This window comes from Amycolatopsis sp. NPDC049691 (assembly GCF_040675005.1).
Lineage (GTDB): Bacteria > Actinomycetota > Actinomycetes > Mycobacteriales > Pseudonocardiaceae > Amycolatopsis.
The window spans coordinates 170,016-224,135 of record NZ_JBFANX010000003.1 but is presented as its reverse complement, the minus strand read 5'-3'; the positions used below and the strand labels follow the sequence as shown (position 1 = coordinate 224,135).

The following is a 54,120-nucleotide window of genomic DNA, read 5'->3' as shown; positions in this document are numbered from 1 at the left end:
GCTGCTCTATCTGTCTTTCGTGATCTTGAGGGCTTCCTCGAGCCGGTCGACGGCGTTCTCGTGCTCCCCGTCAGCGGGGTCCATGATCCACAGTTTGTCCGTGGCCGGACGGAATCCGAGTGACGCCCAAGTGCGGCACACCCTTTCAAACGCGGGTTCGAAGATCGATTCATCGTCGAGAAGGGAGCGATCGAGGTCGATGGGGAAGGGGTAGACGGCGACAAGCCGTGGATCGGCGCAGACCCAGCGGAGCAGGCGCGCGATCAGCACGCGTCCGACGCCGCCGAGCCCGCGCCAGCCCGGCGCCAGCCGTACTCGATCGATGATGACGGCTTGGGATCCGAGGGATTCGACATCCTCTTCGAGGTCACCCTTGAGGGTGACGAAACCGAAACGATCGCGACCGCCGAACAGCGGGATGAACTCGGCGTAGTCCGCGCTGCGCGCGTCGAGTGCGTCGTGCAAGTCGTTGACGTGCCGGAGGTCGATGGTCAAGCCATTGGCTTCGAGGATCGTGACGCCGATGGCTTCCGCGTCGAGCGCTTTGACCGAAAGTGCGGTGCTTTCATCCTCGTACCACGGTCGGACGTCGTCGGGCTCGTCGGCCGGGAGCACCCGTACCGTTGCCGCGGCACACCAATCCACGGTGCCGGGGTCGGTTTCGTCAGCGCCGACGAGGTTTGCGTGGTTGCTCACCCGCAGTTCCACCCACTTGAGCTGGTCTAGCAGTCGCTGTGCGAGGTCAGGATCCTTGTCGGACGCGGCCATGGGACCGTACTACCGGGATTTCCTCGCTGGCACAAGATGAGCGTCTTCGGACTCGCCGGCCACCACCGTGCGGAGCGCGGCCCGGCGAAGGTCATCGGGGGCGGTCGGCCGGAACGACCAGCCCGGTTTCGTAGGCGACGACGACGGCCTGCGCGCGGCTCGTCGGGCGCAGCTTGCCCATCAGGTGCTTGACGTGGGTCTTGACCGTCGCCTCGCTGAGGACGAGCAGCGCGGTGTTCAGGCCGTTGGACAGGCCGTTGCCGACGAGCCGCAGGACCTCGGTCTCCCGCACGGTGGGATGGTGAGCGCCGCCCGGCCGGCAGCGGCGGTGCGGTGGTGGTGGTCGGCGTAGGTGTCGATGAGCTGCTGGGTGATCCGGGGTGCGATGAGGATGTTGCCCGCCACGACGGTGTGGACGGTCGCGATGATGCGGTCCGGCGGGGTGTCCTTCAGCAGGAACCCGGACGCGCCGTCGCCGAGCGCGGTGTAGACATACTCGGGCAGCTCGAACGTCGTAAGCACGATGACCTGCGGTGGTTCAGGGCTGGCGAGGATGCGCCGGGTGGCGGCGATGCCGTCCAGCACCGGCACATCGATGTCCATCAGCACGATGTCAGCACGACGTCCGGGTGGGTCTCGGCGGTCAGGGCAACGGCTTGTTCGCCGTCGGCGGCTTCGCCGGCGATCTCCAGGCCCGATACGGCGTTCACGAGGGCGATGAGCCCGGTCCGGATCAGGGCCTGATCGTCGGCGACGAGCACGCGGATCGTCGTGGCCGGTCCGTCGTCGGCAGGCGGGTGACCACGTGGAAGCCGCCGTCCTCGGCGGGCTCGCGGTGAGCACACCCCCGTACAGCTCGGCGCGTTCGGGCATGCCCGGATGCCGTGCGATCCGGGACGACATCCGGGACCAGGGCCTTCGGCCGGCTGTCGTCGCTGACCCGCAGGGTGAGGGCGCGTTCGCCGTACCCGACCTCGAGCCGGGTCCTGGCCGGGCCGGCCTGCTTGAGAGCGTTGGTCAGCGACTCCTGCAGGATCTGGTAGGCGCAGAGATCGGTGCCCGGCGGCAACGGGCAGGGTTCGCCGGAGACCACGACGTCGACCGGCACGCCGGCGGTGCGGGTGCGGTCGACCAGTTCGTCGAGCAGCACGAGGCCGGGCTGCGGTGAGACATCCGGTTCCTCACTGGGGTCGACGCGAAGCACATCGAGCAGCCGCCGCATCTCGGTGAGGGCTTCGCGGGTGGTGTCACCGACCTAGGTGATCGCCGACCGCGCGCTTGCGAGATCGGTGTCGAGGACGTAGCCGGCGGCCGCCGTTGTAACTTCGGCAGGTGATCTGGCGACCCGAGGGGACGATGGACGTTCAAACGACGGCTTCGAGCCCCTCGCTGCTCATCGGCCCGGTCAATCCTGACCGCCTGCGTGTGAGGGATGGCGCGTTGCGCGGAAACGATCTCGGCCGCGCGGGACGACATGATCACGTGGGTCGCAGCTCAAGGTGGGGAGCGTCTCATCCGCCGGTTCGCCGGTCACCTTGATGTGCTGGAGACGATGCTGCTCGGCGTTCTCGACCGGATCGCGGCCGCCCAGAAAGAACTGGGAACCGACGTCGGCGCGGAGTACGCACGCTGCCGCAGAATCGACCGGTGCACGGCAGTGGTGCATGCCGTCTGGAAGTGGTACCCGGTCAAGTACGATCAGCGGCTTAGCGTGCAGCCGTATTCCGAGCTTCTGGCTTCGGCCGACGCGATCACCCTCAGCTGTTGGCAGGAGCCGTTCGCGCGTGCCTTCCGGACACCTCCGACCGGACCGTTGTGCTTCGTCGACGACCGCGCGGACGGACAAGTGCTGCGGCATTGCTCGGTGCCGGCGAACTGAAACTCACGGGGGACGAACTCGTGGACGAGCCGATCACCGAGCTTTCGGTACCGATCACCTCGCGCCCCGAAGCCGTTGCCAGAGGGACCAGCCCCGCGCGTGCGGGGACGACACTTGCTGACCTGCGACGCTATCAAGTGTAACGGTGTTTAGTTGCATTCAACTGGACTGTCGTGGACCGTCCGACACCGTCACCGCCGTGATCGCCTTGAACGAAGCCGACGGAGTACGTCGACGGCGTCGTCGATCCGCTCGTGGGTGAATCTGGATGAGTCGAGCATGAGTAGTGACTCTGAGCTAACATGAGCGCATGATCTCCCCGAACACGGGAGATATCCCACGTATGGGGGTTCAAGTCTCGGACACAGTATTACCCCACGGATCGCGAAACGCGATCTTGAAGCCGGGGCCATCGTAGTTCAGCTTGAATCGACCTTTTGCAGTCGCCATCCTGCGTTGTCGCAGACGACGTACTGTCCCGAATCGCGCAGTGCTATCGCGACGCGACTGCTCAGTGCCCGGGCAGACTTCAACCCGGCGTGGCCGTCACCGTCTTGAACGCCGAGCCGGACATGGATCTCGTCGACGAGGTGGTCCTCGCGGATGTAGAGGGACTTCAGTCGAGGCTGGCCCGCGCGTTGAGTGCTGGTGTGGCCATGGCGGCAGCGGTACGTCGGTCGCCCGTGGTTCCAGTGCGAGTCCAGCCGCCGGTTGCAAACGCCGCAGTGGATGAGCCCGGCGAGGGCGAATCGGCGAGTCTGGCCGTCGCCGGCGGGGCGCGCCGCCCGGACTTGCTGCGCAGCGACGAAGTCCTGCTCTGTGATCAGCGCGGCATGGGCAGCCTTCGCCGACAGCGCGGGCGTTGAGGCTGGGCCTTCGGTGCCGGTGGCGCGGCGGTTCCAGGTCTGGCGACCGGTGTAGCGCGGGTTCGCCAGGATGACGGCGACGGTGCGTAGGGTCCAGGCACGGCGGGTTCGATGCCGGTTGCGGTCTGGATCGGCACTAGACGGGCAGGGGATATGGCGCTCGTTGAGGTGTCGGGCGATGCTGGCGACGCTGTGCCCGGCGAGACGCTGGCGGAACATCCAGGCGACGTGGGGGGGCGGTTCGTGGATCGGGTGCGAGGCGCTGGAGGCGTCGGCCCCAGCGGGCGTCAGCGGGGTTAGGGTGGGGGCCGGCGTCGACGAGTTGGTAGCCGTAGGGTGGTCGTCCGCCGAGGTAGCGGCCTTGCTGGGTGGCCTGGTTGTGCATCGCCGCCAGTACCCGGTGGCGGGCGCGGAGCACTTCGCGCTGCGACTGGGTGGCGAGAAGCGACAGCAGTGCTCGGTGATCGCGGTTGGCGAGATCGACGGGACCTCCTGTCTCGGGCAGCCACAGCTGGAGGCCGTGCCGGGTGCACCAGGCGTAGAGCCGGGTGCACCAGGCGTAGAGGGTGGCGAACTGGGTGCCGGTGAAGGCGCGCTCGTACTCGCCGACCACGACCGCATCGATCACGGATTCTGGACTCGACGCTTCGGTCATGAGCTGGGCAGCCTGGGGTCGCTGTCGCCACGGGACGCGGCGTGAGGTGCCGGCGTCGAAGTAGGCGGCGACGACCTGGCCGTGGCCCGCGATCAACTCATCGGCCATGTCGCGCTGCCAGCCCTGTGACGACACGCGGTCTTGATGGCGGGTGGTCGAGGTCCGGCCGTAGAAGGCGAACCGCAACCCGTTGTCCATCTGTGCTGGGCGAGCCGTGCGGGTGGAGCTGCCGGTGGCCATCCACTGCGCGAGCAGGTCGGTCGCGCAGGCAGAGGGGCCGGCCATGTGAGGAGAACGCGAATGAGGTGGGATCACGCTGGACGGATGTAGCGGCCGTCCGGTCATGACGGCGGGCTTCGAGCCGTTCGCCCGATCAGCGCAGCCGCGACCCGAGCCAGTGGTCGTATAACGTTCTATGCGGCGAGCCGCTCATCCGCGTCACCCGTTCAGCGGCCAACGTGCTCAGTTCAACATTCCGACCATGCGGGCCTTGCCGGCGGGGTCTGGGATGTCTTCGGAGGCTCGTCGCAGCTGAATCAGGAGGTCTGCACGGGGGCGCCCTCGCCGCTCGGCGAGGTCGAGCACGTACTGCCAGCCCGCGTCGAATCGGCCGACGGCCATCATGCAGGCCACCCGCCGGGCGAGATCTTCACCGTCCCGGGCATTCTCGAAGACCCAGCGGGCGGCCAGGTACTCGCCGAAGGTGTCCTGAACGACGGCGTATAGGGGTTCTCCGTCAGCGGCCACGCCGGACTCGTAGATCCCGGTGACGGTTCCGATCAGCTCGTCCAGACGGCCGGGATGCAAGGAGTCGTCGACTTCGTCGCTCAAAGCGGCAAGGAGCCGGGTCCGCGTCACCCACGGCTGAGGTCACGTGCGCCGATCGTCAGCTCGAAGGTCGCCTCGTGGAGGTCCATTTCGCTCTCGAACGTCCGTCTGGCTCAGCGCCACCGCGCATCTGGCCGACGTCCGCTGCCACACCGTTCCGGAGCTGCGACGGCTGTTCGACGGCTACGAACTCCTCGACCCCGGCGTGGCTCCCGTGCGGGACTGGTGGCCCGACGGACCCCTGCTGCACTCACCGGGAATGGCAATGCGACTCCGCCCGCTTGGCTGAGGCCGTTGCCCAGCAGCGGCCGCGGCATCCGCTTCGCTGCCCTGACCTCGGAGATCCAGGCGAAGGCCGCCGCGAAGGACGTCAGCTCGATGTCCGCGGCGCCTCCCCGTACCCGGTTCGCCTCGTGCCGGCCGGACCTGAGCCCGGGACCCGCTCACCTCGGTCACCTGCCGGCTCCGGGGCTACACTGGGTGAATCGGCGGCGCTGACCCCTGGTCGGCCGTCGGCACGCGTCCCGCTCCGGACCCCGGCGGTACGGCCAACAATGGTCAGGCATCGGCGGAGGACCTCATGATCACCTCGACGCTTCCGGGGCCGGCGGCCGAACGTCCGCTACCCGGCAGATGAGGCGCGCGGCGGTAGCGCCCGCGGAGATCGGCGGCTCGGAGCCCGTGCGGTGGCACGCTCCGCAGCAGTGGTGTGCCGGCTGCGCTTTGTCGTCGCCGCGTCAGGGTTCGATGCCGCCCGTGCTGCCGCGAGCGGCGAACCCGGGTCCGGTACCTTGCCATCCCTTCAGCTCGAGGCAGGTAGATGAACAGCGAAAACGGTCTGCACCTGGTGCCCGACCACCGGGCGGAATCGACGGTGGCGACCTTGAGCGGCACCTTGACCTCGGACAACTGCGCGGAGTTGCGCGACGGGGTGCTCAAGGTGGCCACCGACGCTCCGGTGAGCGTCATCGCCGACATCCGCGACCTGCGGATCGACGACACGACCCTGATGACCGTCTTCACCGCGATCGCGGCGAGGATCGATGACTGGCCGCGAATACCGTTCGCGGTGGTGACCGACCACCCGGACCACGTGGCCTGGCTGGCGACGCAGGCCGCGGACCGGTTCGTGCCGAGCCACACCGACGTTCCCGCGGCTGAACGGACACGCGACCGCCCACCCCGCCGACGGGCTCTGCAGCTACTGGCCGCCTCGCCCGACGCATCGTCGGTCGCCCGGGCGTTCGCCAGCCGGGTCTGCGAGCAGTGGAACGTGCCGGACCAGGCCGAAGACGCCTGTTTGGTCGTGACCGAGCTGGTGGAGAACACCATCCGGCACACCACGTCGCGCCCTCGGCTGCGGCTGGAGCTGCGCCCGGGCACCTTCATCATCGCGGTGGCCGACGATGACTCGCACGAGGCCGTGCTGCTCGAGCCCCCCACTGAGCACGGTCTCGGGCTCCGGCTGGTTGCCCAGAGCACGCGTGCCTGGGGGTGCCGCCGGTCGTGGGCCGGAGGAAAGGTCGTCTGGGCCGTGCTGGTGCCGCGCCGATCCCGGTACCGCAATGCCGGCGAGTGACGTCGCGGCGCCGCCGAAGGCTGAATCCCCGCCGTGCTAGCCGGCGGTGTCACCCTGGTTTTCGCGCCCCGGTCCGCCAGTGCCTTGGTGACCGTTACCGGGGAGCTCGACCTGTCCGGGTACGCCTTCCTCGTGACGGCCTGCTGAAAGTGGCCGCCGACGGACCGCCTGCGCTGATCGCGGACATCGACGGGCTGATCATCCGGGAGCTGTCCCCCGTCGTCGTGTTTCCCCGGGTTGCCCGCCGGATCGCCCACTGGCCGGGCATCCCGCTGGCCCTGGTCACCCGGCAGGAAATCCACTTGCAGGCTTTCCGCCGCCGAGGGGTCGATCGGTTCGTCGCGGTCCACGGCGACGCCGAGGTCGCGGAAAGCCGGCAAGAGGTCCTCGCCCGCCGAGGGGCTCACCGGAAATTCCCGCGAACCGAGGACGCGACCAAGCTGGCCGGCGCGTTCCTTCGCGACCGGACGACGGACTGGGGAGTGCCAGAGCTGTTCTACGACGCCGTCCTGATCGTGAACGAACTCCTCGGCAACGCGCTCCAGCACACCACCTCGTCTCCGGAGCTGCACCTCGACCTCCGCCAGGACTTGCTCACCATCGCCGTGGCCGACGAGAATGCCCGCCCTGCCGTCCTCCTCGAACGAACTCATCTGCGTGCCCCCGGAATCGGACTGAGCATCGTCGCGGACACCGCGGCGACCTGGGGGAGCAGCCGCCGGTGGTCGGGCGGCAAGGTCGTCTGGGCGACGCTCGCCGTCTCCCCCGACCGAAGCTGACGCACCAGATCACCGGTCCGGATGACGCTGCGTGCGCCAGAATGACTGTCGTGACTCACCGCGGTCCCGATCCCGAAGAATCTCCGGCCGGCCTGCGCGAGGACCTGGTCGTGTCGGTGTGCGCGCGCGAGGGCGCGCTGGTGGTGGCGGCCGCGGGGACGGTGGACCTCCGTACCGCGCCCCGCCTGTCCGATGCCGTCGCTCGGGGCGCGGCCCAGCGGCCGGTCAAACTGGTGGTCGACCTGACCGAGGTGGAGTTCCTGGCTTCGGCGGGCCTGCACGTCCTGCTCGACGCTCGACGTGCCGTCGGCGAGCACACCCGGCTGCGCGTGGTCGCGACCGGCGCAGCACTGCGCACCATCACGCTCACCGCGTTGGACGAGGTGCTGGCCGTCTACCCGACCGTGGCCGACGCGACGGGCAGCTGACCGGAGCGAGGCCGCCCACAAGCGTCAGCCGGCGATGTGGTGGCGGAGCTCGGTGAGCGATTTCGCCAGGAGGCGGGAGATCTGCATCTCGGAAACCCCGGCGCGCTCGGCGATCTCGCTCTGGGTGAACTCCCCGGTGAACCCGCATCTCGATGATCGCGCCCTCGCGCCGCGCGAGATGGCCGAGGGCCGCGGCGAGCACGAGACGGTCGTCCGAGCGCGCGAATTCGGAGCTGCCCGGAGGCGAGCTGCTCGGCCAAGGCGGCTTCGCCGCCGTACCGGGTGTCGAGCGACGATGTGCGCTACGCCGCCATGGCGGAAGCCGCTCGCGACCGCCCGGCGAGCCGACCGGCTGCCGGCCCTGTCCTCCACCACGTCGGCCGATGCCAGGGCGTTCGTCCGGCACGTCTGCGCGACGTGGGAGGTGCCCGGCTACGCCGATGACGCCGTCGTGGTGGTGACCGAGCTGGTGGAGAACGTGCTGCGGCACACCGTGTCGGCGCCGGGGCTGCGGCTGGAGCTGCGGCGCCGGAGCTTCACCGTGGCGGTGGCCGACGGCGACCCGCGTCCGGCCGTGCTGCACGAGCGGCTCAGCCGTGTGGAACCGGGCCTCGGCCTCTGGCTGGTCGTCCGGGCCGCCCGGCGCTGGGGTTGCGCACGGTCCTGGAGCGGCGGAAAAGTCGTCTGGGCCGTGCTCGTGCGACGTCGTCGTTGGGGTCTGCGGCGCCACTTCGACCTGGTCGCGCAAGCCCCGGGGTCCTCCGGTGCCGTTCGGGAACCGGTCCCGATGTGGGTCCGATGTGGACACGAAGAAAACCGGGCTGGGGTGCACGAAGTCCCGCCCCGCGAGCGGAGTGACTCACCTCGGGGTGATGCCGATGATGTCCTCTTCCGCCACCCAGACCGCCGGGGCACGGGTGCCGCCGGGTGGTGCGGGCGGGATCCGGCCGGCCCCGGTGCGCGGGTCGCGCACCGGCGAACCGAGCACCACGCCGGTCGCGCAACTGCCGACCGGCGGGCCGGGCGTGCGGCGTCGCCGGTAGGTGAGCACCCAGCCCACCGGGTACTCGTCGTCGAGGTCGTCCATCGGTGATCCCACTGCGCACTCCCGGTTCGTTCGGCGTTCGGGACGAGTCTCGCCGAGGTCCGGGGCGGCCACCCAGCCTACGCGGGACCGCGCATTGCCGTCAGTGCCGGCCGGGTGACCCGGTCGTCGATGGTGTGCCGCGGCCGGCGGCGAGGCGGCTCAGCGCCACCGGGGCAGAGCCAGGCGGAAGATCTTCCGGACGACCGAGCCGAGCTGCGACGACAGGGATCCGGTGTGGTACGGCAGGTCGTTGCGCTCACAGATCTGCCGCACCTCCGCGGCGATCTGCGGGTAGCGGTGGCTGGGCAGGTCCGGGAACAGGTGGTGCTCGATCTGGTGGCTGAGGTTCCCGGAGAGCACGTGGAACAGCGGGCTCCCTTCGATGTTCGCCGAGCCGAGCAGCTGGCGCAGGTACCACTGCCCGCGGCTTTCGTCGCGGCTCTGCTCCTCGGTGAACACCTCGGTCCCGTCGGGGAAGTGACCGCAGAAGATGATCGCGAACGCCCAGAGGTTGCGGACCAGGTTGGCGGTGATGTTCGCGGTCAGCGTCAGCGGTGCCAGCGGGCCGGTGAGCAACGGGTGGAGGACGTAGTCGCGGCCGGCCTGCCGGGCGGTCTTGCGCAGCATCGGCGCCAGCAGCGGCCGGACGTCGGCCCAGCCGCGCTTTCCTTGCACGATCCGGTCCATCTCCAGGTCGTGCAGCATGATGCCGTATTCGAAGAAGATCGCCTGCGCGGCGGCGTAGAGCGGGTTGCCGAGGTAGTACGGGTGCCAGGGCTGGTCCTCGGTGATGCGGAGGATGCCGTAGCCGACGTCGCGGTCCTTGCCGAGGATGTTGGTGTAGGTGTGGTGCATGAAGTTGTGCGAGCGGCGCCACTGCTCGCCCGGGCAGACCATGTCCCACTCGAAGGTCCGCGAATTCAGTGCGGGGTCCTTCATCCAGTCGTACTGCCCGTGCGTGACGTTGTGGCCGATCTCCATGTTGTCGAGGGTCTTCGACAACGCCAGCGCCGCGACCCCGCCCAGCCATGCGGGCGGGAACCACCCGGCGAACAATAGTACGCGGCCACTGGCTTCGGAGAAGCGTTGCACCGCAATGACTTTGTGGATGTAGTCAGCGTCGGTCGCGCCGAGGTCGGCGGCCAGCCGGCAGCGCAGGGCGTCCAGTTCCGCCCCGATCCGGTCGATCGTTTCCGGTTCCAGGTCGGTCGTCTTCGTGACCATGGGCACTTCTCCTCGGATCGGTACGGCGGTCGCGGGCTCGAGATCGGTCGTCCGGCACCGCGGCGACGGGCTCCGGTGGCGTGCGGGACCGGGGAGGTGCGGGTGTGCTGCCTTCCCGTCCGGGTCCGGTGGGGGGCTCAGACTAGGTCCGCCGGTCCGCGAAGTAGTCGTCCAGGCGGGTGGTCCCGGGTGACGTCCGGCACTGCGTTCACCGCCCGCAGGCGAGGTCGCCGCGCTATGCTGGTGGATCCGGCAGGCGCCGACACCGTATGCGGCGGACGCCGGTGGAGAGCCGATGACCGCTCAGAGGTGCCGAGGTTCGGCTGCCCGGTCCGACCCGGTGCGGCGGTGAGGCGCGTACGGCAGTCCGAGGAGCCGAGCTCGGACCCGGTCGCGCTCACCCGTGATCAGCGCTTCCGCGGTGCCCGGCTGGTGGCCTCGGCGGCGAACGACGCCGAGGACTGTGCGCTGCTGCTTGCGGTGCTCGGACTCGAGCCCGCCGACGGGCTCGCCGGCACGCCGCCGCCCCCGGGGTGAAATCCGGTGCGGGATTGACTGTCGATCCACTGTGGACATTCGCGATCGCGTCGGAATTACCCGCCAGGAGAGTGGATACGCAAGCTCTGCTGCACTTGCCGGTTCACGTGCGATCCGGCTGCCGCCAACGGGATGCCCCACTCGGCGGTGTGCCCGGATGCATGAAAAGCCTAACGTCGGTTTCCGGGAATGCCGGTGGAACCGGTTTCCCGCTACTCCGGCCCCCGGTGGTTCCCGACAACTCGCCGTCAACCGGGAGTGCTCCGATGGTGACCATCGCGGACGGTGAACGGCTTCCGGTGCGGGTGGAGCTCGCCGACGTCGAAGGGCTGGAGGCGGCGGTGAGCGCGTTTCGCTCGCTCGACTACCGTCTCGGCGGTGAATCGTGCCGGCGGGCGTTGCGGGCCATTGGTTCGTGGACCCTTATGCTGCGCAACGGAACGGTGCCGGCTCGGCTGGTCCGGCGACTGAGCCGGGACCTGGGGGACTTGTACAACCTGCTGGCGTGGACGGAGTTCGACACCGGACGGGTCGCGCAGGCCCGCCGGCACTTCGCGGTCGCCGATGAGCTGGCGGTGGCAGCGGACGACGGCGATCTCGTGGCCAACATCTGCTACCGGACCGGCCGGCTGAACCTGCACCACCTGGACACCGCCGGTGCGTTCGCCGAGTTCGGCCGTGGCCAGGCCGTCGCCCGGCGGGCCGGCTCGCGGCACGCGCAGGCCATTCTTCACGCCAACCAGGCGTGGGCGCACGCGTTGCGGGGACAGGCAGCTCCGGCCTTGACAGAGCTCGGCCGGGCGGAGGACGACTTCGCCGCGGTGAGCGGCCCGTCGCCCCCGTGGGCGGCGTTCTTCGACGCGAACGATCTGGCCGCCATGTGCGGCACCGTGCACGTCGAACTGGCTCGTTCGGTGGACGCGTCCCACGCCCGTGCGGCGATTTCCTTCCTGGCCGGGGCCGTCGCCGGCTACGGACCCGAGATGGCCAGGAGCCGGGCTTTGACGCAGATCCTGCTCGCGCTCGGGCACGCGATGGAAAACGACCTCGACGAGGCCGACAGGGTCGTCGCCGAGGCCATCCGCACGGCTCGGTCTCTTCGCTCCGCACGGCCGAAGGACCGGCTGGCTTCCCTCGAAACCGTCGTTCGCGACCGGCTGCCGGAACCGGACGCCCGGCAGCTGCTCGAACGCGTCAGGTCGTTCCGCCGCGAACCGGGACCGCCCTGACGATCCACAAGGACTGCGCCGTCATCGCGAGATCGGCACGAGACCCGGTCACGTGGCCTGCCCGGACCCGATTCGGGAGAAATCGTGCGCGCACCTTCGTCAGGGAATCGCCGACCACCTCGGGGAGCGCCTCGGCGCGGGCGCGGAGGACTGCACGCAGGACGTCATGTTCGCTGTTCTCGTGGCCCCGCCGGCCTGCCGCTTCGATCCTGGAACTGCACAGAAGACCGGGCTCAGGTCCTGCCGGTCCAGTCACGTGGCCGCCGGGACCGCCGGGAACGAAGCGGATCGGCACGCCGTTCCCGTGGCTACCGTCCCTCGATCGTGAGGTGGCGGCGCGGGGGATCGGCCGGTGACAGGTCGGGCGTCCGGTCGGCCGGGGAGAGCAGTTCGGCGTAGCGGCCCAGCATGCGTTCGCTGGTCCGGCGGTAGAACTTCGGCAGTGTGGCAGTCCGGCCTTCGTGGAAGGCCAGGAACGCCGGGTCCGATCGCAGCATTTCCAGGAGGCGGCGGAAACTCGCGATGTCGGAGCGGAAACTTGCGGTGCGCGCCCGGTGGACGTATTCGACGACGCGGTGCGAGGTGGTCCGCAGTCGCCGGCTCAGCATCGCCGGTGACGCGGCGTGCGAGTAGAGCTCGACGAGCTTTTCGTAATAGGCGATCGGATCGTAGTTCTTGATGGTCGTCACCAGGTAGGGCGCGTAGTAGAAGCTGAACGGCATGGCGGCGAGGATCCGCCCGGCCGCGGTGAGTTCTTCGTGCAGCGGGGTGCCGCCGAAGGGCACCGGGATGTTTATCGTCGGAAAGGCGAACGGGGCCAGGTCCATGAACTGCTTGGTCAGCTCGACCGGTTCGTCGCCCTGGTCGGTGTCGAGTCCGAACATGAAGTTCGCCTGCAAGTAGGGCACGTTTTCGGCCAGCTGGGCGAAGTGCGCGGCGACGCGCTCGACCTTCGCGGTGCCGCCGGTCCGGCCGACACCGGCTTTGTTCGAGTAGCCGGTCCACGACTCGACGCCTGGCGCGACCATGGCGCAGTTCGTCTCCTTCAACCGCCGCGGCCGGTCACCGCGCAACACCGTGAGCGAGCTTTCGATGATGTACGGCGGCCGTTGCCCGGGTGGCTGGGCCTCCAGCGTCTCGAAGACGTCGTCGAACTTCACCGCGAAGTTCGGGTCGTGGAACACGATGAGCCTGCCGGGCAGGTGCCGGGCGAGGTAGCGCAGGTCGGCCTGGAGCCGGTCGGCCGGGAGCGGGCGGTAGGTGCTGCTCCAGTCGATGCAGAAGTCGCACCGGTACGGGCAGCCCATGCTCGCGAGCATGGGCACCGCCGACAGCAGCAGCGGCTTGCGTCCCCAGAAGAAGGCCGACGCGCGGATTTCGGGCATCCGCTCCTCGACCGTCGGCACGTCGTCGAACGGCCGGGCTGCCGAGATCACGGTGCCCGGGTCGAACTGCCCCGACAGGATGTCGGCGACCAGCTCCGGATCGCACTCCCGCACGACCAGGTCGAAGAAGCGCAGGCAGTCCACCGGGAACGCCTTGGCGTGCGGGCCGCCGATCACCGTGCGAACACCGGCCCGGCGGTAGAGCTTCGCCAGCGCGTAGGCGAGGTGGCTGACCTGCGTGTAGCAGGAAATGAACACCACGTCCAGGTCGGCGGGCAGCAAGCGGTGCGGCCGGCCGAGGCCGTAGTAGGTGGCGTAGAAGGTCTGGTGCCCGTTCCGGCGGCACCACACCGAAATGGCCTGCGGGGTGATGCTGGCGTACTGCTTGGTGATCAACAGCTGATAAGCGAGGTCCACCGGGCGCCGGGCCGGCGGTCCGAGGATGTCGAGGATACCGACTTTCACCGCGTGGTCCTCCCGGATGGCCGGCCGGGCCGGCCGGAAACGACGATCAGCGTGGAGCTGATGGCGACGTCACCGGGGACTGGGGCGAACGCGGCGATCGACGGTGACTATACCCCGAGCCGGTCCCGAAGCACGCGCCTCGATTGCCTTCGCTCAGGGTGCACCGGGATCTTCCGCCTCGGCACCGGAAGCTCCCAGGCTTCGCACACCTGAGCTGAAGACGGCGAGCAGCGGAACCGCGAGCAAGGCACCCACGATGCCGGCGGTGACGAGCCCGGCAGCGAGTGCGAGGACGACGGCCAAGGGGTGCAGCCGGACCGCCCGCCCGAGGAGAAGTGGTTGCAGGACATGGCTTTCGAGCTGCATCACGCCGACCACGACGGCGAGCACGATGACGGCTGCCCACACGCCGTTGGCCACCAGCGCCACGAGGACGGCGATCGCACCGGCGATCACCGAGCCGATGACGGGCACGAAGGCGCCGAGGAAGACGAGCGTGCTCAGCGGAGCCGCCAAGGGTACTCCGATGATCACCAGTCCGAGGCCGATGCCGGCGGCGTCGGCGAACGCGACGGCGGCGGTGCCGCGGATGTAGTGCGCCAGGGTGGTGAACCCGCTGCGCCCGGCGACGTCGACGCGTTCGCGCAGGCGGGCCGGCGCGGCCCGCAGGACGAACGCCCAGATCGCGTTTCCCTGGGCGAGGAAGAAGATCAGGCAGAACACCACCAGCAGGAGCTGGGCGAGCAGTTCTCCTACGGTGACGGCGGTGGTGAGGGCGCCCGAGGCGATCGCCGACTTGTTCCGGCCGAGCATGGCGGTCAGGTTGCCGACCATCTCGTCGAGCTGGCCCTGGCTCAGGTGCAGGGGGCCGGTTTTCAGCCAGGTGTGCAGGTCGGTCAGGCTGACGGTGACCTGGTCGATCAGCCCGGGCATGCCCACGGTGACGGTGATGACCACGAACGTCACCACGGCGCCGGCCAGTGCGATCCCCATGACCAGCACGATCGCGGTCGCCAGTCCGCGAGGGACCTTCTTGCCCGCCAGCCAGGAAACAGCCGGGGAGAACAGACCGGCGAGCAACAGCGCCACCGCGACCGGGACGAGCACCGACGCGAGCTTGGTGGCCAGGAAGCCCAGTACCGCCAGCGCTGCCGCCACGACCAGCAGGCGCCAGGAAACGGCCGCCGCGACGCGGAGCCCGTACGGCACCGGAGAAGGCTCGGATACTCCCACCGGGTCAGCGCTCGCGTGCCGCGGAGCGGCCACGGTCGGTGAACGGGTGGGTGCCGATCAGGGATTTCGCGGGGGTCATGACGAGCCTGTTCCTGGCGATGGGTGGCCGATCCGGCCACGCTGCCGGTCGTCGCGAGAGCAGGGTCCGGGCAATCGTCGCTGTGCCTTCGACCGTACCCCTGTGCTGACTCCGGCGCCGGTTCGTTCCGGGCCGACGTACCCGGCGGTAGCCGTCAGCGTGGGTGATGGACGTAAGGACTCAGCCGCTCGGCCAGCACCCTGCGGGTCGTGGCGGCCGGGCGAAGACGCTCCTGGCCGGGGCGGCGCCCGGCGGCGGTGTCGGTGACGAACTGCGCGACCGCGCGCGGGGCGGGCACGAGGTCGCCGCCGCCTTGGCGCGCGATGACGACCGGGTCTTCGGCGGGATCGGTTTCCACCGCGAGCGACCACCCACGCCGTTCGCTCCACACCAGCATGATGTCCTGGCCGGGCCGATCGGGCCAACGGCGGGGCAGCCCGAGGTAGGCGGTGGCCGTGTCGCTGATCTCCACCGTGACGCTCTCGGCCGGGACACCGACCGCGACCGCGACCGCCCGCACGTATTCGCCCAGGCGGCGCTCGAGGGTCCGGGTGTCAGGTTCGGGGTGTTCCATGACCGCCACGCTAGAGGGCTTCCGGCCCGACCGCCGGATCGCCGCGCGGAAGTCGTCTCCGGGGAACCATCCCGGCAGTACGTTCGTTGTCGCTGTTCGGGTGGAGGACAGCTCCGGCACTCGTCCCCCAGGTTTAGGCCGCCGTCGGCGGGCTACTCCCCACTTGATCGCCCCGGACCCTGGCGGGCAGGTACGTCAGCGGAAAGAGCGATCAAAATGACACGTACGCTGGAACGGCCGCCGAAGGCCGCGCAGCCGATGCTGGCGGGCGAGAAGTCCCGCACCGAGACCTTCCTGGTCAAGTTGTTCGCGGTGGTGCCGTTGCTGGCTTTGGCCGCGGCGGTGCCGTTCGCGTGGGGGTGGGGCCTGGGCTGGACCGACGTCGTCTTGACGGTCGGGTTCTACTTCCTGACCGGGCTCGGGGTGACGATCGGGTTCCACCGCCTCTTCACCCACGGCGCGTTCAAGGCGAACCGCGGCCTGCGGGTCGCGCTCGCCCTCACCGGAAGCATGGCCATGCAGGGCCCGGTCATCGGCTGGGTCGCCGACCACCGCCGTCACCACGCTTTCGCCGACCGCGACGGCGACCCGCATTCCCCGTGGCGCTACGGCACGTCCGCCGCCGCGCTCGCGAAAGGTTTCTGGCACGCCCACATGGGCTGGTTGTTCGAGCGGGAGAAGACCAACGCCCAGCGCTTCGCGCCCGACCTGCTGGCCGATCGCGACATCGTCCGGATCGACCGCTGGTTCCCCGCGCTCACGGTGGTCACCCTGCTCAGCCCGGCGCTGATCGGCGGGCTGGTGACCATATCCTGGTGGGGTGCGCTGACCGCGTTCTTCTGGGCGAGCCTGGTGCGGGTGGCTGTGCTGCACCACGTCACCTGGTCGGTGAACTCCCTGTGTCACCTGATCGGCGAACGGCCCTACGCCGCCCGCGACAAGTCCGCGAACTTCTGGCCATTGGCCATCGCCTCGATGGGTGAGTCCTGGCACAACTCCCACCACGCCGACCCCACCGGCGCTCGCCACGGTGTTCGCCGCGGCCAGCTCGACGTATCCGCCCGGATCATCTGGGCGTTCGAGAAGCTCGGCTGGGCCACCGACGTCCACTGGCCCAAACCCGGCCGCCTCGACCGCAAGCTCAACCCCGGCTACCACCCCGCCCACCGCGGACCGAGGACGGCTGCGGGCGCGGCTGGACAGTGCGACCCGCGTTCTCGAACCCCGAGGTCTAGACTGTGAGGACGCCCCGGACCCCGGCGTTCCTGGTTCTCCCCGGCGCCGGCCACCCGGTCGGCGCCCGGCCCGGACGGTGAGGCGCACGACAGTGGGACGCGTGGCGGTGTTCGGTCTGGCCGTTCCTGTCTGCGTCCTGGCCACGATCGGTGCCCTGAGGCTGCCTGGGGACGTCCTGCTCGGCTGGAGCCTGCTCGGAGCCGGGGCGGGTTTTCTCGTCGCTTTCGGCGCTTCGCGGTTCCCGCGCGGGCGGGCTGTGTCCAGCGGACCGGATCTGCCCTTGGGCGCGGCCGCCGCGGCGGCGTTCGTCACGGCTTGCCTGGCCATCGCCGGCCTGCTGACCACGGTGGGCGGTGGCCTCACCGCGACCGTCCTCGTGCTGCTCGTGGCCGGCGGGGTGTGGGCCGGTTACCATCACCGGCCCGCGCTGCACAGAGCCTCGTCCGAGCCGTACCGCGCTTCGGTTCCGCGGCCCGCGTCCCCTCGCCGGGTGGCCGACATGGCGACCGAGGAGCTGTGCGTGGCGTGGCGGCGCAGCTACTTCCTGCTGCTCCTCGCCACCGACGAGCAGGTGCGCCGGCTCGTCGTCCAGCGCCGCCAGGACTTCCTCGACGAAATCGAACGACGGGACCGCCGCGGGTTCCTGCGCTGGCTCGACAGCGACCCGACGGCCGGCGGCGATCCGAGTCCGTACCTGACCACCCGGAACTGACCGAGAGGACCACCTCGTGGCAGCAGTCGACGGCGACGCGGACGACTGCGCGCAGGCGGTCCTGATCGGCGTGCTGACCACGTTTCGGCGGCACATCGCCGCATCCCCGGTGCCCTGATCAGTGCGCGGGTACGATCGGTGAACGCAGCCGCGGTGGCGGCGCTGATCCGGGCCCGGTCGTGTCCGAGTTGGTGTGGCGATCACGAACACCGACTCGAAGGGGACCGGATGTGGGAACGCCAAGCTCGCGGGTCGTGGGCTCGCGGTGGCTGAGATCGAGGTTCTGCGCGCGAGCGTGCAGGCCGCGCTGGACGAGGGTGGTGCCGGCAACGGGGTCGACGTCGTCGGCCGGGTGTGCCAGGCGTGCGTGCACCTGCTGCCGGTGGACGGCGCGGCGGTGTCGGTGATGGTCGACGCCGGGCACCGCGAGGTCGTCTACGCGAGTGACGCGGTGAGCGCGGCGCTGGCGGAGCTGCAGTTCTCGTTGGGGGAAGGGCCGTGCTTCGAGGCCTACGTCAACGGCGGGCCGGTGCTGGTGCCGGATCTGGTCGCGGAACCGCCGGCGGCGTGGCCGGTGTTCGCGGCCGAGGCGGCGGCGTATCCGGTGGCCGCGTTGTTCACGTTTCCGGTGCAGATCGGGGCGGCCCGGGTGGCGACCCTCGACACCTACCGTTCGACGCCGGGTTCGTTGAGTCCGGGTGAGCTGTCGACGGCGTTGCGGGTGGCCGACGTCGCCGCGCTCGCCCTGTCGGGCTTGCGGGCCGGTGGTGGCCGGTGGCTCGACGGGGACGGGCGGTGGATGGAGGGCGCGGGGATGCGGTTCCGGGAGGTGCACCAGGCCACCGGGATGCTGATCGCCCACCTGGGTCTGCCCGCGTCGGTCGCGTTGGCGCGGCTGCGGGCGTATGCGTTCGGGCACGGCCGTTCCCTGCTCGAGGTCGCGGGTGACGTCGTGGCCGGGCGGCTGCGGTTGGACGAGGCGTTCGGTGAGGGTTCACCATGAAGGCAGCTGATGGAGCGGGAGATGGTGGGCATGGCCGACCGTGAACGACAGGTGACCCGGGCGTTCGTCGCGCTGGCGGACACGCTGGTCGACGACTACGACGTCGCCGACTTGCTGCACACCCTCGTGCAGCAGTGCGTGGCGCTGCTCGACGTCGCCGCGGCGGGGCTGACGCTGGTCGACGAGCGGGGTGGCTTGCAGGTGCTGGCCTCCTCCACCGAGCAGGCGCGGCTGCTCGAGCTGTTCCAGCTCGACATCGACGAAGGCCCGTGCATCGAGTGCTTCACCACCAGCACGCCGGTGCTGGTGGCCGACATCGCCGCGCAGGCCGCGCGATGGCCGCGGTTCGCCGCCGAGGCGGCCAAGGACGGGTTCGCCTCGGTGCACGCCCTGCCGCTGCGGCTGCGCAAGCAGACCATCGGGGCGCTGAACCTCTTCGGGCTCCAACCGGGCGAGTTGTCGGCGGACGACGTGGCGCTGGCGCAGGGGCTGGCCGACACCGCGACGATCGGCATCCTCCACGAACGCGCTGTCCGTCAGGGCGAAGTCCTGTCCGAGCAGCTGCAGACCGCGTTGAACAGCCGGGTCATCATCGAGCAGGCGAAGGGTGTCCTGGCCGTCACCGGCGGGCTGAGCATGGATGCGGCCTTCACGGCGCTGCGCGGCTATGCTCGCCGCAACAACCTCCGCCTCAGTGAGGTGGCCCGCGCCTTGGCCGACCGCGAACTCGTCCCCGCAGTCGTGCTGACCCCGGCGGCCACGGGCTGAATAGTCCTTTGTGGACACCGGCGGAAGGTGCCGGCCGGTCCGGCCCGTGGTGGCTGACGGCCCTAGCGCCCCGGACGCGGGGCCGTGAGGCTGGAGGCGGCCGACCGGCCCTCGAAGGCAGGAGTTCTCATGCGGTTCCGTGATCGCCGGGAAGCCGGCGAGCGGCTGGCCCTGCGACTGCGACCGCTGCGCGGCGACCGGGCCGTGGTCCTCGGCCTGTCCGAAGGCGGGCTGGTGGTGGCCGGCGAGATCGCCGACGTCCTCGGTGCGCCGCTGGACATCCTGCTCACCAGCCGGGTCGAAGCCGCGGGGCCGCCGCCGACGACGCTCGGCGCCGTGGGCAAGGGTGGCCTGCTCGTCTGGGACCACGACGCCATCCGCCGGTTCGACATCTCGCCGGGCGAACTCGCGCGGCTCGCCGATGGGGCGCGAGCCGCGCTGGCCGGTCAGGTCGGCGTGTACCGGCGCACGGTGGCGCCGGTACCGATCGCGGGTCACACGGTCGTCCTCGCCGACGACGGCGCCGCCACCGGCACCACCGCGCACACGGCGATCCGCGTCCTGCGGGCCCGCCAGGTCTGCCGGATCGTGCTGGCGGTCCCGGTCGCCCAGGCCGACGTCGCCGACCGGCTCGCCCGCGAGGTGGACCAGTTCGTCTGCCTGCGCCCGGTGCCCTGGCTGCACGAGGTGCGCAACAGCTACCGGAAGTTCGCCGCGGTCGCCGGCACCGAGGCACTCGAACTGCTGCACCGCGAACCCCGCCGGCCGACCGAGGTCCGCCGGTGACGTCCACAGTGGACCAACCGGGTCAGCTCGGGACGCGCACGGCGATCTCGTCGCCCAGTGCGGCGCCGCCGGCCAGGTCGAGGTGGTCACCGCTCCAGAAGCGGCCCGGGTCGTACCAGTTCGGCCGGCGGCCCCGGGGCAGCAGGCCCATCGCTTCGTAGGTCAGCGCGACGATCTCGGCGCAGTAGCCGGTCTCGAGGCCGGTGTCCCGGGCGGTCGGCTGGGGCGGACCGATCGGGTCACGTACCGGCTGGGCGAATGGCAGGCGCCCCGCCGCCGTCTCGCCGTCGGCGAGTACGTCGTCCGGCTCGAAGGATTCCGGTCGCAACACGACGACACCCTGACGGTGGTCGGCTGGAACCACCACCGGCTGACATTGCTGGTCATCGCACCGGAAACCGGCCCCGAAGTCGCGGGGCACGTCCTCGCGACCGCCGCCGACGAGAACAACACCGACGACAGCTCGCAACTGCTGACGGCTCGGGGCACCACTGCCGCGCGCAGTCGCACCACGGACGGCGCACCGCTGCCCGCATGACGGACGCCGCCGTTCCGGTGGCGTCGGACGAGAGGACATCCCGATCATCGAATCCATGATGGACAGTGCGTTGTTCAGCCACCCCAAGGATGAGCAACCCCGGCCCGGAACGCTCACCACGCCTCAGGAGGACCGCTACGGGAGTCTGTTCCGCCAGCCGGTGTACACGCCGGCGCCCCCATCCGCCGGCCAGACCGAACCCGCGTCGCAGCGACGAGCCCACGGGACCGGCGCACGGGCCCACGACCCGTCCGGGCGCCGCGCCGGCTGGTGAGACGGGTGTAGGTGCAGCCGGCCGAGCGCGGATGGACCGGCGTCGGCGACCGTCCGCGCTGGAAGGCCTCGGTCCGGTCGGCTATCTGCACGAAGGGAATCCGGGGAGCGCCCGCCGAAGCGATCGCGTTGCGCGACCCGCGCGGCACCGTTGTCCACTCCGACCGAAGCGCCCAGGGCGGATTCAACTGGTCGGCGCAACACCCCGATGATGGAGGTGTTGATGGGCAGGCCGGCGGGCCGGATGACAGCGTTGACGGACAGGTCGGCGATGAAGCTCCACCGGTGGTTGTGGGACCGCCTGGGTGATGCGTCTGCGTGCCAGCACCCGGCCCTGCCAACGAGGGGACATCCCAGTGGTTCATTACATACTCGGCTGACTTGCGAGTGCTGTTCTTCGGCGGGTATGGCAGTGCCGACCAGGATGTCGTGCTGTGCCAGTAGGTGGACAGGCTGGCGCTGGGCCGAAGCCTGCTGTAGGCGGACGACGGCATCGCTCCCAGGCTGCTGTCGGTGTTCCTTCACCCTGCGGCTGGGATGGGCAAAAGCCGTAACTCTGCGCTACTGTGACGGCATGATCTCCCCAAACACGGGAGATATCCCACGTATGGGGGTTCAAGTCCCCCCTCGGACACGCATTATTCACCCCGCGGAGAGGCCGTCACGTCGACGGCCTCTTTTTCGTGGTCGAACCGCAGGCCAAGCCGCAAATCTTGGTGGAGCTGCGCCGGCCAGCCCGGTTGACCGTCGGCCAGCGCAGCGCTGACGTTCCCGAGCGAGTCGATCATCGCGTACACCTCGGCCTCACCGAGTCCAGTGGGGTTCCCGGCGCTCCCGCCGCGACCGCCGGAGCAGAACCACCGTCCGGACGATCCACTCGTGTCTCGGGTCCCGGTCGGCGCTCGAGGGGCATGGGAAGCCGCGGTCGTTCAACTCGCGCGCGATGCCGGCCACGCTGCGGCCGGTAGCGCGTTGCTGGAAGATCCACCGCACGCACGGGAGGTGGCCGGATCGGGTTCGAGACGGTGCAGGCGGCGGCCCCAGTTCGCGTGGGCTCGAATCGGGCGGAGGCCGGCATCGGGCAGGCGGTAGCCGTAAGGCGGTCAGCCGCCAAGGAACCTGCCTTGGACACGGGTTTGGATGTGCATCGCAGCCAGTACCCGGTGCCGGGCCCGCAGTACCTCGCGACGTGACTGGGACCCGAGCAGCAGCATCAGTGCCTGGTGCACAGGGTCCTGAGGTTCACCGGCCCGCTCGCTTCGGGGAGCACAGTTGGATGTCCTGCGTCCGGAGCGTGGTCAGCACGGCGTTGAACTGGTCGCCGTAAAACGTGCCCGTCGAAGATCTCGGCGTAGAACTCGCGCGACACTTCGACGTCGCGCACGGTCAGGAAGTGCGTGACAATCAGGCCCTGATCCGGCGCGAGAAAAACCTTCCATTGCTGAAATCTCCTCACGGTCGTTGTCGCGGGGCGAGCTCCTCGGCTCACCGCGCCTAACCCGGCGACGGGCAGTGCTTCCGATGCCCGACCGCGGGTGAGTGACTCGATCGCGGCTCGGGACGCGCCATCGTGAGCCCCGCCGGGAGAGAACGGTGGCCGTAGGCGTCCCGGTCACGATCGCGACCAGTCCCTCGAACTGTTCGACGAATCAGCTCGGTCGCGCGGGGCCCAGCGTGAGCAGGTCGGCCAGGCCATAGGCCGGTCCCGCGGCGGGCAGGGCCGGTCGCCAGCCCGGTTCGCCGTTCAGGTAGCTCGCCGGGTCGGCGCGCAGCAGTCCGATCAGGACCTCCGCGACGATGCGGCCGCCGACCTCGCCCAGGCGGTCGCCGCCGCCGTGGTGCTGGGCTTCGTTGAGGACGTAGATCCACAGCGGCGTGCCGTGCGGCCAGGAACCTTTGCCCGCGGTCAACGGCGGTGCGCCGATGTGCCGGGCGACGGATTCGCCGCTGGGCAGTCCGGTGGTCTCGCCGCGGAGGAGGTCGCGGACCGCGAGCGACCGGTGGGCGACGGCGTCGACGGTGCCGGTGACCTGCTCGGGCAGCGCGATGAGGCTCGCCGGAAGGCGGCCGTCGATGCGTTTGGCCCGTTGCGCCGGCGGATGGCCGGGCATGTCGAAGAACAGCGCGAGATCGACGCGCCGGCCGGCGGCCACCGGCCGGAACCCGACGAGGTCCGGGAAGAGCGGCAGTTCGGGGCCGCCGGGGACGAGCCGGTAGGCGTGGCGGATCTGGCTGTGGCCGTAGCGGAAGGCCGCGTGGGAGAACTCCAGCGGGATCCAGGCCTGTCCCGGCGGTGGTGCGAACCACCGGCCGCCTGTCGTGAGCACCTGCTCGACCAGGGGTCGTCCGACGAGCCGTGGCAGGAAGTCGTGGACCACGATCCACTGGTAGTGCCAGGTGAGTGCCTGCCGCGCCTGGTCGAAAACGTCGGTCACGCCGTCGTCGCGCAGCAGATCCACGATGCGGTTGTGTGCCCGCAGCAGCGCGGTGTGCAGGGTCAGTGCGACCAGGTGCGAGTCGTTGCGGGGGTCGCCGATGAGGGCCACCCCCTGCTGGTTGCGGGGCACGTCGTAGCCATCGGGGCGGCCGAGCAGGAACTTCGCCGGATCGTCCGTGTCGTAGAGGAACGGCGAACCGATGGGGCCGTCGGAGTAGAGCATCTCCAGGTCGAGCTTCGGTGCGCGGGCGTTGCGCAGCGCTCCCGGGGGCAGGTCACCGGTGAGGGAAGAGCGGTCGGCGGTGAGGTCGTGCGCGATCAGCTGGCCGAAGAACGGCCACCCGGCTGCCTCGGCCGCGTCGTCGCCGCTCGGCCCGGGCCAGGCCGCCGCGTCGCAGATCCCGCCGTGGCCGCCCGCGCGCGCCAGCAGCCGCGGATCGGTGACGAGCGGGGCAAGGCTCGGGAACATGCGCCCGTACCGGCTCGGTCCGGCCGGCGACGGGTGCCCTGCCTCCGCGATGGGCGTCACCACGGTCGTCACGGCATACCTCCTGTCCGCCGGGGATCATCGCGATCCCGGTGCCAGTGAAGACAAGACAGCCCTGCGGCGTGTGACAGCTCCAGGGTGATGGTGAAAGCGACCAGCAGTGCGCAGGCCGCCGCGATGCCCGCGACCACGACGGCCACGCCGGTCCACGGCGCGGCGAGCGGGAGCAGGAACACGACGGTGGCGCAGGTCAGGACCGCGCCGGGACGCAGGACGGTCCTCGTCACGATGGGCACGTGGACCAGCCACAGGAGCACGAGAAACACGCCCACGGAGGCGGCGACGGCGTAGCCGATCAGAAGCGGTGAGGCCGGCAGGTGGTGCCCGGTGTCCTCGACCGCGACCTCCAGGCTCGCGCCGAGTGCCGCGAGCGCCGCGAAGATGCCGAAGTGGCCGTAGCCCCACAGGTAGGACCCCGCGCGGCGATCGCGCAGCCCGTCCCCGGCCGGTTCCAGGAAGTACAGCCACCAGAGGGCGAAGAGCAGCACGAGGCCGGAGACCGCGATCGTGCCGAACGCGGCGCTGATCTCCGCCGCTTGCAGAACTCCCCGGACGCCCGTGATCGCGGCCAAGACGCTCTCGCCGAGCAGGATGATCGTGAACAGCCCGTAGCGCTCGGCGATGTGGTGCGGGTGCCAGGTGGTGGCGCCGGGCCGCTCCGCCCAGTGTGGCACCGCGAGTTCCGCGGCAGCCAGCGCGAGGAAGCACGCCGTCCGGGTGCCCGGCGAAAGGACACCCGTCTCGCCGAGGACGAGCCAGCCCAGCCAGCCGATCTGCAGGACGGTGATGCCGCCGGCGTACCGGAACGCGGTCCGCCTGCGCGCCGGGTCCTCGAGGCCGGCCCGCAACCACTGTGCGACGAGCCCGATCCGCATGACGAGGTAGCCGGCCGCGACGGCGCGGTAGTCGCCGGTGGCCGTGGCGGGCACCCCGGCGGCGAGGACGAGCACACCGGCCATCTGCACCATGGTCAGCAGCCGGTAGGCCACGTCGTCGGTGTCGTAGGACGACGCGAACCACGTGAAGTTCATCCACGCCCACCAGATCGCGAAGAAGACCTGGAGGAACCCGGCCAGGCCGGTCCAGGCGTGGCCGTCGGCGATCCGGTGCGCGAGCTGGGCGGTGGCGGCCGCGACGGCGACCACGAAGACGAGGTCGAACAGCAGCTCGAGCTGGCTCGACGCGCGGTGCGGTTCGTCGATCGGGCGCGCGCTCATCCGGAGGCGGATCCGGATCCTGGTGCTCATCGGCGGCAAGGGCTCGCTCCATCCCACTGGGTCGGTCGCGAGCCAGGACAGCGCAGCACCGGCGGTTGTGACCGGAACGGAACTTCGGTCGCGCCTGTCACAACACGGCGGGCTGCCCTGTCTGGAAGAGACATGAGCACGCCGGACGACGAAGAGTTCCTGCACGGGCCCGAAATCGAGGTGGAGGCCGAACACTGCGAAAACCAGGTGAGCAGATCCTTGGCATCGAAGACCGAGGTCGACGAACCGGTCACGGTCGTCAAGTACTACACCGTTCCGGCCGGCGAAGCCGGTTATTTCGTCGAGAGGTACCAGGAGAACGCCCGGATCATGTCGGCCCAGCCCGGCTTCATCCGATCCCGCCTGCACCGGCCGCTCACCGACGCCCCCGAGGTGCGGTTCGTCCACATCGCCGAGTGGTCCTCGGGCACCGCGCTCGACAAGGCCACCGCCAATCCCGAATGGCAGGCCTCGCTGCGGCGCTTGTTCGACGATCCGGGCCTGCACATCACCTCGGAACCGGCCGGCTACCGCGTCGTCGTCGAACTCCGCCCCTCCTGACCGCGGCTCAGGGGTGAATCTGCAAGCCGACCCCGGCCTCCAGCCGAAGGGATTCCAGGATGACGAACGTCGTGCTCGCGATGAAGACGTCGGCCGCGCCCAGCACCCCGGCGTATTTCCGGGCCACGGGCGCCGCGGCGTACTCGGTCGCCGTGTCGAGGTAGGCCTTCACCGCCGCCCAGGTGTTGTCGCCGTACCTGGCGTAGAACGGCATCGGATCCACTGTGGACAAGGCCGCGCGTGCGCTCTCCGCGATGTCCTCGATGTACTGCCGGTGCAGCACGACGTCGTCGCGGGTGCCCAGGCGGCCGAGGTGGCCGCCGATGAAGTGCCTCCACGGGAACGACAGCGCGGTGCCGGGGGCGGCCATGGAGCCGGGCACGTCGCTGTTGACGTTGAAGGCGGCGAACGATCCCCAGCCCGGCACCACGACGTCGATGAGCATCAGGGTGTCGTGCTCGGGCAGGTGGAGGTAGATGTTGTCCGGCGTGTGGTTCGTGCCGCGCCAGGCCAGGTCGACGCGCTCGCCGCCGACCCGCAGGGTGTGGTCCCGCTCGAAGGTGATGTCGGGCAGGGGCCGCGCCGGGTCGTCGTAGCGCCGCAGCAACCGCTTGGTGCCGGCGTGGCCGACGCGCACCACGTCCTTGCCGAACAACGAGGAGGCGCCGATGTGGTCGGCGTGGTGGTGGGAGTAGACGAGGTGCGTCACCTTGTTGGACACGCCGTTGGCCGACGCGATCTCGTCGACGGCGCGCTGCAGGTTGTGCCCGATGGTCGGGGGCGCGTCGAACAGCACCACGCCGTCGGAGGTGGTCAGGAACGCGGCCTGGTAGCCGCCGTCGGTGACCCAGTAGAGGTTCTTCTCCACGCGGCCGACGAAGTAACCCTGCTCGTTGACGGCGGGGCCGTGGGCGGAGTGCGGTACCGGCGCGAAGTCCGGCAGTTCGTTCGTTGTGGTCATGGGGCCAGCTTCGTCACCCGTCAGGTGAGCGGTCGTCACTGGATCCAGGTGATCACGGCGACCTACACTCGGTTTCGTGTCCGCCCTGATCGACCGCGCCGGCCTCGTCGCCGCACTGGAAGCCGCGGTGGACAAAAGGGTGACGGTCGTTTCAGGGCCGGCCGGGAGCGGGAAAACCTCGCTGCTTCGCCTGTGGGCCGAGCGTCACGGGCAGGACCGCCGGATCGCGTTCGTGTCGGTGCAACCCGGAGCGGAGCTGTTCTGGTTCAGCGTGCTCGGCGGGCTCCGGTCGGCATGCGGCGGGGAACCGCCCTACGCCGCGCCGGACTGCGACGGTCGCGAGAAGGTGCTCGCCGAGATCAGCGGCGTGGTGGGCCCGTTCGTGCTGGTCGTCGACGACGCGCACGAGCTCGATACCGCCGAGGAGCTGGCCGCGCTGCTGGCGGCGCTCCCGCCGCGGGCGCGCGTGATCGTGGCCGCCCGCCGCGACCTTCCCCTGGGCCTGCACAAGCTGCGGCTCGCGGGGGAACTGGCCGAGATCCGCCCGGACCGGCTGCGGTTCACGATCGAGGAGACCGCCGCGCTCGTGGCCGCGGCCGGGATCAAGCTGCCCGAACGGGTGATCGCGGTCCTGCACGCACGGACCGAGGGCTGGGCCGCCGGACTGCGGCTGGCGGTGCTGTCGCTGGCCGGTCACCCCGACCCGGAGCGGTTCGTGGCCTCGTTCTCGGGCAGCGACCGGACCGTCGCCGAGTACCTGATGGCCGAGCTGCTGGAGCGGCAGCCCGCCGACGTGCTGCGCCTGCTGCTGCGCACCTCCATTGTGGACCGCGTCAGCGGCGCGCTCGCCGACCTGCTCACCGGCGCGACCGGGTCCGAGCGGATCCTGCTCGACCTGGCCGAGGCCAACGCCTTCGTCGTGGCGCTCGACCCCGAGCGCACCTGGTTCCGCTACCACCGCCTGTTCGCCGGGTTGCTGAACCTGGAACTGCGCCGCACCCAGGCCGCGGAGATCCCGCGCCTGCACCGGCTCGCGGCCCGGTGGTTCGCCGGCCACGCGCAGCGCGCCGAGGCGGTCCGGCACCTCCAGGCCGCGGGCGACTGGGCCGAGGCAGCCACCCTGCTCTCCGGCCACGCGCTCACCATGACCCTCGACGGCGAGGCGAAAACGGTGCGAGCGCTGCTGCGGGCGTTCCCGGCGCCCGATGATTCGCTCGCCCTCGTCCACGCCATCGACGCGCTGGGCCGGATGCGGCTCGACGAGGCCGCGGCACACCTGGAGACCGCCCGGTCGGCCGGCGCGGACCGGAGCGCGGTCACCGCGGTGGACCTGCTGCTCGCCCGGCTGCGCGGGCACTTCGACTGCGTGGTCGCGAACGTGGACGCCCTGCCCGCCGCCGGAGCCGACCTGCGTGCTGTCGTCCTGCTGAACGCCGGGGTCACGGAGGCGTGGTCGCGGCGGCCCGCCGACGGCGAACGCCACCTGCTGGCGGCCGCCGCCCTGGCCCGCGAGCTCGACCGCCCGTACCTGGAGGTGGCCGCCCTCGCGCACCTCGGGTTCGCGTCCACGAACCGGTCCTTCGCCCTGGCCCGCCGGCGCTGCGAGGACGCGATCGCGCTCGCCGCCGAGCACGGGTGGGACGCCGAGCCGGTCGTCGCGCCCGCTCTGGTCACCCTCGCCTGGGTCCTGGCCTGGACCGGTGAGTTCGACGACGCGCACCGCCGGCTGGACCAGGCGAGGCAGGCCGCCGACGCCGACAGCGAACCCGGCATCCGGCTGCTCGTGCACGTGGTCGCCGCGCTCCTCGCCGCGGCCCGCGGCGACCACCGCGCCGCGCTGACCGAGTTCGCCGCAGCGCGGGAGAGCCAGGCGAGGATGGCCGACGAGCACGTGCTGTCCGCCCCGGTGGCCGCGTGGACGGCCGCCACCCGGGCCCGCGCCGGGCACACCGCTGCTCCGGTGCTCCGGCCCGCCGCTGATGGAGACGTTTTCACGCAGCTCGAGGCGCACCTGAGCACCGCCCTCGGTCGCGCCGAGGTCGGCGACCGGCGCGCCGCCGCGGCCGCCCTCGAACGGGCGCTCGACCTGGCCGAGCCGGACGGGCTGGTGCTCCCGTTCGCGATGACCGGCGCGTGGCGGCTCCTGGAAGCTCGGCCGGCGTGGGAAACCAGGCATGCGGCACTCGTCGCCACCATCCTCGACGCGGTGCGCGGCCGGGTTGCGGCCCCGTCGGTGCGGGCACCCCTGGCGGAGCTGAGTCCCAGCGAGCTGCGCGTCCTGCGGTACCTGCCGACCAACCTGACGCGGCCGGAGATCGCCGGGGAACTGCTGGTCTCGCTGAACACCGTCAACACGCACATCCGCCGGATCTACGCCAAGCTCGGCGCCACCGACCGCGGCGCGGCCGTCCGGCGGGGCCGCGAACTGCGCCTCCTGTCGGCCGGGACCGCGCGTGACGGTCCGCCAGTCACAAATCGCGGGGCTGTCCGGTCCTAGCGGGTGTACCCGTTCACCGAGGAGGCCGTTCGATGTCCTTGACCGTGCTGCAGGAGGCGAAACCGCCGTTCATCCCGGAGGAGGCGCATGCGATGACGATCGTCATCGAGTACCCGCCGGGCGACCCCGGCACCCCGCCGCACCGCCACCCCGGGCCGGCCTTCGGCTACGTGCTGGAAGGCGAAATGGTGTTCGAGCTCGAAGGCGAGCCGCCGCGGGTCGTCCGCGCCGGCGAGGCGTTCTGGGAGCCGGGCGGCGACGTCATCCACTACCAGGACGGCAACAACCGGGCCGACGTCCCGGTCAAGTTCACCGTCACCATGCTCTGCGAACCGGGTAAACCGATGGTCGACCTGGTGACCGAAGACGAGCTCCGTGAGAAGGGATGGTCGCGGAAATGAAGATCGCCGTCATCGGCGGGACCGGGCTCATCGGCTCCCGCGTGGTCAAGATCCTGACCGCGAACGGGCACGAAGCCGTCCCGCACTCGCCGTCCACCGGGCTGGACCTGCTCAGCGGAAAGGGCCTCGCCGAAGCGCTGGCCGGGGCCGACGTCGTCGTCAACCTGACGAACTCGCCGACGTTCGACGACGCCTCGCCCGCGTTCTTCCGGACCACCATGGACAACCTGCTGGAGGCGGCGCACGCGGCCGGGGTCGGGCACGCGGTCATCCTGTCGATCGTGGGCGCCGACCTGGTGCCGGACCTGGTCTACTACCGCGCCAAGGTGCTGCAGGAGGACATCCTCAAGGCCGGGCCGGTGCCGTACTCCATCGTCCGGGCCACGCAGTTCTTCGAGTTCATGGCCCCGACGATGTCCTGGACCTCCGACGAGCACACCGTCCGCTTGCCCGCGACGCGGATCCAGCCCATCGCCGCGGACGACGTCGCCCAGGCGGTCGCCGACGTCAGCATGGGCGCTCCGCTGCGGGGGACCCGGAACGTCGCCGGGCCGGAGGTGTTCACCCTCGACGAGCTGGGCCGGATCACCCTCGCCGCCCAGGGTGACCGGCGTCCCGTCGTGACCGACGACCAGGCCGGCCTGTTCGCGGCCGCTCCCGGCGACGCCCTCATCGCCAAGGACGGGGCCGTCATCGCGAAGACCACGTACCGGGAGTGGCTGGCGCGGTGACGGAGACCGGGCCCGCACGGCGTGCTGGCCCGGTCACCCGCGGTGCCAGCCGCTGAGCTTGGCCGGGTTGAGCACGATCCACAACGTCGTGATCTCGGCCCCGGCCGTCTCGGCGCCGACGACCGCGACGGCACGGGAGGCGTGGCGCAGGGCGAGCCCGGCGCGGCCGTTGACGGACTCGACGGTCAGCTCGGCGCCCGCCCCTCGGCCCAGCACCGCGATGACCAGCCGGGCGACCTCGGCCTTGCCGCGCACGGGGCCCGCCGGTGCGGGTACCAGGCCACCGCCGTCGCAGGTCGCGGTCGCGTCGTCGCGGAGGACGGCTTCGAGCGCGGCGCGGTCCCGCCGTCGGCACGCCGCGGCGAACCGGCGCACGGTCACCTCGTGCGGGTCGAACACGGATTCCTCCCGCCGGTGGGTCAGGCCGGGACCGGCACCGCTTTGTTCTTCTCGGGGTTGACCAGCCACAGCACCTGATCGATGCCGTCGCTGGTGGCGCTGACGGTGAGCAGGCCGTACACGACGCCGTCCTGGACGAGCACCGCGGAGGTCTGGCCGTTCGTGACGGCCCACCGCACGTCCACGTCGTCCCAGAACCAGCTGGAGATCGCCAGCAGGAACTTCGCCACCCGCGCCGCGCCCACGACCGGCGTGCGGGCGATGCCCTTGCGGCCGTTGCCGTCGGACAGGCTGGTCACGTCCGGGGTGAAGAGCCGTTCCAGCGTGGCCATGTCCCCGGAGCGGGCGGCGGTGAGGAAGGCGGTCAGCAGTTCGCGTTGCTCGGCCGCGGGCACGGGGGCGCGTCGTTCGCCGGCGATGTGCTTGCGGGCCCGGCTGACCAGCTGGCGCACCGCGGGTTCGGTCGAGGACAGGATCTCGGCGATCTGGGCGTAGGAGTAGTCGAACGCTTCGCGTAGCACGTAGGCCGCGCGTTCGTTCGCGGTGAGCTTCTCCATCAGCAGCAGGGCCGCGAACTCCAGTGCTTCCCCGCGTTCGGCGCCCAGGTAGGGGTCGGCGGCGGTGTCGACCGGTTCGGGCAGCCACGGCCCGATGTAGGTTTCGCGCCGTTTCCGGGCCGACTGCAGGACGTTGATGGCCAGCCGGGTGGTGGTCGTGGCCAGGAAGGCCTCCGGACTGGCCACTGTGGACCGGTCGTAGGTTTGCCAGCGCAGCCAGACTTCCTGTATGAGGTCTTCGGCCTCGGCGACGCTGCTGAGCATGCGGTAGGCGATCCCGAACAACCGCGGCCGCACCTGGGTGAAGGCAGCCGTGGCCGCGTCGAGATCGTCCGCTCGGGCACTCATCCCGGAATCCGTCACCCCCCGACTCTACGACGTCGGCTCCTGGGGCCCCGGCCGCGCGGCCGGGGCCCCGGAAGCTCATTCGACGAGCTTGCCCGCGGTGGACACCTCGCGCATGAGCGAAGCGATGTCCCCCGGGATCGGGGGAAGCTCTTCGCGTGCGACCTGCCCGGGCCCGGACCAGACGAGGTTCACCCCCAGCGTCTCGTCGAGGTCCGGGTGGTCCGCGCGGTTGTGGCAGCCACGCGTCTCGCGGCGTTCGAGCGCCGATTCGAGCGTGGCCCGCGCGGCCAGCACCGCCGCCTTGAGGTCGAACGCGTGCGCCAGGTCCTGGAACCCGGCGATGTCGGGGTGGACGCCCACGGCACGCATCCGGCTTTCCAGTTCGTCCAGCTCGGCCAGGCCGGCGCGCAGGCCGGTCTCGTCGCGGACCACGCCCGCGTGCTCGGTCATGGTGTTCCGCACCGTGCGCTGCAGGGCGCGCACGTTCTCCGGGCCGTCCGCGGCCAGCAGCTCGTCGACCTCGCCCGAGGCTTCCTCCGTCGCCGCCGGCGACCGCTGCTGCGCACCGAGGTCGCGTGAGTAGCGCGCGGCGGCTTCACCGACGATGCGGCCGTAGACCAGCAGCTCGATCAGGGAGTTGCCGCCGAGCCGGTTCGCGCCGTGCAGACCGCTCGCCGCCTCGCCGAGGGCGTACAGGCCCTCGACGCCGGTGCCGTGGTCCTCCGGCCGGACCCAGACCCCGCCCATCGAGTAGTGCGCGGTGGGCGCGATCTCGATCGGTTCGCGGGTGATGTCGAGCATCTGCAGTTCGAGCAGGGTCTGGTAGACGCGGGGGAGCCGGCGCATGATCGTCTCCCTCGGCAGGTGCGAGACGTCGAGCCACACCCCGCCACCCGGCGTCCCGCGTCCCTCCTTGATCTCGGTGTAGGCCGCCAGCGCCACTCTGTCGCGAGTGGACAGTTCCATCCGGTCCGGGTCGTACTCGGCCATGAACCGCTCGCCGAGGGCGTTGCGCAGCACCCCGCCTTCGCCGCGGGCCGCCTCCGAGACGAGCGTGCCCGCGGCGTTCTCGGGCGCGATCAGCCCCGACGGGTGGAACTGGACGAGTTCGGCGTCGCGGATCCGGCCGCCGGCCAGCACGGCCAGCCGGAAGGAGTCGCCGGTGTTCTCGTCCCGGCGGGACGAGGTGCGGCGCCAGATCCGCGTGTGCCCGCCCGCGGCGAGGATCACCGCGTCGGCGTGGATCACGTACCGCGTCCCGTCCGCGAGGTCGAATCCGTAGGCGCCGAAGACGACGTTGTCCCGGACCAGGATCCGCGTGACGTAGACGGAGTCCAGGACCGGGACGCCGAGCTGCGCTGCCCGGTTGACCAGCGTGCGCTGGATCTCCAGTCCGGTGTAGTCACCGGCGAACGCGGTGCGGCGGTAGGTGTGCGCGCCGAAGAAGCGCTGGGAGATCTTCCCGTCGGCCTCCCGCGCGAAGGGCATTCCGTAGCGTTCGAGGTCCTCGATGCCCCGGGCGGCGTTCTCGGTCACGATCCGCACGGTCTCGGGATCGGCCAGCAGGTAGCTTTCCTTCAGCGTGTCCGCCGCGTGCTGCTGCCACGAGTCTTCCGGGTCCATCGTCGCCAGCGCCGCGTTGATGCCGCCCGCGGCGAGGGTGGTGTGCGCGTCCGACTTCGCCCGCTTGCCGACCGCCAGGACGTCGACGCCGCGCTCGGCCAGCTCGATCGCGGCGCGCAGGCCGCCTCCGCCGGTCCCGATGACGAGGACCGACGTGGCGATCCGGTGCTCGGTCATGGTCACTTCGCCGGCGGCGGGTTGAGCGGGAGCCAGTCGGCGAACCGGGTGGCGGCCAGCTGCGCGCCGGGGCCCGGAAGGAGCATGTCCTTGTCCAGCAGGGCACCGAAGTAGCGCGCGTCCGGGTCGGTGACGACCTCGCGGCGGTCACCGCGGAAGGCCAGCCCGGTGCGGATCAGCTCGTCGAGCCCGAACTGCTCGGGACCGGCGACCTCGAGGGTCCCGTTCAACGGTGCGCCGGCGGCGACCCGGCCGACCGCGGTGGCCACGTCTTCGGCGGCCATGGGCTGGATGCGCGCGTCCGACAGGCGCACGGTGTTCCCCTCGGTCGCCGCCTGGGCGATGCTGCCCACGAACTCGAAGAACTGCGTGGCGTGCACGATCGAGTACGGCCGCCCGGCCTCCTTGATGAGCTTCTCCTGCGCGATCTTCGCGCGGAAGTAACCGCTTTCGGCGAGCCGCTCGGTGCCGACGACCGACAACGCCACGTGGTGCCCCACCCCGGCCTTCTCCTCGGCGGCGAGCAGGTTTGCGGTGGAGGTGCGGAAGAAGTCCAGCACGGCGTCGTCGGCGAACGAGGGTGAATTCGAGACGTCGACCAGGACCTGGGCGCCTTCCAGCACTTCGGCCAGCCCCTCGCCGGTCAGCGTGTTCACGCCCGAATCGGGGGACGCGGGGACCGCTTCGTGGCCGTGGGCGGCCAGCTTCCGGACGAGCTTCGAGCCGATCAGCCCGCTGCCGCCGATCACGACGATCTTCATGGGGTGCCTCTCCTCCCGCGTCCCGGCCGCTCCGGGACGTCGTTCTCCAGCAAGGACCGGACGGCGTCCCGGTTTGTGACAAACCGCGATGGCGTCCGGTCTTGTCTGGTGGGCACGGTCCTCGCGGAGGAGATGATCCACCTGGCGCCGGTGGCGAACCTGCTCAACGCCGTCGGCGGCGCGCCGAAGCTCGACACGCCGCAGCTGCTGCCGCCGTACCCGCACCCGCTGCCGCACGGCGACCGGTCGGTGCACGGCGGACGCGCCGCCGCAGACCGACGAGTACCGCACGATCGGCCAGTTCTACGCCGCCATCGAACGCCGTAGCTCGCGGGTCGGCAGCTGAGCGGAGCCGGTGCACCCCTCGATTGCGCACCGGCCCCGGGCTTTCAGTTGCAGCAGCCCTCGGGGGTGGCGGTTTCGGCGTCCGGCGTGCAGCAGGTCGCCGGGGTGACCAGCGCGGCGCTGTCGGTGCCGTAGGTCGTCGAGTCGCCCTTGACCGTGTAGACCTCCCACGGCTCCTTGCCCGGCCCGTGGACCCACACCTTGTCCTGCACCGCGTAGCAGCAGGTGGTGTCGTCCTCGGTGAGCGTCTCGAGTCCTTCGCCGGTCAGCCGCTGGGTCGCGGCGTTGACCTGGTCGGTCGACTCGACTTCGACGCCGAGGTGGTCCATCACTGTCTCCTGGCCCGGCTCGCCCTCCAGGAGCACCAGCTTCAGCGCGGGCTCGGTGATCGCGAAGTTCGCGTAGCCCGGCCGTAGTTTCGCCGGCTCGGTGCCGAACAGTTTCGAGTAGAAGTCGATCGATCCGGCCAGGTCTCCGACCCGTAGGGCCAGCTGTACCCGTGACATCTCCGCTACCTCCTTGAATAGATGGCTGTCTAAGCAGCTGAACTTAGATTGCCGTCTATATGTGAATCTGTCAATATAGAGACATGTCGAAGCAACTGCCGCTCGTCGCGATGGACGCCTGCTGCGCGCCCCTGGCCCGGGAGCCGCTGACGCAGGACCAGGCGGTCGAGCTGTCGCACCTGTTCAAGGCGATGGCCGACCCGGTGCGGCTGCGGTTGCTGTCCTTGATCGCCTCCCACGCCGGCGGGGAGGCGTGCGTGTGCGACCTGACCGACGCCTTCGACCTGACCGGTCCGACCATCTCCCATCACCTGAAGGTGTTGCGCGAGTCCGGGCTGATCACCGGCGACCGGCGCGGCACCTGGATCTACTACCGCGTGCACCCGGAGGTGCTGGCGCGGCTGTCGGCGGTGCTGACGACCACGAGCGAAGCGGTCACCGCGTGACGACGGTCGCCGAGGCGCCGCCACGCCTGTCCACGCTGGACAAGTTCCTGCCGGTGTGGATCGCGGCCGCGATGGTCGCCGGGCTGCTGGCCGGGCGCTGGGTGCCTGGCCTGAACACCGCGCTGTCCGCGGTGCAGGTCGACGGCATCTCGTTGCCGATCGCCCTCGGGCTGCTGGTGATGATGTACCCGGTGCTGGCGAAGGTCCGCTATGACCGGCTCGGCACGGTGACCCGCGACCGGCGGCTGCTGTGGCCTTCCCTGGTGCTGAACTGGCTCGTCGGCCCGGCGCTGATGTTCGCCCTCGCCTGGCTGCTGCTGCCGGACCTGCCCGAGTACCGCACCGGGCTGATCATCGTCGGCCTGGCTCGCTGCATCGCGATGGTGATCATCTGGAACGACCTCGCGTGCGGAGACCGCGAAGCTGCCGCCGTGCTGGTCGCGCTGAACTCGGTGTTCCAGGTGCTCGCCTTCGGGCTGCTCGGCTGGTTCTACCTCGCGGTCCTGCCGGGCTGGCTCGGCCTCCCGCAGGCCGACCTCGCCGTGTCCGGCTGGCAGATCGCCAAGAGCGTACTGATCTTCCTCGGCATCCCCTTGCTCGCCGGCTACCTGACCCGCCGTGTCGGCGAACGCGCCAAGGGCCGTGACTGGTACGAGACGAGCTTCCTGCCGAAGGTCGGGCCCGTCGCGCTGTACGGGCTGCTGTTCACCATCGTCATCCTCTTCGCCTTGCAGGGCGACCAGATCACCAGCCGTCCGCTGGACGTCGCGCGCATCGCGGTTCCGCTGCTGGTCTACTTCGGACTGATGTGGGCCGGCTCCTACGCACTCGGCAAAGCGGTGGGGCTGAACTACGAGCGGACCACCACGCTGGCGTTCACGGCCGCGGGCAACAACTTCGAACTCGCCATCGCCGTGGCCATCGCGACCTTCGGCGCGACCAGCGGCCAGGCGCTCGCCGGGGTCGTCGGCCCGCTGATCGAAGTCCCGGTGCTCGTCGGCCTCGTGTACGTCTCCCTCGCGCTGCGGCGCCGCTTCGCCAGGAGCCCTCGATGACACGCCGGCGTGGTCCGGGTGCTGGTGCTGTGGCCCTTCGTCGGCTTGCCCGTTCCACACGTCGAAGGGGAGAACACCCGTGACCGGCAAGCCTGAAGTCCTGTTCGTCTGCGTGCACAACGCCGGCCGCTCCCAGATGGCCGCCGCGCTGCTCGCCCACCACGCCGATGGTGCGGTCGACGTCCGTTCGGCCGGCTCCGCGCCCGCCGACAGCATCAACCCCGCCGTGCGAGAGGCGATGGCCGAAATCGGGCTCGACCTTTCCCACGAGGTGCCGAAGAAACTGACGACCGACGCGGTCGAGGCGGCCGATGTCGTGATCACGATGGGCTGCGGCGACGCCTGCCCGATCTTCCCCGGCAAGCGGTACCTGGACTGGCAGCTCGCGGACCCCGCGGGCAAGGGCGTCGAGGACGTCCGGCCGATCCGGGACGAGATCGATCGCAGAGTGCGGGAACTGCTCACCGAGCTCTTGGCTGCGGAGGCCTGAGCTCGGGAGGTCCGGGGACGAACCGGCGGGAATCCGGCGAGAAGGTCGCCGCGGCCCGGCCTCAGCAGGTGATCGCGGGGTTCGCCCAGTCGGCGTGATCGTTGGTGTTGCCGTCGCCGGCGTCGGTCACCGACAGTTCCAGCACCTGGACGCCGGTCAGCGGCGCGGACAGCGCCTGTGCCTTGTCCCCGGGGTGCATGACGCCCGTCGCGGCGAGTTCCTTGCCGTCACCGAGGATGCGGAACCCCACGCTGCCGCCGGAGTTCTCGTCGTCCATCCCGACCAGGACGCTGACGGACGTGCAGGATGCGCCGACGTAGACCCGCACGCTCGAGGGGGCGTGGGCGCCGATGCCGTCGTCGTAGCCGACCCCGGCGATGGTGATCCGGTGGCCGTCACCAGGCCGGCTCTCGCCGTTGCTCGTGCCGCGTTCGACCGGGCCCCAGCCGTTTTCGGACGACATCCAGGGGGCCTTCGACAACGCCGTCGTGCCCGGCGACGGGCGGAAGACGAGCGGTGACGTGGCTTCCGAGCCCGAGGCGCGCTTGCCCCATGCGGTGGAGTAGTCGGCTTTGGCCGCCAGCCTGACGCGCTCGCCACCCGGGGCCACCGGCTTGAACGTGATCGGCTGCTGCCACGACTTCCCCGGGGCCACGGCCGGAACCGTGAACGTGCCGGGGCCGTCGAGCTGCCAGCCGACGGGCGTCGCGACGGTGGCCCGGAGCTGGGTGATCGGCGTGCTGCCGTCGTTGGTGACCTGAAGGGTGGTGGTCAGCGGGCGGTCGGCGGGCACGTAGTCCGGCGCCGGCAGCGAAAGCGTCGTCATCGGCGCGGCCGCCGGGTGCGTCGACGGCCAGACCCGGAAGACGGACGAGTCGTGCGACGCGACGGCGTCGCGGAGGGTGCCCGCGGTTTCGGTTTCCGTGCCGGTCCAGAGGTCGCGGACGCGGAAGGTGCGGCCCTCGAGACCGAGTTCCGCCGCCGTGGTGCTGATGGTGGTGCTCGCCGACCCGCGGTTGAAGAGCACTACCGCGGCCGATCCATCGGACATCGGTTTGAACCAGACCTCGATGTCGCCGTCGTCGCGGAGCTTGTGGCCCTGCGTGCCGGCCCAGTCCTGGTCCAGCGCGATGACGTCCTTGTTCTCGAGGATCGCCTTGGTAGCGGGCGACATCGCGGTCAGGTCGTTGCCGGCCAGCAGCGGCGCGTTCAGCAGCGCCCACAGTGCGAAGTGCGACCGGTACTCGGCGTCGGTCATGCCGCCGTTGCCGACTTCGAGCATGTCCGGGTCGTTCCAGCCACCGGGGCCCGCGAACTTCTCCAGGCCGACCTGCTGGTCGAGGATGCCCGTCATGCTGCCCCAGTTGTCGCTGATGTCGCCGGTGGTGCGCCACAGCTGCGCACCGGCGTCGCGCCCCCAGGTCCACGGCTTGTTCTCGCCCCATTCGCAGAGGGCGTAGATCATCGGGCGGCCGGTCTTCTTGATCGCGTCGCCCATCTTCGTGTAGCGCTCGATCGCAGGGCGGCCCTGGTTGTTGCAGTTGTCGTACTTGAGATAATCGACGCCCCAATCGGCGAAGGACTGGGCGTCCGCCTCCTCGTGGTCGAGCGCGCCGGGCATGGTCTTCTGGCAGGTCAGGGTGCCGGCGCTGGTGTAGATGCCGAGCTTCAGGCCGAGCCCGTGGACGTAGTCGGCGAGGGTCTTGATGCCGTGGGGGAAGCGTTCGTGGCTGGGTTCGAGCTTGCCCTCGGCCGTGCGATTCTGTTCCGCCCAGCAGTCGTCGATGTTGACGTACTGGTAGCCCGCGTCCTTCATGCCGGACGACACCAGCGCGTCGGCGGCCCCGCGGATGAGGTCCTCGTTGATGTCGCAGCCGAACCTGTTCCAGCTGTTCCAGCCCATCGGCGGCCGTTCGCCGACGCGCTGGGCGGCGAAGTAGGCCGGCTCCGCGGCTGCGGCGGGGACAGCTTCGGCGACGGTGACCACCGAGGTGCAGGCGGCTATTGCGACGGCCATTCCAACAAGACGACGCACGACTACCTCCAGAAACGCGCAACTTTGCGCATACTCAATCAACAATCAACACGACGGAGCAACGAGCGTCTACGTCCGTTAGTAGGTAATCCGCGGGTTGGTGCCGGATGCACAGCGCGGCGCGAATCCCGGTGCGCGGTGTCGTACCGAAGGGCGATCGCGATGGCGACAGTGGTTGTTCTCGATCGACCGACAAGGACAATCAGATGCCCCCTCGACGACGAGTGCGTGGTGCTGCCGCCGCAGGTGCGGTTGCGGTCGCCACGGTCTTGATCGGAAGCACCGCCCGCAGGCGCAGCGAGTCGTTCGGTCTGCACGCTCCGCGCCGCAGGGCACGCCCAGTGCGCGCTGCCGCCACCCCGGTGAAGAGCCGGTGGACGGTCTTTCTCGCCTACGGGCTGCTGGCGGCTGCGAGCCAGGCGCTCTTCGTGACCTACGCGCCCGTCACCGGGGACGCCGCGCGGCACTTCGGCGTTTCCGTCGGGGCGATCGGCTGGTTGTCGCAGGTCTTCCCGCTGGTGTACGTGCTTCTCGCGATCCCGGCCGGTCTCGCGCTCGACCGGTTCCTCCGGCCGGCCCTCGTCGCCGGTGCGGTTCTCACAGCCGGCGGGGCGTTCCTGCGGCTGGTGGCCGACGACTTCGCCTGGGCCTTGGCCGGGCAGGTCGTCGCCGCGGCGGGACAGCCGTTCGTCCTCAACGCCATCCCCGGTCTCGCCGTGGGCTATCTGTCCGAAAAGGACCGCGCTACCGGAATCGCCGCCGCGTCCTCCGCCACCTTCGGCGGCATGGTCCTGGGCTACCTGCTCGGGGCGTTCCTGCCCGGCGAGAGCCACATCCGCGGCCTCACGCTCATCACCGCGCTGATCGCCCTGGACGCCGGGTTGTGCCTCGTCGGAGCGCTGCGCGTCGCACCGGCACCGGGGAGCCCCGCGACCGGAGGCCTCCGGGCCGTGCGTGCGGCCTTCGGCAACCGGTACGTCCGGCGGCTGTGCGCGGTCGTCGCCGTGCCCATGGGCACGTTCATCGCGCTCGCCACGTTCGCCCAGCCGCTGCTGGCGCCGGCGGGGGTCTCGGAAGCCACCGCCGGGCTCATCCTCGCGTGCACCATGATCGCCGGAGTGCTCGGCTGCGCCGTGGTGCCGGTGTGGGCGGACCGGCGCGGCCGCGAGGTCGCGCTGATGGGCGCGGGGATCGCGTTCACGGCCGTGGCGTGCCTGCACCTGGCCCTGGTCCCCAGCACGCCGATGGCCTGGCTCACGCTGCTCGGCACCGGGTTCGTGCTGCTGCCGGCGTTGCCCATCGTGCTCTCGCTGAGTGAGCGGCACGCCCTCGACGCCGAGAGCACCGCGGCCGGGCTGATCTGGATGGCGGGCAACCTGGGCGGGGTCGTGCTGGCCACCGCGGTCGGATTCCTCGTGACCAGCCCGGCGATCGCGTTCACGGCACTGGCCGGCGCGACCCTGCTGGCCCTGCCGGCCCTGCGCTGGTTCCGGAAGCTCAGCCGGCCATGATTTCCGGCGCGACGTCCAGCACGAGCAGGGCCGCCGCGACATGGGTGGGGTTGTCCTCGACCTTGACGATCGCGAGCTCGTTGGCGCGCGAGACCCGCCGCTCGACGGTGTTGCGGTGGGCGGGGAGGGCGGCCGCGGCCCGGGTGGTGTTGAAGCCGCACTGCACGTAGGTGAGCAGCGTCCGCCGCAGCTCCGGGTCGGCTTCGGCCAGCGGGCCGAGGGTGTTGCCGACGAACCGGCGGGCGCTCGCGCGGTCCTGGGTGAGGGCGTCGATCAGCTCGACGTCGGCGTAGGCGGTGAACCGCCGGGCCGAGCCGAGCCGGACGACCAGCGCCTGGGCCGAGAGAGCGTCCTGGTGGCTGGACCGGAACCCGTCGAGCCCGCGTCCCGGCCGGCCCACCGCCACGCGGACCTCTCCGGCGATGACCTGCTCGAGCCGGGGCAGATCCACCGGATCCGCGTCCGACAGCCAGACCCAGCGTGAGGTGGCGCTGGCCCGGGCCACCAGCGTGTTCCGGGCGGAGCGCACGGCCGCGACCGCCTCGTCCAGCACCTCGTGCTGCCGGGGGTCGTCGACCCACAGCACCAGGCCCACGTGCCACCGGGCCATCCGGTAGCGCAGGCGTCCCTCCGCGAAGTCCTCCGACACCGGCGCGCCGCCGGCGATCAGCTGGATCAGGGCGATCGCGTCGGCGTCGGCGTTGCCCATCGCCGCGGCGAGACTGGCCTCGCGCAGGATCGCGACCGAGTCGAGGGCGTACTGCACCAGAGACTTCGCCGACACGTCCAGGACGCCCACGAGCAGGTCGCGATCCGTGCAGTGCGCCACGCACTCCTCCAGCCACCGGCGCCAGCCGATCCCGAGTGCCGCCCGCCACCCGCCGGCGAAGTCGGGCGCGATGCCGCGAGCCACGAGATCGCCGATGTACGCGGTGATCCGCGGGCCGACGTACGGCTCCACCCGCCGCCCCGGGTGCTGGATGTTCGACGTCAGCCACTGGAGGAGATCCGAGCGGTTGAGGTGGCGGTCCTCCTCGCGCAGCGACGCGTCCGAGAGCAACGCGGGGTCGTGCTGCGCCTGCGCTTTGAGAGCGGGCGCGGCGAGGGCGTCGGTCAGCGCGTCCGTGTCGTCCAGGAGCCGCTGGCACAGGGACCGGATCGCGTCGGCGACCTCGGGGGTCGGCGCGGGCCACAGCTCTTCCATCCCCGAAGTGTGCACTGTGCACCAGCACCGCGCGAACCCTGTGCCCGCTGTCGTTGTGACCGCGGCCATGGCTTGGCGACAGTGAAGCCATCACAAGCCGGCTCAGCGAGGAGAGGCAGACATGACAGCTGAGGTGCTGGACGCCGACGAGGAGTTCGACGTCGTCGTCATCGGCGCGGGGATTTCCGGGATCGGCGCGGCGACGTACTTCCGCCGGGAGCTTCCCGGCAAGTCCCTCGTCGTGCTGGAGGGCCGCGACAACATCGGCGGTACCTGGGATCTCTTCCGGTACCCGGGCATCCGGTCGGACTCGGACCTGCACACCTTCGGCTACGAGTTCAAGCCGTGGCGCCACGAAGCCGCGATCGCCGACGCCCCGCTGATCCGGGAGTACCTCCAGGAGACCGTCGAGGAGAACGACCTGGCGCACCACATCAGGCTGCGCCACCGGGTCGTCCGAGCGGAATGGTCCTCAGTGGACTCGAAGTGGACGTTGCGCGTCGAGGCCGCGGGTTCGGTCAAGACGATCCGCGCGCGCTGGGTGTTCGCCGCCACCGGCTACTACCGGTACGACCAGGGGTTCTCGCCGGAGTTCCCCGGGAGTGCGGACTTCGCGGGCCGGATCGTCCACCCGCAGCACTGGCCCGAAGACCTCGACCACAGCGGCAAGAAGGTCGTCGTCATCGGCAGTGGCGCGACCGCGGTCACGCTGGTGCCGGCGATGGCCACCGAGGCCCGGCACGTCACGATGCTGCAGCGCACGCCGACTTACATCATGGCGATGCCCCGCGTCGACCGGGTCGCGACGACGCTCACGAAGCTGCTCGGCGAGAAGCGCGGGTACGCCGCGACGCGGTTCAAGAACATCTGGATCGAACACGGGATCGTCAAGGGTCTGCGGGCGTTCCCCAAGCTCGGCCGCGCGGTGATCCGGCGCGAGAACGTCAAGCGGCTCCCCAAGGGTTTCGACGTCGACAAGCACTTCACCCCACCGTACGACCCGTGGGACCAGCGGCTCTGCCTGGCCCCGGACGGCGACTTCTTCGACGCGATCAAGGCGGGCACCGCTTCCGTCGTCACCGACACGATCACGCGGTTCAGCAACCGCGGCATCGTCCTGGCCTCGGGCGAGGAGCTGGAAGCCGACATCATCGTCACGGCGACGGGGCTGAACGTGCGGCTCTTCGACGGCATGCCGATCGTGGTCGACGGGCGCGAGATCGACGTCGCGGATTCGGTCTGCTACCGCGGGATGCTGCTGAGCGGGGTCCCGAACTGGGCGATGGCGATCGGCTACACGACCTCGTCCTGGACGCTCAAAGTGAGCCTGATGTGCCGCTACTTCATCGACCTGGTGCGGCACATGGACGCGCACGGCCACGACCGGGTCGTCCCGGTCGCGCCCGCGGGCACGCCGCACCGGCCGGTGATGGACCTGCAGGCCGGCTACGCCAAGCGCGCCGAGAAGATCCTGCCCAAGCAAGGGGATTCCGCGCCCTGGCGGATGGCGATGTCCTACCCCGAAGACGCCAGGGCCCTGCGCGGCCCGGTCGCCGACGAGCACCTCGAGTTCGGCACCGCCCGGTCCGCTGAACGGCGGTCGGCCCGTGTCTGAAGACCAATACGCGGCCCTCCCGTCCGGCGTGACGATCTGCTACCGCGACCACGGCGACCCGGCCGCCCCCGCGATCCTGCTCATCGCCGGAATGGGCGAGGACCTCACCTTCTGGACCGGCTCGTTCGTCGACGCGCTCGTCGGCCACGGCTTCCGGGTCGTCACGATGGACAACCGCGACGTCGGCCGGTCCACGTTCGCGGTCACCCCGGCGCCCGCGCTGTGGCGCCAAGTGCTCGCCCGCCCACGGCCTGACGGCTACTCGCTGGCGGACCTGGCCGCCGACGCGGTCGGCGTCCTCGACCACCTCGGGATCCGCCAGGCGCACGTGGCCGGGCGCTCCCTGGGCGGGATGATCGCGCAGACGGTGGCCGCGACCGAACCCGCGCGGGTCCGGTCCCTGACGTCGATCTTCTCGACCACGGGCGCGAAGAAGGTCGGCCGGCCCGCGCTGTCGACGCTCCGGCTGCTCGCCGGGCCACCGGCGAAGACCCGCACCGACGCGGTGCGTGCCCACCTGCGGATCACCCGGCACATCGCCGGAACCGGATACCCCATCGACGACGCGGCCGAAGCCGCCATCGCGGCCGGTGGCTGGGACCGCGCGGCCGGCGACCTCGCCGCGGGCTCGGCCCGGCAGATCCAGGCCATCCAGCGCTCCGGGGACCGGACCGCCCAGCTGCGCCGGATCACCGCGCCCACCCTCGTCGTCAACGGCGACCGGGACCTCCTGGTCGCCCCCAGCGGCGGCGCCGCGACCGTGGAAGCCATCCGCGGCGCCCGGCACGTCGTCATCCCCGGCATGGGCCACCACATCCCGGAGGCCCTCGTCGAACCCATCACCAAGTACATCGCGGAACACGCCACGACGCACGGGAAAGCGAGGGCGGAATCATGAGGATCGACAACGTCGAGTGCAGCACCTTCAGCGGCTGGATCGACCCACCCACCGACGTCCTCCCGAGCCTCGACGGCGACCTCACGTGCGACGTCGCGGTCATCGGCGGCGGCATGGGCGGCATGGCGACGGCGCTGCGGCTCGCCGAGCGCGGCCAGGACGTGGTGCTGCTGGAGGCCGAGTTCTGCGGCTACGGCTCCAGTTCGCGCAACGGCGGCCAGATCGCGAGCGTCCCGGGCGGGGACCTTCGGCTGCTGAGCCTCTTCTACCCCAAGAAGGTGCCCGGCATGGTGCGGCTGGCCGAGAACTCCGCGAGCTTCGTGGAAGACCTCATCAAGACCCACGGTATCGACTGCGACTACGAGCCCAACGGCCTGGCTTGGGGTGCCGTGGGGCACGGGCAGATGCTGCGCATCCGTACCTTGGCGGCGATTCTGCGGCGCGCGGGAGGCCGCGGGCACGTCGGCACCAGCAAGGAACTCGGCATTCCCGGCGGCTTCGTCGGCGGCATGCGCGAGGCCGTGGGCGGCATGCTGAACCCCGGCAAGCTGAGCCGGGGAGTGCGCCGCGCCCTGATCACGTCGCCGGCTCGGGTGTTCGAACGGACCAAGGTCACCGACGTGAGCCGGCGCGGCGGCGAGGTGGTGATCTCGACCCCCGGCGGCACCGTGCGGGCGAACCAGGCGGTGCTCGCGACGAACGCCTACTCGGGGGAGTGGGCCATCACCCCGAAGCGGCTCTCGGTGCCGTTGTGGCTCATCGAGCTGGAGACCGAGCCGATCGCGCCGGAGCGGCTCGCCGCGCTGGGCTGGACCAGCCGGTCGGGCGTGATCACCCAGCACCAGGTCATGGAGCACTACCGCCTCACCGCGCGCGGCACCATCGTGTTCGGCGTCCGGCGCGTCGAACGCGGCATGACCTACCCGCTGCCCGCGAAGGCTCCGGACCGCGAGCTGGTCGAAGAACTGGCCGGCGCGTTCGCGACTCGCTTCCCGACGCTCGCCGACGTCGCCGTGGAGCGGGCGTGGGGCGGGTGGATCGCGATCACGTCGTCCTGGCTGTCGATCGCCGGCCGGATCGGGGACAACGTCCACTACTCGATCGCGTGCAACGGACACGGGCTGGCGCAGGCACCGTACGTCGGTTCACTCATCGCCGACTCCATTGTGGATGGAACGCGGCACGAGGACCTCGCCGGGATCTGGGCGGAGAAGCCGAAGTTCCCGCCCTTCGCGATGGTCGATCCGCGCAGCCTCCGTCTGGTGTGGGCACTCGACCGCTTCACCGATCTGATCAACGGCAGCCGCCGCCGAGCCTTGCACGCGGCCGCTCGCGTGCGCTGAAAAGGAGAAACCATGGCACCATCTCGTGAGCGTCGCCCGGCGGCCACCTCGGTCGACGTCGTGGTCGTCGGGGCCGGCTTCGCCGGGCTGAGCGCCGCCGAGCGGCTCGTGAGCACGGGCCGGTCGGTCCGGGTCGTCGAAGGCCGCGACCGGGTCGGCGGCCGATCGCTCTCCGGCGAAGTGGCGGGGGTGAAGGTCGATCTGGGCGCGACGTGGGTCGCGCGGCGGCACACGGCGATCCGCGACCTCGCGAACCGCGTGGGCTGCACCACGACCGGCCAGTTCGCCCGAGGGCGCAACGTCCTGTGGATGGCCGGCCGGCGCCGCACGTACCGGAGCACCATTCCCAAGGTCTCGCCGGCGGCGCTGGTGGACCTGACCCGCGTCCAGCTGGCGCTGAACAAGCTGGTCGCCACCATCGACGTCGAGGCGGCCTGGAAGTCGCCCCGGGCCGGGGAGTTCGACGCGATTTCGTTCGGCGAATGGCTCGACCGGAAGAACGCGCAGCCGGTCACCCGGGCCATGATGACCGTCGTCAGCAAGGTGCAGTGGGGCTGCAGCCCGGGAGACGTCTCGCTGCTGCACGCGTTGCGCTACATCCGCGCGGCGGGCGGCGTGGACCACATGCTCGACGTGGAAGGCGGCCAGCAACAGGACCGGTACACCGAAACCACCCAGGAAATCGCGAAGCGGGTCGCGGAGCGCCTCGGCGACCGCGTCGTCCTGGGGACGCCGGTGCGCTGGGTCACTCAAGACGACACCGGAGTCACGGTTCGCACCGACTCGGAAGAGATCACGGCGGAGTACGCGATCGTGACCGCCGCCCCGGCGCACCGCGCCGGCATCGCCTTCCACCCGGCCCTGCCGGAGCCGGCCGAAGGCCTCGCGAAAACCTGGCGCATGGGCGTCTTGAGCAAGGCGTTCGTCGCGTACGAGAAGCCGTTCTGGCGGACCAACGGGCTTTCGGGCGAGGCGGTGACCGACACCGGGACCGTGTTCATCACCTTCGACGTCTCGCCCGAGGGCGGCCCCGGTGTCCTGATGGCGTTCTGCGACCCCCGCGTCTTCGACGGCTTCAGTCCCGAGACCCGGCGCGGCATGGTCCTCCGGCAGCTCGTCCAGCTGTACGGCACGCAGGCGAGCGCCCCCATCGGCTACGTGGACCACCGCTGGGGAGCGGAACCGTTCGCCCCGGGTGGCCCGAACCCGGCCGTCGCCCCGTACGCGACGACGGCCTTCGGTCCCGCGCTCACCGAGCCCCACGGGCGCGTCCACTGGGCGGGCACCGAGGCCGCGGGGGAGTGGGCGGGGTCCATGAACGGCGCGGTCCTGAGCGGTCAGCGCGCCGCCGAGCGCGTCGCGGCCCTGCTCGCGCGAGAGGTGGCGGCGCGATGAAGGACGTCTTCTTCCTGCTCGCCGACGTGTGGATGATCTTCGTCGGCTACTTCCTCGGCTGGCGGTTCATCCGCCGTTACGGCAACTACCTGCTCGGTCTCGAATGGATGGTCGTCGCGACGTCGGGCAGCAACTTCCTCGTCTGGTCGTTGCTCGGCGGCGACGAGGGCAGCGTCCTGTACGGCGTGGCGTACTTCTTCGACGCATTCTCGCGGTCGGTCGGCATCACGCTCATCCTCGTCATGGGCCTCATGAAGGTCACCCACCGATACAAGCCGTCCGTTGCCGTGGATGTCGGCGTGTTCGCGCTCGCCGCCGCGGCCGGGCTGTTCCTCCGGCACTTCCACGGCGAAGACCCCCACGCCGACCGCGGCGCGTTCGCCGTCGCCGCCTTCTACGTCGTGGTCAACCTCGTCACGGCGGTCTTCCTGGCGTACTTCGCCAAGCGGCTGTGGGAGGCCGGCGCGAGGTGGCCGGCGATCTGGACGGGCCTGGTCACCGCGGCCGCGACGACCATCGCGATCACGTACGACTTCTTCCCCTTCCCGTTCGACGACGCGAACCGCACGTTCTTCTACACCGCCGCGCTGGCGACGTGGGGTACGCAGGGATTCGTGTACTTCTTCGCCTACCGCGCGCTGCACAACCGCAACGCGGCACCGAGCGTGACACCGGCACAGGAAGCGGGTGCGTCTTCATGATGGACCGGGCACTCGACCTGGCCGAGCGGGCCTATCGGTCGAACGCGACCACGGTGGCTCAGCGCGCCGAACTGCTGCACACCGTCGCCGCGCTGCACACCGAGCGCAGTGGTGAACTCGCCCGCCTCGCGCACGAGGAGATGGGCAAACCCCTGGACGAGGCCGTCGCCGAGGTCGAGTTCAGCGCGTCCATCTACTCCTACTACGCGGCGAACGCGGAGGCGTTCCTCGCCGACGAGCCCGTCGAGCTGCTCGCGGGGGAGGGCACGGCGTTCGTCCGCCGCCAGCCGATCGGCGTGCTGCTGGGCATCATGCCCTGGAACTACCCGTACTACCAGGTCGCCCGGTTCGCCGCGCCCAACCTCGCGCTGGGCAACACCATCGTCCTCAAGCACGCGCCGCAGTGCCCGGAGTCGGCCGCGGCCCTGCAGCGGATCTTCACCGACGCCGGCTACCCCGAGGGCTGCTACGTCAACGTCTCCGCGTCCAACGAGCAGGTCGCCGAAGCCATCGCCGACGTCAGGGTGCGAGGCGTGTCCTTCACCGGGTCCGAGCGAGGCGGCGCGCAGGTCGCGGAAACGGCGGGCCGCAACCTCAAGAAGGTCGTGCTCGAGCTGGGCGGCTCGGACCCGTTCCTCGTGCTGTCCACAGAGGACATGGAGGCCACGGTCCAGGCCGCGGTGGACGCCCGGTTCGAGAACACCGGACAGGCGTGCAACGCGGGCAAGCGGTTCATCGTGGCCGACGACCTCTACGACGAATTCCTCGACAGGTTCACGGAAAAGGTGCTCGCCAACGCCGACGGACTGGCGCCGCTGTCGTCGGTGACGGCCGCCGAGCGCCTCGAAGAACAGGTCGAACGGGCCGTCGCGGACGGCGCGACCCTGGTCTGCGAAGGACGACGTGAAGGCGCTTTCTTCCCGCCGGGCGTCCTGACCGGACTGTCCCCGGCTTCGCCATCGGCCGCCGAGGAACTGTTCGGGCCCGTTGCGACCGTCTACCGCGCGGGATCCGAAGCCGAGGCCGTCGAGCTGGCCAACAGCACCCCGTACGGACTGGGTTCCTACGTGTTCACCACCGATCCCGAGCAGGCGATGCGCGTCGCCGACCGGATCGAGGCGGGCATGGTCTTCGTCAACGGCGTCGGCCTGGAAGGCCCGGAACTGCCGTTCGGCGGCATCAAACGATCGGGCTTCGGCCGCGAGCTGGGCCGGGCGGGGATCGACGAGTTCGCCAACAAGAAACTCATCCGCGGGGTGACGCTGTCATGACCATCGAATTCGACGCCGCCGTCTTCCGGACGCCGGACGCGCCGCTGGCCGTCGAACGCGTTTCGCTGCCCGATACACCGCCGCCCGGTGAGGTGCTGGTGCGGCTCAAGGCCAGCGGGTTGTGCCACAGCGACCTGCACGTGCTCGCCGGTGACTGGGAGACGCCCGCGCCGATGATCCTCGGCCACGAAGGCGCCGGGATCGTCGAGAGCGTGGGCGAAGGCGTCACGACCCTGGCGAAGGGCGACCACGTGGTCCTTTCCTGGACGCCGTCGTGCCGCCGGTGCCGCTACTGCGTCAGCGGCCGGCCTGTCCTCTGCGACCTGGTCAGCCGGCACTCGGCGAACCACCTGTCGTTCGACGGCCGGACCCGCGTCACGACGGCGAACGGCCGGGACGTCCACAGCTTCGCGGGTCTCGGGACGTTCGGCCAGTACACGCTGGTGCCCGAATCGGCCGCGATCGCAGTCCGTGACGACGCCCCGTTCGCCCAAGCGGCGCTGATCGGCTGCGCGGTCACGACCGGCGTCGGGGCGGCGGTCAACACCGCGCAGGTCCGGCCGAGCGACACTGTGCTGGTCTTGGGCTGCGGCGGCGTCGGGCTGAACGCGATCCAGGGTGCCCGCCTGGTCGGCGCGCGCAAGATCATCGCTGCGGACATCGCCGACGACAAGCTGGAGCAGGCACGCGTCTTCGGTGCGACGGACCTGATCAACAATGCGCGCGAGGACTTCGCGGACCGGGTCGCCCAGCTCACGGACGGGCGCGGGGTCGAGGTCGCGATCGAGGCGATCGGGCTGCCGCGCACCATCGAGGCGGCTTACGCGGTGCTCGCACGCGGCGGACGGGCCGTCGTGGCCGGGCAGGTGGCCGACGGCGTGCGGGTCACGATCGATCCGTTCGTCCTGTCCGATCGGGAACTTTCGCTCGTCGGCTCGAACTACGGGTCGAGCAGGCCCGACGTCGACTTCCCGCAGCTGGTCGAGCACTACCTGGACCGCCGCATCGACCTCGACTCCCTGGTGACGAGCACGATCGAGCTGGCGGAGGTCAACGAGGCGTTCGACGGGATGAAGCGTGGCGTCGGCATCCGGACGGTGATCGAGTACTGATGGCGCTGGAATCTTCCCGGCTCGCCTTCGAACGAGCCCGCCGCAGCGTCGGCGGCGGCGTGGGGTCGGGCCTGCGCGCCGCGATGCGACCCCATCCGCTGTTCGTGCGGGAGGCGCGCGGCGCACACGTCTGGGACCTCGACGGCGACCGGTACGTCGACTACGTGATGGCGTGGGGGCCGCTCGTGCTCGGCCACGGCGACCCCCGCGTGCTGTCGGCGGTGGCCGAGGTCGCGAAGAGGATGCAGGTCGTCGGGACCGGCCACGCCCTCGAGTACCTCGCCGCGGAGGCGGTTCTCGAGGCCGTGCCGCACGGCGAGCGGCTGCTGTGGAGCAACACGGGAACCGAAGCGGTGCAGGTCGCGCTGCGCCTCGCCCGGGCCGCGACCGGGCGGCGCCGCGTCCTCAAGTTCGCCAAGAGCTACCACGGCTGGCACGACACCGTGCACGCCGGAATGTCCGAAGAGGACGGTGACCGGCCCGCCGAGCCGGGCGGCCGGGGACAGTCGCCCAGCGTCCTGGACGACCTGGTCATCGGGCGCTTCAACGACGTCCCGCTGACCGAGCGCCTCCTGGGCGAGCACGATCTCGCGGCGGTGCTCGTCGATCCGGTGATGAGCAACGCCGGGGTCGAGGCACCCGATCCGGCATTCCTGGCCACGCTGCGAAACCTGTGCGACCGGCACGGCGTCGTCCTCGTCTACGACGAGGTGATCACCGGGTTCCGGATCGCGCGCGGCGGCGCGGCCGAGAAGTACGGCGTGCGCCCCGACCTGTCCGTCTTCGGCAAGGCGATGGCCGGTGGTTTCACCCAGAGCGCCGTCGTCGGCCGGGCGGAGCTGGTCGATCAGGTGACGGCCGGGGTCGTCCACGCCGGAACCTTCAACGCCAACCCGATCGCGCTCGCCGCTGTCGAGGCGACGATGCGCATCCTGGCGGACGCGACGGTCTACGAGGCGCTCGAGAAGACGTCGGCCGAGTTCGAAGCCCTCGTGGGTGGTGCCCTCGGTCCGGGCTCCGGCAGCTTCAACCGGGTCGGCTCGCTCCTCCAGTACGTCCCGGCGGGCGGGGCCACCGGCCTCCACGGCACCGGCGGGCTCTGGACGGTGATCCTGGAAGGGATGCTGCGACAGGGCTTCCTGTTCCTGCCTTCCGGCAAGGTCTTCCTCAGCACCGCCCACACGACCGCGGACACCGAGGCGACGGCCGAGGCACTCGAGAAGCTGCTTCGTTGATCACCCACGCGTCCGTTGCCGCGCGGACGCGCGCCCGGCGCCGTGGGCCGGGCCGCCGAGGTTTCTGCCGGACACCTCCGGCCGGATTCAGGACCGCAGCAGTGTCGCCGCCCTGGACTGGAAGCCGGGGACCGACTGCTGATCACGCTGATCCGCTCGTCCGCGGTGATCTGCCGCCGCGGCGACGGCGTCTTCCGGATGACGGTACGCGCCGGCAGTCGCGTGCTGCTCGTGGCCGATCTGGTCCAGGACGTCGCTGGTCGCGCCCGCCGAGTACGTGGTGAACCCGAGCCTGCCGTACTGGGTTGGCCCGGTCGACATCAACACCGCGGGCGCCCAGCCCGGCGACCGCGTCTACGGCTACGGAAATTCCGGCCTCCGCCTGGGCATCTCCGAGCTTTCCCGCAGACCGGCCAGATCACGCAGAGCCAGTCCGCCGACGGCTGGACCCACGCCCGGAGTGAGAGCAGCACGGGCACTCGCCCCGACCGTCGGCGTGTCGATCGAGCCGGAGTTCACGCGGATGCCGCGCCACGAGTTCCGGCGTCGCGACATCGGCGAACCGCGACGGATCAGAGCGGCCCGGGCTGAGGGGAGTGGTGGGTGGGCTCTGCCGCCTGGGATTGCGTGGCTGCCCAGCTGGCGAGGAGTTTGAGCCGGTCTTCGGATGCGGTGCCGGGTTCGGCGGTGTAGGTGATCAGGTTGTGCACGGCTCGGCCGGGCAGGGGTAGGTCGAGGGACTGGAAGGTCAGTTCCAGGTGGCCGACGTCGGGGTGCTGGAGCCGTTTGATGCCGTCGTGGCGGATCAGGACGTCGTGCTCGGCCCACAGGCGGCGGAACTCGGGGCTGAGGGTGGACAGCTCGCCGACGAGGTCGCGCAGTGCCCGGTCGTGGGGTTCCCGCCCGGCCTCGGCGCGAAGCAGAGCGGCGGTGGCACTACATGCTGCGTCCCAGTCGGCGAAGAAGCCGGGTGCACTCGGGTCGAGGAAGATGTAGCGGGCGAGGTTGGGGCGGCCGCGCCGGTCGACGGTGGCGCTTCCGAACATGGGCGCGTACAGGGCTCGGGCCAGGGGGTTGCTTGCGACGACGTCCGTGCGGCCGTTGCGGACGAACGCCGAGGACATCGTCATGGAGTCGAGCAGCCACTGGACCTGGGGCGGGACCTCGACGTCCCGGCGGCGCGGCGGCGTGCGGCTTCCGGACCGCGATGACCGGGCCAGGTCGAACAGGTAGGCGCGTTCGTCGTCGTCCAGCCGCAGGGCGCGGGCGACCGCGGCGAGGACGTCTTCGGACACGCCGCCGATGTGCCCCTTCTCCAGCCGCGTGTACCACTCCGTGCTCACGCCGGCGAGGACGGCGACCTCCTCACGCCGCAGCCCGGCGACCCGGCGACGAGCACTGGTCGGCAGCCCGACCTGCGCCGGGGTGATCTTGGCGCGGCGACTGACGAGGAAGTCCCGGATTTCGCCGCGGTTCCCGTGCTGCTGGTCCATGCCCTTGACGGTAACCGCCGGTCAGGGCGCGAGGGGGGTGGAGCTTGTACCCCTGACAACCGCGACCTTCTCCGGTGGCGGCGATCGCGGTCTCCTGGGAATCGACGGTTCCGTATGGAGGTACGAGACATGACGAGCAAGACGCTGACCGCGCCGGCGGTGGCGCTGGGCACGTGGGCCTGGGGAGACAGCGGCGAGGCGGGCGACGGCTATTTCGGCAGCCGGCTGACCGCCTCCGGTCTGCGAGAGGTCGTCGAGAAGGCGCAGTCGAACGGGTTCACCTTGTGGGACACCGCGGTGGTGTACGGCATGGGCCGCTCGGAGACGGTCCTCGCTCAGGCGTTGAAGGGCTACTCGCGCGGCGAATACCAGCTGTCGACGAAGTTCACCCCGCAGATCGCGGGCGACGGCGACGATCCGGTCGCGGAAATGCTGGAGCAGAGCCTCGACCGCATGGGCACGGACTACGTGGATCTGTACTGGATCCACAACCCCGCCGACGTGGCCCGGTGGACGCCGCTGCTGATCCCGCTGCTGCGGAGCGGCAGGATCAAGCACGTCGGCGTCTCGAACCACAACCTGAAGGAGATCGCTCTCGCCGATCAGATCCTCGGCGAGGCGGGCTTTCGCGTGGAGGCGGTCCAGAACCACTACAGCCTCCTGTACCGCAGCTCCGAGCGCGCGGGCATTCTCGAGCACTGCCGCGAGCACGACGTGCGGTTCTTTTCCTACATGGTCCTCGAACAAGGGGCGCTGACCGGCAGGTACAGCCCGGCCAATCCGTTGCCCGAGGGCAGCAGCCGAGCGGCCGTGTACAACGGCCTCCTGTCCCGGCTGCAGACGCTGACGGACCGGATGGCGGCGATCGGCGAGGACCGAGGTGCGTCCGCCGCCGACGTCGCCACCGCCTGGGCCATCGCCAAGGGGACCACCCCGATCATCGGGGTCACCAAGGCGGATCACCTCGATGGGCTGGTCCGAGCCCACGGCATCGAGCTCACCGACGAGGAGATCGCGGAGCTGGAGACGCTGGCGGATGCCGCGGACGTCGACACGCGCGGCAGCTGGGAGCACGACATGTAGCAGTCGTCGGCGGGACCGAAGGAGAGACCACGTGGGAGAAGGCCACGCCCCTTGACCGTCCTCAGACTGCCGGTGCGGTGCCGTCGATCTCCGCCGTCAGGAGTTCCGCTTCCTCGGCGGCGACCGTGGCCTGTACCTTCTCCGGGGCGAGCGCCGAATTGACCGCCCAGTAGAAGATGACCAGCGCGAAGACGACGACCGTGACGAGGTCCCACCATTCCGGG

At 70.7% G+C, this 54,120-nt stretch carries 60 protein-coding genes (1 of these 60 cut by a window edge); 30 read left to right on the top strand and 30 right to left on the bottom strand.

From position 1 onward, the window contains the following. Window positions 1-6 precede the first annotated feature (6 nt). From AB0J40_RS08150 to AB0J40_RS08130, 5 genes are all read right to left on the bottom strand, one after another. Entirely contained in the window at window positions 7-768 is a 762-nt protein-coding gene (locus AB0J40_RS08150) for a hypothetical protein (protein ID WP_364449235.1), read from the bottom strand. A gap of 91 nt (window positions 769-859) precedes the next feature. Then, window positions 860-1,060, bottom strand: a complete 201-nt coding sequence (locus AB0J40_RS08145; protein WP_364449232.1) for a LuxR C-terminal-related transcriptional regulator — start codon at window positions 1,058-1,060, stop codon at window positions 860-862. Beyond that, window positions 1,006-1,371, bottom strand: a complete 366-nt coding sequence (locus AB0J40_RS08140) for a response regulator transcription factor (RefSeq protein ID WP_364449229.1) — start codon at window positions 1,369-1,371, stop codon at window positions 1,006-1,008. Before AB0J40_RS08140 ends, AB0J40_RS08145 begins: the two co-directional genes overlap by 55 nt. Further along, window positions 1,371-1,529 carry a hypothetical protein gene (locus tag AB0J40_RS08135; RefSeq protein WP_364449227.1) on the bottom strand — a complete coding sequence of 53 codons (159 nt, stop codon included), beginning with the start codon at window positions 1,527-1,529 and terminating at the stop codon, window positions 1,371-1,373. The genes AB0J40_RS08140 and AB0J40_RS08135 overlap by 1 nt, the downstream gene beginning before the upstream one ends. Beyond that, complete coding sequence (locus tag AB0J40_RS08130) at window positions 1,502-1,918, bottom strand: hypothetical protein (RefSeq protein WP_364449225.1); 417 nt, start codon at window positions 1,916-1,918, stop codon at window positions 1,502-1,504. Before AB0J40_RS08130 ends, AB0J40_RS08135 begins: the two co-directional genes overlap by 28 nt. 324 nt (window positions 1,919-2,242) lie before the next feature. On the opposite strand from AB0J40_RS08130, the gene AB0J40_RS08125 reads away from it, so the two are divergent. Then, entirely contained in the window at window positions 2,243-2,647 is a 405-nt protein-coding gene (locus AB0J40_RS08125) for a hypothetical protein (RefSeq protein ID WP_364449222.1), read from the top strand. 419 nt (window positions 2,648-3,066) lie between these two features. Here AB0J40_RS08125 and AB0J40_RS08120 read toward each other — a convergent pair whose 3' ends face one another. From AB0J40_RS08120 to AB0J40_RS08110, 3 genes are all read right to left on the bottom strand, one after another. Then, window positions 3,067-3,732, bottom strand: coding sequence for a recombinase family protein (locus AB0J40_RS08120; protein ID WP_364449219.1), 666 nt, complete (start codon window positions 3,730-3,732; stop codon window positions 3,067-3,069). Continuing rightward, on the bottom strand, window positions 3,650-4,453 hold the full coding sequence (locus tag AB0J40_RS08115; protein WP_364449218.1) for a recombinase family protein: 804 nt from the start codon (window positions 4,451-4,453) through the stop codon (window positions 3,650-3,652). Before AB0J40_RS08115 ends, AB0J40_RS08120 begins: the two co-directional genes overlap by 83 nt. A 177-nt stretch (window positions 4,454-4,630) precedes the next feature. After that, window positions 4,631-4,999, bottom strand: a complete 369-nt coding sequence (locus AB0J40_RS08110) for a hypothetical protein (RefSeq protein ID WP_364449216.1) — start codon at window positions 4,997-4,999, stop codon at window positions 4,631-4,633. Window positions 5,000-5,816: 817 nt separating this feature from the next. On the opposite strand from AB0J40_RS08110, the gene AB0J40_RS08105 reads away from it, so the two are divergent. The 3 genes from AB0J40_RS08105 (at window position 5,817) to AB0J40_RS08095 (ending at window position 7,782) form a co-directional block, all read left to right on the top strand. After that, window positions 5,817-6,575 (top strand): ATP-binding protein, encoded by a 759-nt coding sequence (locus tag AB0J40_RS08105; protein WP_364449214.1) that lies wholly within the window; start codon window positions 5,817-5,819, stop codon window positions 6,573-6,575. A 149-nt stretch (window positions 6,576-6,724) separates the two neighbouring features. Then, the gene (locus tag AB0J40_RS08100; protein WP_364449211.1) at window positions 6,725-7,354 is read left to right on the top strand and encodes an ATP-binding protein; all 630 of its coding nucleotides are present in this window, start codon (window positions 6,725-6,727) and stop codon (window positions 7,352-7,354) included. Between the two features lie 50 nt (window positions 7,355-7,404). Beyond that, window positions 7,405-7,782: an STAS domain-containing protein gene (locus AB0J40_RS08095; protein ID WP_364449209.1), complete on the top strand. Its 378-nt coding sequence runs from the start codon at window positions 7,405-7,407 to the stop codon at window positions 7,780-7,782. Window positions 7,783-7,806: 24 nt separating this feature from the next. Here AB0J40_RS08095 and AB0J40_RS08090 read toward each other — a convergent pair whose 3' ends face one another. The 3 genes from AB0J40_RS08090 to AB0J40_RS08080 form a co-directional block, all read right to left on the bottom strand. Next, window positions 7,807-8,154, bottom strand: a complete 348-nt coding sequence (locus AB0J40_RS08090; protein WP_364450056.1) for a sigma factor-like helix-turn-helix DNA-binding protein — start codon at window positions 8,152-8,154, stop codon at window positions 7,807-7,809. A gap of 487 nt (window positions 8,155-8,641) precedes the next feature. Next, on the bottom strand, window positions 8,642-8,869 hold the full coding sequence (locus tag AB0J40_RS08085; RefSeq protein ID WP_364449207.1) for a hypothetical protein: 228 nt from the start codon (window positions 8,867-8,869) through the stop codon (window positions 8,642-8,644). Between the two features lie 159 nt (window positions 8,870-9,028). Next, complete coding sequence (locus AB0J40_RS08080) at window positions 9,029-10,093, bottom strand: acyl-CoA desaturase (RefSeq protein ID WP_364449204.1); 1,065 nt, start codon at window positions 10,091-10,093, stop codon at window positions 9,029-9,031. A gap of 348 nt (window positions 10,094-10,441) precedes the next feature. On the opposite strand from AB0J40_RS08080, the gene AB0J40_RS08075 reads away from it, so the two are divergent. Further along, window positions 10,442-10,630, top strand: a complete 189-nt coding sequence (locus AB0J40_RS08075) for a hypothetical protein (protein ID WP_364449201.1) — start codon at window positions 10,442-10,444, stop codon at window positions 10,628-10,630. 266 nt (window positions 10,631-10,896) lie between these two features. Then, on the top strand, window positions 10,897-11,859 hold the full coding sequence (locus AB0J40_RS08070) for a hypothetical protein (protein WP_364449199.1): 963 nt from the start codon (window positions 10,897-10,899) through the stop codon (window positions 11,857-11,859). 308 nt (window positions 11,860-12,167) lie between these two features. Here the strand turns inward: AB0J40_RS08070 and AB0J40_RS08065 are convergent, their stop codons facing one another. The 3 genes from AB0J40_RS08065 to AB0J40_RS08055 form a co-directional block, all read right to left on the bottom strand. Further along, complete coding sequence (locus AB0J40_RS08065; RefSeq protein ID WP_364449197.1) at window positions 12,168-13,709, bottom strand: radical SAM protein; 1,542 nt, start codon at window positions 13,707-13,709, stop codon at window positions 12,168-12,170. Window positions 13,710-13,862: 153 nt separating this feature from the next. Further along, complete coding sequence (locus AB0J40_RS08060; protein WP_364449194.1) at window positions 13,863-14,918, bottom strand: AI-2E family transporter; 1,056 nt, start codon at window positions 14,916-14,918, stop codon at window positions 13,863-13,865. 257 nt (window positions 14,919-15,175) lie between these two features. Next, complete coding sequence (locus AB0J40_RS08055; protein WP_364449191.1) at window positions 15,176-15,595, bottom strand: DUF6292 family protein; 420 nt, start codon at window positions 15,593-15,595, stop codon at window positions 15,176-15,178. 216 nt (window positions 15,596-15,811) lie between these two features. On the opposite strand from AB0J40_RS08055, the gene AB0J40_RS08050 reads away from it, so the two are divergent. From AB0J40_RS08050 to AB0J40_RS08030, 5 genes are all read left to right on the top strand, one after another. Then, window positions 15,812-16,837, top strand: coding sequence for an acyl-CoA desaturase (locus tag AB0J40_RS08050; protein ID WP_364449189.1), 1,026 nt, complete (start codon window positions 15,812-15,814; stop codon window positions 16,835-16,837). 94 nt (window positions 16,838-16,931) lie between these two features. Continuing rightward, window positions 16,932-17,543 (top strand): hypothetical protein, encoded by a 612-nt coding sequence (locus AB0J40_RS08045; protein ID WP_364449186.1) that lies wholly within the window; start codon window positions 16,932-16,934, stop codon window positions 17,541-17,543. Window positions 17,544-17,808: 265 nt separating this feature from the next. Further along, window positions 17,809-18,546, top strand: coding sequence for a GAF and ANTAR domain-containing protein (locus AB0J40_RS08040; RefSeq protein ID WP_364449184.1), 738 nt, complete (start codon window positions 17,809-17,811; stop codon window positions 18,544-18,546). A gap of 30 nt (window positions 18,547-18,576) precedes the next feature. Continuing rightward, window positions 18,577-19,314 (top strand): GAF and ANTAR domain-containing protein, encoded by a 738-nt coding sequence (locus tag AB0J40_RS08035; protein WP_364450053.1) that lies wholly within the window; start codon window positions 18,577-18,579, stop codon window positions 19,312-19,314. 129 nt (window positions 19,315-19,443) lie between these two features. Then, window positions 19,444-20,100, top strand: a complete 657-nt coding sequence (locus AB0J40_RS08030) for a phosphoribosyltransferase family protein (protein ID WP_364449182.1) — start codon at window positions 19,444-19,446, stop codon at window positions 20,098-20,100. A 22-nt stretch (window positions 20,101-20,122) separates the two neighbouring features. On the opposite strand, the gene AB0J40_RS08025 is transcribed toward AB0J40_RS08030, so the two are convergent. Next, complete coding sequence (locus AB0J40_RS08025) at window positions 20,123-20,431, bottom strand: hypothetical protein (RefSeq protein ID WP_364450084.1); 309 nt, start codon at window positions 20,429-20,431, stop codon at window positions 20,123-20,125. On the opposite strand from AB0J40_RS08025, the gene AB0J40_RS08020 reads away from it, so the two are divergent. Then, window positions 20,321-20,638 carry a DUF5994 family protein gene (locus AB0J40_RS08020; protein ID WP_364450050.1) on the top strand — a complete coding sequence of 106 codons (318 nt, stop codon included), beginning with the start codon at window positions 20,321-20,323 and terminating at the stop codon, window positions 20,636-20,638. The genes AB0J40_RS08025 and AB0J40_RS08020 overlap by 111 nt on opposite strands. Window positions 20,639-21,549: 911 nt before the next feature. Here the strand turns inward: AB0J40_RS08020 and AB0J40_RS08015 are convergent. The 4 genes from AB0J40_RS08015 to AB0J40_RS08000 form a co-directional block, all read right to left on the bottom strand. Then, window positions 21,550-21,699: a hypothetical protein gene (locus tag AB0J40_RS08015; protein ID WP_364449180.1), complete on the bottom strand. Its 150-nt coding sequence runs from the start codon at window positions 21,697-21,699 to the stop codon at window positions 21,550-21,552. Window positions 21,700-21,715: 16 nt separating this feature from the next. Next, window positions 21,716-21,904, bottom strand: coding sequence for a recombinase family protein (locus tag AB0J40_RS08010; RefSeq protein WP_364449177.1), 189 nt, complete (start codon window positions 21,902-21,904; stop codon window positions 21,716-21,718). Window positions 21,905-22,560: 656 nt separating this feature from the next. After that, window positions 22,561-23,889: a peroxidase family protein gene (locus AB0J40_RS08005; protein ID WP_364449175.1), complete on the bottom strand. Its 1,329-nt coding sequence runs from the start codon at window positions 23,887-23,889 to the stop codon at window positions 22,561-22,563. Next, on the bottom strand, window positions 23,886-25,142 hold the full coding sequence (locus AB0J40_RS08000; protein WP_364449173.1) for a low temperature requirement protein A: 1,257 nt from the start codon (window positions 25,140-25,142) through the stop codon (window positions 23,886-23,888). Before AB0J40_RS08000 ends, AB0J40_RS08005 begins: the two co-directional genes overlap by 4 nt. A 132-nt stretch (window positions 25,143-25,274) precedes the next feature. Between AB0J40_RS08000 and AB0J40_RS07995 the strand changes: the two genes are divergently transcribed. Then, entirely contained in the window at window positions 25,275-25,703 is a 429-nt protein-coding gene (locus AB0J40_RS07995) for an antibiotic biosynthesis monooxygenase family protein (protein WP_364449170.1), read from the top strand. A gap of 7 nt (window positions 25,704-25,710) precedes the next feature. On the opposite strand, the gene AB0J40_RS07990 is transcribed toward AB0J40_RS07995, so the two are convergent. Further along, entirely contained in the window at window positions 25,711-26,664 is a 954-nt protein-coding gene (locus AB0J40_RS07990; RefSeq protein ID WP_364449167.1) for an MBL fold metallo-hydrolase, read from the bottom strand. 76 nt (window positions 26,665-26,740) lie between these two features. Between AB0J40_RS07990 and AB0J40_RS07985 the strand changes: the two genes are divergently transcribed. From AB0J40_RS07985 to AB0J40_RS07975, 3 genes are read left to right on the top strand one after another with little or no spacing between them, the layout of a single operon-like run. Continuing rightward, window positions 26,741-29,161 (top strand): LuxR C-terminal-related transcriptional regulator, encoded by a 2,421-nt coding sequence (locus tag AB0J40_RS07985; protein WP_364449164.1) that lies wholly within the window; start codon window positions 26,741-26,743, stop codon window positions 29,159-29,161. 32 nt (window positions 29,162-29,193) lie between these two features. After that, complete coding sequence (locus AB0J40_RS07980) at window positions 29,194-29,562, top strand: cupin domain-containing protein (protein WP_364449162.1); 369 nt, start codon at window positions 29,194-29,196, stop codon at window positions 29,560-29,562. Then, the gene (locus AB0J40_RS07975; protein ID WP_364449160.1) at window positions 29,559-30,293 is read left to right on the top strand and encodes an SDR family oxidoreductase; all 735 of its coding nucleotides are present in this window, start codon (window positions 29,559-29,561) and stop codon (window positions 30,291-30,293) included. The genes AB0J40_RS07980 and AB0J40_RS07975 overlap by 4 nt, the downstream gene beginning before the upstream one ends. Before the next feature lie 33 nt (window positions 30,294-30,326). On the opposite strand, the gene AB0J40_RS07970 is transcribed toward AB0J40_RS07975, so the two are convergent. The 4 genes from AB0J40_RS07970 to AB0J40_RS07955 all read right to left on the bottom strand — a co-directional run bounded on the left by AB0J40_RS07970 (window position 30,327) and on the right by AB0J40_RS07955 (window position 34,158). Beyond that, window positions 30,327-30,692 (bottom strand): hypothetical protein, encoded by a 366-nt coding sequence (locus AB0J40_RS07970; protein ID WP_364449157.1) that lies wholly within the window; start codon window positions 30,690-30,692, stop codon window positions 30,327-30,329. 20 nt (window positions 30,693-30,712) lie between these two features. Next, window positions 30,713-31,597, bottom strand: a complete 885-nt coding sequence (locus AB0J40_RS07965; protein ID WP_364449154.1) for an RNA polymerase sigma-70 factor — start codon at window positions 31,595-31,597, stop codon at window positions 30,713-30,715. 75 nt (window positions 31,598-31,672) lie between these two features. After that, the gene (locus AB0J40_RS07960) at window positions 31,673-33,397 is read right to left on the bottom strand and encodes an FAD-dependent oxidoreductase (protein ID WP_364449152.1); all 1,725 of its coding nucleotides are present in this window, start codon (window positions 33,395-33,397) and stop codon (window positions 31,673-31,675) included. 2 nt (window positions 33,398-33,399) lie between these two features. Then, window positions 33,400-34,158, bottom strand: coding sequence for an SDR family oxidoreductase (locus AB0J40_RS07955; RefSeq protein WP_364449149.1), 759 nt, complete (start codon window positions 34,156-34,158; stop codon window positions 33,400-33,402). 108 nt (window positions 34,159-34,266) lie between these two features. On the opposite strand from AB0J40_RS07955, the gene AB0J40_RS07950 reads away from it, so the two are divergent. Continuing rightward, window positions 34,267-34,485, top strand: a complete 219-nt coding sequence (locus AB0J40_RS07950; protein WP_364449146.1) for a ferritin-like domain-containing protein — start codon at window positions 34,267-34,269, stop codon at window positions 34,483-34,485. A gap of 62 nt (window positions 34,486-34,547) precedes the next feature. On the opposite strand, the gene AB0J40_RS07945 is transcribed toward AB0J40_RS07950, so the two are convergent. After that, complete coding sequence (locus AB0J40_RS07945) at window positions 34,548-35,009, bottom strand: ArsI/CadI family heavy metal resistance metalloenzyme (RefSeq protein WP_364449144.1); 462 nt, start codon at window positions 35,007-35,009, stop codon at window positions 34,548-34,550. An 83-nt stretch (window positions 35,010-35,092) separates the two neighbouring features. On the opposite strand from AB0J40_RS07945, the gene AB0J40_RS07940 reads away from it, so the two are divergent. The 3 genes from AB0J40_RS07940 to AB0J40_RS07930 all read left to right on the top strand — a co-directional run bounded on the left by AB0J40_RS07940 (window position 35,093) and on the right by AB0J40_RS07930 (window position 37,000). Next, window positions 35,093-35,455: a metalloregulator ArsR/SmtB family transcription factor gene (locus tag AB0J40_RS07940; RefSeq protein WP_354809016.1), complete on the top strand. Its 363-nt coding sequence runs from the start codon at window positions 35,093-35,095 to the stop codon at window positions 35,453-35,455. Then, window positions 35,452-36,510, top strand: coding sequence for an ACR3 family arsenite efflux transporter (arsB, locus tag AB0J40_RS07935; RefSeq protein ID WP_364449141.1), 1,059 nt, complete (start codon window positions 35,452-35,454; stop codon window positions 36,508-36,510). The genes AB0J40_RS07940 and arsB overlap by 4 nt, the downstream gene beginning before the upstream one ends. A gap of 79 nt (window positions 36,511-36,589) precedes the next feature. Further along, window positions 36,590-37,000, top strand: coding sequence for an arsenate reductase ArsC (locus tag AB0J40_RS07930; protein WP_364449138.1), 411 nt, complete (start codon window positions 36,590-36,592; stop codon window positions 36,998-37,000). A gap of 61 nt (window positions 37,001-37,061) precedes the next feature. Here AB0J40_RS07930 and AB0J40_RS07925 read toward each other — a convergent pair whose 3' ends face one another. Beyond that, complete coding sequence (locus AB0J40_RS07925; protein ID WP_364449136.1) at window positions 37,062-39,017, bottom strand: NPCBM/NEW2 domain-containing protein; 1,956 nt, start codon at window positions 39,015-39,017, stop codon at window positions 37,062-37,064. A gap of 359 nt (window positions 39,018-39,376) precedes the next feature. On the opposite strand from AB0J40_RS07925, the gene AB0J40_RS07920 reads away from it, so the two are divergent. Continuing rightward, window positions 39,377-40,546 (top strand): MFS transporter, encoded by a 1,170-nt coding sequence (locus tag AB0J40_RS07920; protein WP_364449133.1) that lies wholly within the window; start codon window positions 39,377-39,379, stop codon window positions 40,544-40,546. On the opposite strand, the gene AB0J40_RS07915 is transcribed toward AB0J40_RS07920, so the two are convergent. Beyond that, entirely contained in the window at window positions 40,533-41,750 is a 1,218-nt protein-coding gene (locus tag AB0J40_RS07915) for a helix-turn-helix domain-containing protein (RefSeq protein WP_364449131.1), read from the bottom strand. The genes AB0J40_RS07920 and AB0J40_RS07915 overlap by 14 nt on opposite strands. Before the next feature lie 121 nt (window positions 41,751-41,871). Between AB0J40_RS07915 and AB0J40_RS07910 the strand changes: the two genes are divergently transcribed. The 8 genes from AB0J40_RS07910 to AB0J40_RS07875 are packed head-to-tail and all read left to right on the top strand — an operon-like array spanning window position 41,872 to window position 51,320. After that, window positions 41,872-43,365 (top strand): NAD(P)/FAD-dependent oxidoreductase, encoded by a 1,494-nt coding sequence (locus tag AB0J40_RS07910; protein WP_364449129.1) that lies wholly within the window; start codon window positions 41,872-41,874, stop codon window positions 43,363-43,365. Next, window positions 43,358-44,263 (top strand): alpha/beta fold hydrolase, encoded by a 906-nt coding sequence (locus AB0J40_RS07905; protein WP_364449126.1) that lies wholly within the window; start codon window positions 43,358-43,360, stop codon window positions 44,261-44,263. The genes AB0J40_RS07910 and AB0J40_RS07905 overlap by 8 nt, the downstream gene beginning before the upstream one ends. Next, window positions 44,260-45,606, top strand: coding sequence for an FAD-binding oxidoreductase (locus tag AB0J40_RS07900; protein ID WP_364449123.1), 1,347 nt, complete (start codon window positions 44,260-44,262; stop codon window positions 45,604-45,606). The genes AB0J40_RS07905 and AB0J40_RS07900 overlap by 4 nt, the downstream gene beginning before the upstream one ends. A gap of 12 nt (window positions 45,607-45,618) precedes the next feature. Beyond that, the gene (locus AB0J40_RS07895; protein WP_364449120.1) at window positions 45,619-47,001 is read left to right on the top strand and encodes a flavin monoamine oxidase family protein; all 1,383 of its coding nucleotides are present in this window, start codon (window positions 45,619-45,621) and stop codon (window positions 46,999-47,001) included. Continuing rightward, entirely contained in the window at window positions 46,998-47,702 is a 705-nt protein-coding gene (locus AB0J40_RS07890; RefSeq protein WP_364449118.1) for a transporter, read from the top strand. The genes AB0J40_RS07895 and AB0J40_RS07890 overlap by 4 nt, the downstream gene beginning before the upstream one ends. Then, the gene (locus AB0J40_RS07885) at window positions 47,699-48,973 is read left to right on the top strand and encodes an NAD-dependent succinate-semialdehyde dehydrogenase (protein ID WP_364449115.1); all 1,275 of its coding nucleotides are present in this window, start codon (window positions 47,699-47,701) and stop codon (window positions 48,971-48,973) included. The genes AB0J40_RS07890 and AB0J40_RS07885 overlap by 4 nt, the downstream gene beginning before the upstream one ends. Continuing rightward, window positions 48,970-50,085 (top strand): Zn-dependent alcohol dehydrogenase, encoded by a 1,116-nt coding sequence (locus AB0J40_RS07880; protein ID WP_364449112.1) that lies wholly within the window; start codon window positions 48,970-48,972, stop codon window positions 50,083-50,085. The genes AB0J40_RS07885 and AB0J40_RS07880 overlap by 4 nt, the downstream gene beginning before the upstream one ends. Then, on the top strand, window positions 50,085-51,320 hold the full coding sequence (locus tag AB0J40_RS07875) for an aminotransferase class III-fold pyridoxal phosphate-dependent enzyme (protein WP_364449109.1): 1,236 nt from the start codon (window positions 50,085-50,087) through the stop codon (window positions 51,318-51,320). Before AB0J40_RS07880 ends, AB0J40_RS07875 begins: the two co-directional genes overlap by 1 nt. Before the next feature lie 87 nt (window positions 51,321-51,407). Here the strand turns inward: AB0J40_RS07875 and AB0J40_RS07870 are convergent, their stop codons facing one another. Both AB0J40_RS07870 and AB0J40_RS07865 read right to left on the bottom strand, forming a co-directional pair. After that, complete coding sequence (locus tag AB0J40_RS07870) at window positions 51,408-51,641, bottom strand: hypothetical protein (protein ID WP_364449106.1); 234 nt, start codon at window positions 51,639-51,641, stop codon at window positions 51,408-51,410. A gap of 251 nt (window positions 51,642-51,892) precedes the next feature. Beyond that, window positions 51,893-52,813 (bottom strand): helix-turn-helix transcriptional regulator, encoded by a 921-nt coding sequence (locus AB0J40_RS07865; RefSeq protein WP_364449103.1) that lies wholly within the window; start codon window positions 52,811-52,813, stop codon window positions 51,893-51,895. 129 nt (window positions 52,814-52,942) lie between these two features. Here AB0J40_RS07865 and AB0J40_RS07860 point away from each other — a divergent pair, with 129 nt between their 5' ends. Further along, a complete protein-coding gene (locus tag AB0J40_RS07860; protein WP_364449100.1) occupies window positions 52,943-53,896 on the top strand; it encodes an aldo/keto reductase in 954 nt (317 codons plus the stop codon). A 61-nt stretch (window positions 53,897-53,957) separates the two neighbouring features. Here the strand turns inward: AB0J40_RS07860 and AB0J40_RS07855 are convergent, their stop codons facing one another. Beyond that, window positions 53,958-54,120 carry the 3' end of an APC family permease gene (locus AB0J40_RS07855; RefSeq protein WP_364449098.1) on the bottom strand. Its footprint extends 1,511 nt past the window's final position, so 163 of the gene's 1,674 nt are visible here — the last part of the coding sequence; the start codon falls outside the window, past its right edge; the stop codon is at window positions 53,958-53,960.

What these genes read in the sequence shown, in the direction of transcription:
- AB0J40_RS08150 (WP_364449235.1), bottom strand. Translation starts at nt 768, where the DNA reads ATGGCCGCGTCCGACAAGGATCCTGACCTCGCACAGCGACTGCTAGAC.
- AB0J40_RS08140 (WP_364449229.1), bottom strand. Translation starts at nt 1,371, where the DNA reads ATGGACATCGATGTGCCGGTGCTGGACGGCATCGCCGCCACCCGGCGC.
- AB0J40_RS08125 (WP_364449222.1), top strand. Translation starts at nt 2,243, where the DNA reads ATGATCACGTGGGTCGCAGCTCAAGGTGGGGAGCGTCTCATCCGCCGG.
- AB0J40_RS08120 (WP_364449219.1), bottom strand. Translation starts at nt 3,732, where the DNA reads ATGTTCCGCCAGCGTCTCGCCGGGCACAGCGTCGCCAGCATCGCCCGA.
- AB0J40_RS08115 (WP_364449218.1), bottom strand. Translation starts at nt 4,453, where the DNA reads ATGGCCGGCCCCTCTGCCTGCGCGACCGACCTGCTCGCGCAGTGGATG.
- AB0J40_RS08105 (WP_364449214.1), top strand. Translation starts at nt 5,817, where the DNA reads ATGAACAGCGAAAACGGTCTGCACCTGGTGCCCGACCACCGGGCGGAA.
- AB0J40_RS08085 (WP_364449207.1), bottom strand. Translation starts at nt 8,869, where the DNA reads ATGGACGACCTCGACGACGAGTACCCGGTGGGCTGGGTGCTCACCTAC.
- AB0J40_RS08080 (WP_364449204.1), bottom strand. Translation starts at nt 10,093, where the DNA reads ATGGTCACGAAGACGACCGACCTGGAACCGGAAACGATCGACCGGATC.
- AB0J40_RS08070 (WP_364449199.1), top strand. Translation starts at nt 10,897, where the DNA reads ATGGTGACCATCGCGGACGGTGAACGGCTTCCGGTGCGGGTGGAGCTC.
- AB0J40_RS08055 (WP_364449191.1), bottom strand. Translation starts at nt 15,595, where the DNA reads ATGGAACACCCCGAACCTGACACCCGGACCCTCGAGCGCCGCCTGGGC.
- AB0J40_RS08050 (WP_364449189.1), top strand. Translation starts at nt 15,812, where the DNA reads ATGACACGTACGCTGGAACGGCCGCCGAAGGCCGCGCAGCCGATGCTG.
- AB0J40_RS08035 (WP_364450053.1), top strand. Translation starts at nt 18,577, where the DNA reads ATGGCCGACCGTGAACGACAGGTGACCCGGGCGTTCGTCGCGCTGGCG.
- AB0J40_RS08030 (WP_364449182.1), top strand. Translation starts at nt 19,444, where the DNA reads ATGCGGTTCCGTGATCGCCGGGAAGCCGGCGAGCGGCTGGCCCTGCGA.
- AB0J40_RS08015 (WP_364449180.1), bottom strand. Translation starts at nt 21,699, where the DNA reads ATGATCGACTCGCTCGGGAACGTCAGCGCTGCGCTGGCCGACGGTCAA.
- AB0J40_RS08000 (WP_364449173.1), bottom strand. Translation starts at nt 25,142, where the DNA reads ATGAGCACCAGGATCCGGATCCGCCTCCGGATGAGCGCGCGCCCGATC.
- AB0J40_RS07995 (WP_364449170.1), top strand. Translation starts at nt 25,275, where the DNA reads ATGAGCACGCCGGACGACGAAGAGTTCCTGCACGGGCCCGAAATCGAG.
- AB0J40_RS07990 (WP_364449167.1), bottom strand. Translation starts at nt 26,664, where the DNA reads ATGACCACAACGAACGAACTGCCGGACTTCGCGCCGGTACCGCACTCC.
- AB0J40_RS07980 (WP_364449162.1), top strand. Translation starts at nt 29,194, where the DNA reads ATGTCCTTGACCGTGCTGCAGGAGGCGAAACCGCCGTTCATCCCGGAG.
- AB0J40_RS07975 (WP_364449160.1), top strand. Translation starts at nt 29,559, where the DNA reads ATGAAGATCGCCGTCATCGGCGGGACCGGGCTCATCGGCTCCCGCGTG.
- AB0J40_RS07965 (WP_364449154.1), bottom strand. Translation starts at nt 31,597, where the DNA reads ATGAGTGCCCGAGCGGACGATCTCGACGCGGCCACGGCTGCCTTCACC.
- AB0J40_RS07960 (WP_364449152.1), bottom strand. Translation starts at nt 33,397, where the DNA reads ATGACCGAGCACCGGATCGCCACGTCGGTCCTCGTCATCGGGACCGGC.
- AB0J40_RS07955 (WP_364449149.1), bottom strand. Translation starts at nt 34,158, where the DNA reads ATGAAGATCGTCGTGATCGGCGGCAGCGGGCTGATCGGCTCGAAGCTC.
- AB0J40_RS07945 (WP_364449144.1), bottom strand. Translation starts at nt 35,009, where the DNA reads ATGTCACGGGTACAGCTGGCCCTACGGGTCGGAGACCTGGCCGGATCG.
- AB0J40_RS07940 (WP_354809016.1), top strand. Translation starts at nt 35,093, where the DNA reads ATGTCGAAGCAACTGCCGCTCGTCGCGATGGACGCCTGCTGCGCGCCC.
- AB0J40_RS07925 (WP_364449136.1), bottom strand. Translation starts at nt 39,017, where the DNA reads ATGGCCGTCGCAATAGCCGCCTGCACCTCGGTGGTCACCGTCGCCGAA.
- AB0J40_RS07915 (WP_364449131.1), bottom strand. Translation starts at nt 41,750, where the DNA reads ATGGAAGAGCTGTGGCCCGCGCCGACCCCCGAGGTCGCCGACGCGATC.
- AB0J40_RS07910 (WP_364449129.1), top strand. Translation starts at nt 41,872, where the DNA reads ATGACAGCTGAGGTGCTGGACGCCGACGAGGAGTTCGACGTCGTCGTC.
- AB0J40_RS07900 (WP_364449123.1), top strand. Translation starts at nt 44,260, where the DNA reads ATGAGGATCGACAACGTCGAGTGCAGCACCTTCAGCGGCTGGATCGAC.
- AB0J40_RS07895 (WP_364449120.1), top strand. Translation starts at nt 45,619, where the DNA reads ATGGCACCATCTCGTGAGCGTCGCCCGGCGGCCACCTCGGTCGACGTC.
- AB0J40_RS07890 (WP_364449118.1), top strand. Translation starts at nt 46,998, where the DNA reads ATGAAGGACGTCTTCTTCCTGCTCGCCGACGTGTGGATGATCTTCGTC.
- AB0J40_RS07885 (WP_364449115.1), top strand. Translation starts at nt 47,699, where the DNA reads ATGATGGACCGGGCACTCGACCTGGCCGAGCGGGCCTATCGGTCGAAC.
- AB0J40_RS07880 (WP_364449112.1), top strand. Translation starts at nt 48,970, where the DNA reads ATGACCATCGAATTCGACGCCGCCGTCTTCCGGACGCCGGACGCGCCG.
- AB0J40_RS07875 (WP_364449109.1), top strand. Translation starts at nt 50,085, where the DNA reads ATGGCGCTGGAATCTTCCCGGCTCGCCTTCGAACGAGCCCGCCGCAGC.
- AB0J40_RS07870 (WP_364449106.1), bottom strand. Translation starts at nt 51,641, where the DNA reads ATGTCGACCGGGCCAACCCAGTACGGCAGGCTCGGGTTCACCACGTAC.
- AB0J40_RS07865 (WP_364449103.1), bottom strand. Translation starts at nt 52,813, where the DNA reads ATGGACCAGCAGCACGGGAACCGCGGCGAAATCCGGGACTTCCTCGTC.
- AB0J40_RS07860 (WP_364449100.1), top strand. Translation starts at nt 52,943, where the DNA reads ATGACGAGCAAGACGCTGACCGCGCCGGCGGTGGCGCTGGGCACGTGG.